General features: G+C 75.1%; 58 protein-coding genes and 2 pseudogenes (2 of these 60 running past the window's edge). 27 read left to right on the top strand and 33 right to left on the bottom strand.

All coding sequences use genetic code 11. The annotated features are described in order from the left end of the window. On the bottom strand, positions 1-275 hold the 5' end (the start) of the coding sequence (locus ACI79B_RS16905; protein WP_456930106.1) for a bifunctional 3-(3-hydroxy-phenyl)propionate/3-hydroxycinnamic acid hydroxylase. 1,186 nt of this gene lie to the left of the window's left edge; 275 of the gene's 1,461 nt are visible here — the first part of the coding sequence; its start codon is at positions 273-275; its stop codon lies off the left edge, out of view. A 53-nt stretch (positions 276-328) separates the two neighbouring features. On the opposite strand from ACI79B_RS16905, the gene ACI79B_RS16900 reads away from it, so the two are divergent. The 3 genes from ACI79B_RS16900 (at position 329) to ACI79B_RS16890 (ending at position 2,545) form a co-directional block, all read left to right on the top strand. Next, positions 329-1,108 carry a class E sortase gene (locus ACI79B_RS16900; protein WP_456930105.1) on the top strand — a complete coding sequence of 260 codons (780 nt, stop codon included), beginning with the start codon at positions 329-331 and terminating at the stop codon, positions 1,106-1,108. Positions 1,109-1,117: 9 nt separating this feature from the next. Next, the gene (locus tag ACI79B_RS16895; protein WP_456930104.1) at positions 1,118-1,282 is read left to right on the top strand and encodes a hypothetical protein; all 165 of its coding nucleotides are present in this window, start codon (positions 1,118-1,120) and stop codon (positions 1,280-1,282) included. A gap of 135 nt (positions 1,283-1,417) precedes the next feature. After that, the gene (locus ACI79B_RS16890) at positions 1,418-2,545 is read left to right on the top strand and encodes an NDMA-dependent alcohol dehydrogenase (protein WP_456930103.1); all 1,128 of its coding nucleotides are present in this window, start codon (positions 1,418-1,420) and stop codon (positions 2,543-2,545) included. Between the two features lie 48 nt (positions 2,546-2,593). Here ACI79B_RS16890 and ACI79B_RS16885 read toward each other — a convergent pair whose 3' ends face one another. Further along, on the bottom strand, positions 2,594-4,291 hold the full coding sequence (locus tag ACI79B_RS16885; RefSeq protein ID WP_456930102.1) for an AMP-binding protein: 1,698 nt from the start codon (positions 4,289-4,291) through the stop codon (positions 2,594-2,596). Between the two features lie 125 nt (positions 4,292-4,416). Here ACI79B_RS16885 and ACI79B_RS16880 point away from each other — a divergent pair. Further along, a pseudogene (locus ACI79B_RS16880) lies at positions 4,417-4,587 on the top strand (response regulator transcription factor); the annotation flags it as partial. Between the two features lie 134 nt (positions 4,588-4,721). On the opposite strand, the gene ACI79B_RS16875 reads toward ACI79B_RS16880, so the two are convergent. The 8 genes from ACI79B_RS16875 to ACI79B_RS16840 all read right to left on the bottom strand — a co-directional run bounded on the left by ACI79B_RS16875 (position 4,722) and on the right by ACI79B_RS16840 (position 12,541). Next, positions 4,722-6,590: an AAA family ATPase gene (locus tag ACI79B_RS16875; protein WP_456930101.1), complete on the bottom strand. Its 1,869-nt coding sequence runs from the start codon at positions 6,588-6,590 to the stop codon at positions 4,722-4,724. 39 nt (positions 6,591-6,629) lie between these two features. Further along, positions 6,630-7,169, bottom strand: a complete 540-nt coding sequence (locus ACI79B_RS16870) for an MOSC domain-containing protein (RefSeq protein WP_456930100.1) — start codon at positions 7,167-7,169, stop codon at positions 6,630-6,632. A 35-nt stretch (positions 7,170-7,204) separates the two neighbouring features. Beyond that, on the bottom strand, positions 7,205-7,870 hold the full coding sequence (locus ACI79B_RS16865) for an ATP-dependent Clp protease proteolytic subunit (protein WP_456930099.1): 666 nt from the start codon (positions 7,868-7,870) through the stop codon (positions 7,205-7,207). Further along, positions 7,867-8,133, bottom strand: coding sequence for a helix-turn-helix domain-containing protein (locus ACI79B_RS16860; RefSeq protein WP_456930098.1), 267 nt, complete (start codon positions 8,131-8,133; stop codon positions 7,867-7,869). The genes ACI79B_RS16865 and ACI79B_RS16860 overlap by 4 nt, the downstream gene beginning before the upstream one ends. 39 nt (positions 8,134-8,172) lie before the next feature. After that, entirely contained in the window at positions 8,173-9,294 is a 1,122-nt protein-coding gene (locus tag ACI79B_RS16855; protein ID WP_456930097.1) for an XdhC family protein, read from the bottom strand. A gap of 83 nt (positions 9,295-9,377) precedes the next feature. Beyond that, on the bottom strand, positions 9,378-10,490 hold the full coding sequence (locus ACI79B_RS16850; protein ID WP_456930096.1) for a vWA domain-containing protein: 1,113 nt from the start codon (positions 10,488-10,490) through the stop codon (positions 9,378-9,380). Next, positions 10,483-11,397: an AAA family ATPase gene (locus ACI79B_RS16845; RefSeq protein ID WP_456930095.1), complete on the bottom strand. Its 915-nt coding sequence runs from the start codon at positions 11,395-11,397 to the stop codon at positions 10,483-10,485. The genes ACI79B_RS16850 and ACI79B_RS16845 overlap by 8 nt, the downstream gene beginning before the upstream one ends. 160 nt (positions 11,398-11,557) lie before the next feature. Further along, entirely contained in the window at positions 11,558-12,541 is a 984-nt protein-coding gene (locus ACI79B_RS16840) for a PRC and DUF2382 domain-containing protein (RefSeq protein ID WP_456930094.1), read from the bottom strand. Positions 12,542-12,866: 325 nt separating this feature from the next. Here ACI79B_RS16840 and ACI79B_RS16835 point away from each other — a divergent pair, with 325 nt between their 5' ends. Beyond that, a complete protein-coding gene (locus tag ACI79B_RS16835) occupies positions 12,867-13,676 on the top strand; it encodes a DUF3097 domain-containing protein (protein WP_456930093.1) in 810 nt (269 codons plus the stop codon). Positions 13,677-13,764: 88 nt separating this feature from the next. On the opposite strand, the gene ACI79B_RS16830 is transcribed toward ACI79B_RS16835, so the two are convergent. Both ACI79B_RS16830 and ACI79B_RS16825 read right to left on the bottom strand, forming a co-directional pair. After that, positions 13,765-14,604 carry an aldo/keto reductase gene (locus ACI79B_RS16830; RefSeq protein WP_456930092.1) on the bottom strand — a complete coding sequence of 280 codons (840 nt, stop codon included), beginning with the start codon at positions 14,602-14,604 and terminating at the stop codon, positions 13,765-13,767. A gap of 70 nt (positions 14,605-14,674) precedes the next feature. Further along, complete coding sequence (locus ACI79B_RS16825; RefSeq protein WP_456930091.1) at positions 14,675-15,937, bottom strand: MFS transporter; 1,263 nt, start codon at positions 15,935-15,937, stop codon at positions 14,675-14,677. Positions 15,938-16,130: 193 nt separating this feature from the next. Here ACI79B_RS16825 and ACI79B_RS16820 point away from each other — a divergent pair, with 193 nt between their 5' ends. The 6 genes from ACI79B_RS16820 (at position 16,131) to ACI79B_RS16795 (ending at position 21,185) form a co-directional block, all read left to right on the top strand. Further along, the gene (locus ACI79B_RS16820; protein WP_456930090.1) at positions 16,131-16,991 is read left to right on the top strand and encodes a hypothetical protein; all 861 of its coding nucleotides are present in this window, start codon (positions 16,131-16,133) and stop codon (positions 16,989-16,991) included. Positions 16,992-17,137: 146 nt separating this feature from the next. Then, on the top strand, positions 17,138-18,187 hold the full coding sequence (moaA, locus tag ACI79B_RS16815) for a GTP 3',8-cyclase MoaA (protein ID WP_456930089.1): 1,050 nt from the start codon (positions 17,138-17,140) through the stop codon (positions 18,185-18,187). A 10-nt stretch (positions 18,188-18,197) separates the two neighbouring features. Beyond that, the gene (locus tag ACI79B_RS16810) at positions 18,198-18,434 is read left to right on the top strand and encodes a MoaD/ThiS family protein (RefSeq protein ID WP_457000201.1); all 237 of its coding nucleotides are present in this window, start codon (positions 18,198-18,200) and stop codon (positions 18,432-18,434) included. A 69-nt stretch (positions 18,435-18,503) separates the two neighbouring features. Continuing rightward, complete coding sequence (locus tag ACI79B_RS16805) at positions 18,504-19,892, top strand: hemolysin family protein (protein ID WP_456930087.1); 1,389 nt, start codon at positions 18,504-18,506, stop codon at positions 19,890-19,892. Beyond that, on the top strand, positions 19,885-20,949 hold the full coding sequence (locus ACI79B_RS16800; RefSeq protein WP_456930086.1) for a hemolysin family protein: 1,065 nt from the start codon (positions 19,885-19,887) through the stop codon (positions 20,947-20,949). The genes ACI79B_RS16805 and ACI79B_RS16800 overlap by 8 nt, the downstream gene beginning before the upstream one ends. Continuing rightward, positions 20,946-21,185: a hypothetical protein gene (locus tag ACI79B_RS16795; RefSeq protein WP_456930085.1), complete on the top strand. Its 240-nt coding sequence runs from the start codon at positions 20,946-20,948 to the stop codon at positions 21,183-21,185. The genes ACI79B_RS16800 and ACI79B_RS16795 overlap by 4 nt, the downstream gene beginning before the upstream one ends. Here the strand turns inward: ACI79B_RS16795 and ACI79B_RS16790 are convergent. The 3 genes from ACI79B_RS16790 to ACI79B_RS16780 all read right to left on the bottom strand — a co-directional run bounded on the left by ACI79B_RS16790 (position 21,182) and on the right by ACI79B_RS16780 (position 23,901). After that, positions 21,182-22,771 (bottom strand): SpoIIE family protein phosphatase, encoded by a 1,590-nt coding sequence (locus tag ACI79B_RS16790; protein WP_456930084.1) that lies wholly within the window; start codon positions 22,769-22,771, stop codon positions 21,182-21,184. The genes ACI79B_RS16795 and ACI79B_RS16790 overlap by 4 nt on opposite strands. A gap of 141 nt (positions 22,772-22,912) precedes the next feature. Continuing rightward, positions 22,913-23,323 carry a molybdenum cofactor biosynthesis protein MoaE gene (locus ACI79B_RS16785; RefSeq protein WP_456930083.1) on the bottom strand — a complete coding sequence of 137 codons (411 nt, stop codon included), beginning with the start codon at positions 23,321-23,323 and terminating at the stop codon, positions 22,913-22,915. Beyond that, positions 23,320-23,901 (bottom strand): nucleotidyltransferase family protein, encoded by a 582-nt coding sequence (locus ACI79B_RS16780; RefSeq protein WP_456930082.1) that lies wholly within the window; start codon positions 23,899-23,901, stop codon positions 23,320-23,322. Before ACI79B_RS16780 ends, ACI79B_RS16785 begins: the two co-directional genes overlap by 4 nt. Before the next feature lie 127 nt (positions 23,902-24,028). Between ACI79B_RS16780 and ACI79B_RS16775 the strand changes: the two genes are divergently transcribed. Then, the gene (locus tag ACI79B_RS16775; protein ID WP_456930081.1) at positions 24,029-24,643 is read left to right on the top strand and encodes a maleylpyruvate isomerase family mycothiol-dependent enzyme; all 615 of its coding nucleotides are present in this window, start codon (positions 24,029-24,031) and stop codon (positions 24,641-24,643) included. Positions 24,644-24,659: 16 nt separating this feature from the next. Here the strand turns inward: ACI79B_RS16775 and ACI79B_RS16770 are convergent, their stop codons facing one another. The 5 genes and pseudogenes from ACI79B_RS16770 to ACI79B_RS16750 all read right to left on the bottom strand — a co-directional run bounded on the left by ACI79B_RS16770 (position 24,660) and on the right by ACI79B_RS16750 (position 27,720). After that, positions 24,660-25,115 (bottom strand): TOBE domain-containing protein, encoded by a 456-nt coding sequence (locus ACI79B_RS16770; RefSeq protein ID WP_456930123.1) that lies wholly within the window; start codon positions 25,113-25,115, stop codon positions 24,660-24,662. A 120-nt stretch (positions 25,116-25,235) separates the two neighbouring features. After that, positions 25,236-25,679, bottom strand: a pseudogene (locus ACI79B_RS16765) (ATP-binding cassette domain-containing protein); the annotation flags it as partial. 29 nt (positions 25,680-25,708) lie between these two features. After that, a complete protein-coding gene (locus ACI79B_RS16760; RefSeq protein ID WP_456930080.1) occupies positions 25,709-26,506 on the bottom strand; it encodes an ABC transporter permease in 798 nt (265 codons plus the stop codon). Continuing rightward, positions 26,503-27,282, bottom strand: a complete 780-nt coding sequence (gene modA, locus ACI79B_RS16755) for a molybdate ABC transporter substrate-binding protein (RefSeq protein WP_456930079.1) — start codon at positions 27,280-27,282, stop codon at positions 26,503-26,505. The genes ACI79B_RS16760 and modA overlap by 4 nt, the downstream gene beginning before the upstream one ends. A 42-nt stretch (positions 27,283-27,324) precedes the next feature. Further along, positions 27,325-27,720 carry a TOBE domain-containing protein gene (locus ACI79B_RS16750; protein WP_456930078.1) on the bottom strand — a complete coding sequence of 132 codons (396 nt, stop codon included), beginning with the start codon at positions 27,718-27,720 and terminating at the stop codon, positions 27,325-27,327. 105 nt (positions 27,721-27,825) lie between these two features. On the opposite strand from ACI79B_RS16750, the gene ACI79B_RS16745 reads away from it, so the two are divergent. From ACI79B_RS16745 to ACI79B_RS16720, 6 genes are all read left to right on the top strand, one after another. Then, positions 27,826-29,538 (top strand): RecQ family ATP-dependent DNA helicase, encoded by a 1,713-nt coding sequence (locus ACI79B_RS16745; protein WP_456930077.1) that lies wholly within the window; start codon positions 27,826-27,828, stop codon positions 29,536-29,538. Positions 29,539-29,596: 58 nt separating this feature from the next. After that, positions 29,597-29,797 (top strand): hypothetical protein, encoded by a 201-nt coding sequence (locus ACI79B_RS16740; RefSeq protein ID WP_456930076.1) that lies wholly within the window; start codon positions 29,597-29,599, stop codon positions 29,795-29,797. A gap of 4 nt (positions 29,798-29,801) precedes the next feature. Further along, a complete protein-coding gene (locus ACI79B_RS16735) occupies positions 29,802-31,193 on the top strand; it encodes an amidase (protein WP_456930075.1) in 1,392 nt (463 codons plus the stop codon). A 120-nt stretch (positions 31,194-31,313) separates the two neighbouring features. After that, entirely contained in the window at positions 31,314-32,960 is a 1,647-nt protein-coding gene (locus ACI79B_RS16730) for a carbamoyltransferase family protein (protein WP_456930074.1), read from the top strand. A gap of 246 nt (positions 32,961-33,206) precedes the next feature. Next, on the top strand, positions 33,207-33,644 hold the full coding sequence (locus ACI79B_RS16725; protein WP_456930073.1) for a DUF4383 domain-containing protein: 438 nt from the start codon (positions 33,207-33,209) through the stop codon (positions 33,642-33,644). 83 nt (positions 33,645-33,727) lie between these two features. After that, positions 33,728-34,939, top strand: a complete 1,212-nt coding sequence (locus ACI79B_RS16720) for an acyl-CoA dehydrogenase family protein (protein WP_456927597.1) — start codon at positions 33,728-33,730, stop codon at positions 34,937-34,939. Between the two features lie 67 nt (positions 34,940-35,006). Here ACI79B_RS16720 and ACI79B_RS16715 read toward each other — a convergent pair whose 3' ends face one another. Together ACI79B_RS16715 and ACI79B_RS16710 are read right to left on the bottom strand one after the other, a co-directional pair. Next, entirely contained in the window at positions 35,007-35,207 is a 201-nt protein-coding gene (locus ACI79B_RS16715; protein WP_456927598.1) for a hypothetical protein, read from the bottom strand. A 69-nt stretch (positions 35,208-35,276) separates the two neighbouring features. After that, entirely contained in the window at positions 35,277-35,498 is a 222-nt protein-coding gene (locus ACI79B_RS16710; RefSeq protein WP_456927599.1) for a hypothetical protein, read from the bottom strand. Between the two features lie 101 nt (positions 35,499-35,599). Between ACI79B_RS16710 and ACI79B_RS16705 the strand changes: the two genes are divergently transcribed. Together ACI79B_RS16705 and ACI79B_RS16700 are read left to right on the top strand one after the other, a co-directional pair. Then, positions 35,600-35,896: an ArsR/SmtB family transcription factor gene (locus ACI79B_RS16705; RefSeq protein WP_456927600.1), complete on the top strand. Its 297-nt coding sequence runs from the start codon at positions 35,600-35,602 to the stop codon at positions 35,894-35,896. Further along, on the top strand, positions 35,881-36,270 hold the full coding sequence (locus tag ACI79B_RS16700) for a VOC family protein (RefSeq protein ID WP_456927601.1): 390 nt from the start codon (positions 35,881-35,883) through the stop codon (positions 36,268-36,270). Before ACI79B_RS16705 ends, ACI79B_RS16700 begins: the two co-directional genes overlap by 16 nt. 21 nt (positions 36,271-36,291) lie before the next feature. On the opposite strand, the gene ACI79B_RS16695 is transcribed toward ACI79B_RS16700, so the two are convergent. Continuing rightward, positions 36,292-37,878, bottom strand: coding sequence for an LCP family protein (locus tag ACI79B_RS16695; protein WP_456927602.1), 1,587 nt, complete (start codon positions 37,876-37,878; stop codon positions 36,292-36,294). Positions 37,879-38,093: 215 nt separating this feature from the next. Here ACI79B_RS16695 and ACI79B_RS16690 point away from each other — a divergent pair, with 215 nt between their 5' ends. Further along, positions 38,094-38,897, top strand: coding sequence for an exodeoxyribonuclease III (locus tag ACI79B_RS16690; RefSeq protein WP_456927603.1), 804 nt, complete (start codon positions 38,094-38,096; stop codon positions 38,895-38,897). A gap of 158 nt (positions 38,898-39,055) precedes the next feature. Here the strand turns inward: ACI79B_RS16690 and ACI79B_RS16685 are convergent, their stop codons facing one another. From ACI79B_RS16685 to ACI79B_RS16660, 6 genes are all read right to left on the bottom strand, one after another. Continuing rightward, entirely contained in the window at positions 39,056-39,859 is an 804-nt protein-coding gene (locus ACI79B_RS16685; protein WP_456927605.1) for an NYN domain-containing protein, read from the bottom strand. A 140-nt stretch (positions 39,860-39,999) separates the two neighbouring features. After that, positions 40,000-40,935, bottom strand: a complete 936-nt coding sequence (locus tag ACI79B_RS16680) for an ABC transporter permease (RefSeq protein ID WP_456927606.1) — start codon at positions 40,933-40,935, stop codon at positions 40,000-40,002. Then, positions 40,932-42,140: a quaternary amine ABC transporter ATP-binding protein gene (locus ACI79B_RS16675; RefSeq protein WP_456927607.1), complete on the bottom strand. Its 1,209-nt coding sequence runs from the start codon at positions 42,138-42,140 to the stop codon at positions 40,932-40,934. The genes ACI79B_RS16680 and ACI79B_RS16675 overlap by 4 nt, the downstream gene beginning before the upstream one ends. A 1-nt stretch (position 42,141) precedes the next feature. Then, positions 42,142-43,116, bottom strand: coding sequence for a glycine betaine ABC transporter substrate-binding protein (locus ACI79B_RS16670; RefSeq protein ID WP_456927608.1), 975 nt, complete (start codon positions 43,114-43,116; stop codon positions 42,142-42,144). A 128-nt stretch (positions 43,117-43,244) separates the two neighbouring features. Further along, on the bottom strand, positions 43,245-44,138 hold the full coding sequence (locus tag ACI79B_RS16665) for a TauD/TfdA dioxygenase family protein (RefSeq protein WP_456927609.1): 894 nt from the start codon (positions 44,136-44,138) through the stop codon (positions 43,245-43,247). 52 nt (positions 44,139-44,190) lie between these two features. Beyond that, positions 44,191-44,280 carry a putative leader peptide gene (locus ACI79B_RS16660; RefSeq protein WP_456927610.1) on the bottom strand — a complete coding sequence of 30 codons (90 nt, stop codon included), beginning with the start codon at positions 44,278-44,280 and terminating at the stop codon, positions 44,191-44,193. 50 nt (positions 44,281-44,330) lie between these two features. Here ACI79B_RS16660 and ACI79B_RS16655 point away from each other — a divergent pair, with 50 nt between their 5' ends. Beyond that, positions 44,331-45,800 (top strand): aldehyde dehydrogenase family protein, encoded by a 1,470-nt coding sequence (locus ACI79B_RS16655; RefSeq protein ID WP_456927611.1) that lies wholly within the window; start codon positions 44,331-44,333, stop codon positions 45,798-45,800. Positions 45,801-45,824: 24 nt separating this feature from the next. Here the strand turns inward: ACI79B_RS16655 and ACI79B_RS16650 are convergent, their stop codons facing one another. The 3 genes from ACI79B_RS16650 to arsM are packed head-to-tail and all read right to left on the bottom strand — an operon-like array spanning position 45,825 to position 48,102. Beyond that, positions 45,825-46,232 (bottom strand): arsenate reductase ArsC, encoded by a 408-nt coding sequence (locus ACI79B_RS16650; RefSeq protein WP_456927612.1) that lies wholly within the window; start codon positions 46,230-46,232, stop codon positions 45,825-45,827. After that, positions 46,229-47,362, bottom strand: a complete 1,134-nt coding sequence (arsB, locus tag ACI79B_RS16645) for an ACR3 family arsenite efflux transporter (protein WP_456927613.1) — start codon at positions 47,360-47,362, stop codon at positions 46,229-46,231. The genes ACI79B_RS16650 and arsB overlap by 4 nt, the downstream gene beginning before the upstream one ends. Beyond that, positions 47,359-48,102 (bottom strand): arsenite methyltransferase, encoded by a 744-nt coding sequence (gene arsM, locus ACI79B_RS16640; protein WP_456927614.1) that lies wholly within the window; start codon positions 48,100-48,102, stop codon positions 47,359-47,361. Before arsM ends, arsB begins: the two co-directional genes overlap by 4 nt. Before the next feature lie 102 nt (positions 48,103-48,204). Between arsM and ACI79B_RS16635 the strand changes: the two genes are divergently transcribed. From ACI79B_RS16635 to ACI79B_RS16625, 3 genes are all read left to right on the top strand, one after another. Next, on the top strand, positions 48,205-48,558 hold the full coding sequence (locus ACI79B_RS16635) for an ArsR/SmtB family transcription factor (protein WP_456927615.1): 354 nt from the start codon (positions 48,205-48,207) through the stop codon (positions 48,556-48,558). An 84-nt stretch (positions 48,559-48,642) separates the two neighbouring features. Continuing rightward, complete coding sequence (locus tag ACI79B_RS16630; RefSeq protein WP_456927616.1) at positions 48,643-50,619, top strand: potassium transporter Kup; 1,977 nt, start codon at positions 48,643-48,645, stop codon at positions 50,617-50,619. A 65-nt stretch (positions 50,620-50,684) separates the two neighbouring features. After that, positions 50,685-51,782 (top strand): spore photoproduct lyase family protein, encoded by a 1,098-nt coding sequence (locus ACI79B_RS16625; protein WP_456927617.1) that lies wholly within the window; start codon positions 50,685-50,687, stop codon positions 51,780-51,782. Between the two features lie 87 nt (positions 51,783-51,869). Here the strand turns inward: ACI79B_RS16625 and fdhA are convergent, their stop codons facing one another. Continuing rightward, positions 51,870-53,087, bottom strand: a complete 1,218-nt coding sequence (gene fdhA / locus ACI79B_RS16620; RefSeq protein ID WP_456927618.1) for a formaldehyde dehydrogenase, glutathione-independent — start codon at positions 53,085-53,087, stop codon at positions 51,870-51,872. Between the two features lie 220 nt (positions 53,088-53,307). Here fdhA and yaaA point away from each other — a divergent pair, with 220 nt between their 5' ends. Together yaaA and ACI79B_RS16610 are read left to right on the top strand one after the other, a co-directional pair. Further along, on the top strand, positions 53,308-54,057 hold the full coding sequence (gene yaaA / locus ACI79B_RS16615; RefSeq protein WP_456927619.1) for a peroxide stress protein YaaA: 750 nt from the start codon (positions 53,308-53,310) through the stop codon (positions 54,055-54,057). Positions 54,058-54,214: 157 nt separating this feature from the next. Further along, positions 54,215-56,091, top strand: the 5' portion of a protein-coding gene (locus tag ACI79B_RS16610; protein WP_456927620.1) for a SpoIIE family protein phosphatase. The gene runs 736 nt beyond the window's last position; only the first 1,877 of its 2,613 coding nucleotides appear in the window; its start codon is at positions 54,215-54,217; the stop codon falls past the right edge of the window.

The following is a 56,091-nucleotide window of genomic DNA, read 5'->3' as shown; positions in this document are numbered from 1 at the left end:
CGGAACTCGGCGAGCGTGCGGTGCCGCGCGTCGAGCAGCCGCAGGCCCGCCACGGGCCGGCTGACCTCGAGGAACGCCTCGACGACGCCGGCGTCGGCCAGCACCCGCAGCGCCTCGTCGTCGAGGTGCACCGCGCGCGGCAGCCCGTACGGGTGGGGCTGGCGGTCGAGCAGCAGGACGGGCAGGCCGCGGCGGGCGAGCAGCAGCGCGGCGGTCGTCCCCACCGGCCCGGCGCCGACCACCACGACCGGCGGGACGACCGGCTGCGACGACACGCCGCCCAGTGTCGCCGACCGCGCCGGGCCCGGGCTGGCACAGTGGCCCGGCGATGGCCCCGACAGACGCCCCCGCGCCGCCGGGCGAGCGGCGCCGGTACGGCCGGACGCGCGGCGACCGCTGGCGCACCCTGGCCGGCGGGCTGGGGCAGGCGCTGGTCACCGCCGGCGTCGTGCTGCTGCTGTTCGTGGTCTACGAGCTGTGGGTGACCGACCTGTTCTCCGCCCGCGACCAGGACCGGCTCTCCGACCGGCTGCAGACCGAGTGGTCCGCGGAGCCGCCCGCCTCGGGGGTGCCCACCGTCCCCGCGGAGGTGCCGGCCGGCGAGCCGTTCGCGGTGCTGCACGTCCCGCGGCTGGGCGAGGACTGGTCGCGCGTCGTCCTCGAGGGGACCGGCGAGGACCAGCTGTCCCAGGGCCCCGGCCACTACGCCGGGACGGCGATGCCCGGGGCGCCCGGCAACGTCGCGCTCGCCGGGCACCGGGTGGGCCGGGGCTCGCCGTTCCTGGACCTGGACCGGCTGCAGCCGGGCGATCCGGTCGTCGTCGAGGTGGCCGACGGGTGGTTCACCTACCGGGTGCTCGGCGACCCGGCGCAGGACCCCAACGGCGTCCCCGGGCAGCAGGTCGTGACCCCGGCCGACGTCGACGTCATCGCGCCGGTTCCCGGGGGCGCCCCGGACGCCGCGCCCGCCGGGTCCTACCTGACGATCACCACCTGCCACCCGCGGTACTCGGCGCGGCAGCGACTGGTCGTGCACGCCGTCCTCGACGGCCCGGGCGTGACCCGGGCGGACGCACCCGACGGGCCCCCGGCCCTGACCGAGGGCTGAGGAGGACCCGTGTACCGCTGGATCTGGCGGCACCTGCCCGGCGGGACGGCGACCCGCTCGGCGCTGTCCCTGCTGCTCGCGCTGGCCGCGGCGGCGCTGCTGCTGTTCGTCGTCTTCCCCTGGGCGGAGCCGCACCTGCCGTTCACCGCGGTGACCGTCGACCCCGGGCGCTGAACCGGACGTTGCAGTCCGTTGCGCACTCTTGACGGCACCCGGTGCCGCGGTGAGTCTGTGGCCCGGCGCACACTCCAGCGGTGTGCCCACCAGGCTGCCCGCCGACGAGGGCGGGCCGGACCGAGAGGACACCGGGTGAAGACCAAGGGCGCGATCCTGTGGGGCGTCGGCGAGGAGTGGTCGATCGAGGAGATCGAGCTGGGTGACCCGAAGGAGGGCGAGGTCCAGGTCCAGCTGGCCGCCTCCGGGCTGTGCCACAGCGACGAGCACCTCGTCACCGGCGGGACCCCGGTCGCCTTCTACCCGGTCATCGGCGGGCACGAGGGCTCCGGCGTGGTCACGAAGGTCGGCCCCGGCGTGACGGGCCTGCAGGAGGGCGACCACGTCGTCACCGCCTTCATCCCCGCCTGCGGCCAGTGCCCCCCGTGTTCCAAGGGCATGCAGAACCTCTGCGACCTGGGCGCGAACCTGCTGGCCGGCACCTCGATCTCCGACGGCAGCTACCGCATCCAGGCGCGCGGTCAGGACGTCATCCCGATGTGCCTGCTCGGCACGTTCTCCCCCTACATCACCGTGCACCAGGCGTCGGTCGTGAAGATCGAGCCCGACATCCCGCTGGAGATCGCCGCGCTGGTCGGTTGCGGCGTCACCACCGGCTGGGGCTCGGCGACCAAGGTCGCCGACGTGCGGCCGGGCGAGAACGTCGTCGTCATGGGCGCCGGCGGAGTCGGCATGAACGCCGTCCAGGGCGCGGCGGCGGCCGGCGCGAAGCGGGTCATGGTCATCGAGCCCGTGGCGAAGAAGCGCGAGTGGGCGATGGACCTCGGCGCCACGCACGTGTTCGAGTCGGCCGAGGAGGCCACCGAGAAGGTCAACGAGCTGACCTGGGGCCGGATGGCGGACAAGACGATCATCACGGTCGGCGACATCCAGGGCGAGGACATCCAGACCGCGCTCAGCCTCACCGGCAAGGGCGGCCGCGCCGTCGTCACCGGCATGGGCAACGCCGCCAACACCGACGTCAAGCTCAGCCTGTTCGAGCTCACCCTGCTGCAGAAGGACCTGCAGGGCGCCATCTTCGGCGGCCTGGCCCCGCGGGCGGCGATCCCCGAGCTGCTCTCGCTCTACCAGGAGGGCCAGCTCAAGCTCGACGAGCTCGCCACCACGAAGTACAAGCTCGAGGACATCAACCAGGGCTACCAGGACATGCGCGACGGCAAGAACATCCGCGGGATGGTCGTCTACGGCGACTCCGACCGCTGACCCGTCCCCCCGTGCCCGCCGGCGTCCCCGGCGGGCACGGGGAGCGGCTCAGCCGCGCAGCTCGGGGAAGTCGGTGTCCGCCCAGTCGGTGCCGGTGCCCCGCGGCGCCGCCCGCTCCTCCCGCTGCCGCAGCTCGACCCGGCGGATCTTGCCCGAGATGGTCTTGGGCAGCTCCGCGAACTCCACCCGCCGCACCCGCAGGTAGGGCGCCAGCCGCTCGCGCGCGTGCCGCAGCACCGCCAGAGCCGTCTCCGGCCCCGGCTCCCAGCCCGGGGCGAGGGTGACGTAGGCCTTGGGCACCGCCAGCCGCACCGGGTCCGGCACCGGGACGACGGCGGCCTCCACCACCGCCGGGTGCTCGATGAGCACGCTCTCCAGCTCGAACGGGCTGATCTTGTAGTCGCTGGCCTTGAAGACGTCGTCGGTGCGCCCGACGTAGGTGACGTAGCCGTCCGCGTCCCGGGTCGCGACGTCGCCGGTGTGGTAGTACCCGCCGGCCATCGCCTCGGCGGCCCGCTCGGGGTCGCCCTGGTAGCCGGTCATCAGGCCCGTCGGCCGCTGCGCGAGGTCCAGGCAGATCTCGCCCTCGTCCGCCTGCTCCCCGGTGACCGGGTCGACGAGCACCACGGGCACGCCGGGCAGCGGCCGGCCCATCGAGCCCGGCCGCACCTCCGCGCCGGGCGGGTTGCCCACCGACGCCGTCGTCTCGGTCTGGCCGTAGCCGTCACGCAGCATCAGGCCCCAGTGCCGCCGGACCTGCTCGATCACCTCGGGGTTGAGCGGCTCGCCGGCGGCCAGGACCTCGCGCAGCCGCCCGGGGCCGCCGGACAGGTCGGCCTGGATGAGCATCCGCCAGACCGTGGGCGGGGCGCAGAAGTTGGTGATGCCGGCGTCGCGGATCCGGCCGAGCAGCACCGCGGGGTCGAAGCGGCGGTGGTCGAGCAGGTGGACGGTCGCCTCGGCGGCCCACGGCGCGAAGAAGCAGCTCCAGGCGTGCTTGGCCCACCCCGGGGAGCTGATGTTGAGGTGCCGGTCGCCGGGCTGCAGGCCCTGCCAGTACATCGTCGACAGGTGCCCGACCGGATAGCTGACCTGCGTGTGCTCGACCAGCTTGGGCCGGCTGGTGGTGCCGCTGGTGAAGTACAGGAGCAGCGGGTCGCCGGGCGCGGTGCCGGGGTGGCCCAGCGGCCGGTCCGGCGCGCCGGCCGAGTCCGCGTAGGGCGCCCAGCCGGCGGGCTCCCCGCCGACGGCGATCCGGCCGTGGTCGCCGGGGACGGCGTCGAACTTCCCCGCCTCGGCGGCGTCGGCGACCACGTGCCGGGCCCTGGTGCGCCCGATGCGGTCGGCGAGGTCGGCGGGCGGCAGCGCCGTCGTCGTCGGCATGATGACGGCGCCGAGCTTCATGACGGCGAGCATCGACTCCCACAGCTCCACCCGGTTGCCGAGCATGAGGACGACGCGGTCGCCGCGCCGCACGCCCCGCTCGCGCAGCCAGGCCGCCACCTGGTCGGAGCGGCGGGCGAGCTGGTCGAAGGACCAGCTGCCCTCGGTGCCGTCCTCCTGGGCGATCACCAGCCCGGGCCGCTCGACGCCCCGGGCGATCACGTCGAACCAGTCGACCGCCCAGTTGAACGGCCCGTCGAACACCGGCCAGCGGAACTCCTGCGCGGCCTTGACGGGGTCCCCGCGCAGCGCGAGCAGCTGGTCGCGGGCGGCGCGGTAGGCGGCGGTGGCGGTGCCGGGCATCGGCGGCTCCTCGTCGTCGGGGACTCCTCCCCGCATCGTCGGCGCGGACGGGCGGGCCGGCCACCCCCGATCGCGCCGGGCGTTGCCCGAGGTCGCAACGGAACGGGACCGCCTCCCCGACCCGCGTGGACGTGACCTGGGTCACCGCCGTCGGGCGCGAGGTCGACGTCCTGACCCACGTGGCGCTGGGCTGCAGCAACCGGGAGGTCGCCGCGCGGCTGTCGCTGCGCCCGGAGACGGTGAAGAGCTACCTGGGCTCGGCGATGACCGAGCTCGACCCGCACACCCGCCTGGAGGCCGTCTCCCGCGCCCGGAGGCTCGGCCTCATCCCTGAGACCGCCCGCTCACCGTGTCGATCATCGGCTGCGTGCACGCGACACGGGCGGACACGCCGGGCGACCGTGCACGCGTCCGATGGTCGGCTCCACGGTCAGCCCAGCAGGCGGGTGAGGGCGGGGCCGAGGTCGCGCACGGTCCGCACCATCTGCGCCGTCCCCGCGCCCCGCGCGGCCAGCGAGCGCGCCGCCGTCTCGGCCTCGGGCGTGGGCAGCGGGCAGAGCACGTGCAGCCGGTCGATGCCGGCGAGCGCGGTCTCGGGCGGATCGCCGGTGGTGTGCAGGCAGTCCGACAGCAGCACGACCACCCGCTCGTCGGCGACCTCGGCGGCTAGCTGCAGCCGGGCGGCCCGCAGCGCGCCGGCGACGTCGGTCATCCCGTGCCCGCGCAGGCCGAGCAGGTGCGTGACGACGTCCTCCGCGGCCCGCCGCTGCCCCTGGCGCTGCACGACGTCGACGTCCCGGCCGAAGGTGATCAGGCTGGTGCGCAGCCGCTCGTCGCCGGTGAGGACGACGCCGGCCGCCGCCACCGCCGCGATCGCCACCCCGAGCCCGGTCATCGAGCCGGAGGTGTCGACGGCGAGGCACACCGCCCGCCGGTGCCCGGTCCACCGCCGCGTGACCAGGTCGCCGGCCTGCAGCGGCGTCCCGACGTCCCACCGGTCGAGCGTGCGGTCGAGGTCCAGGTCGCCGTCCCCGTGCCGGTCGGGCACCAGCCGCCGGGTGCCGCGGGTGCGCGACCGGCCCACCCGGCCGACCTGCACGAACACCCGGCCGGCCAGGCGCCGGGCGGCGGCGCGCAGCTCGCGGTCGGTGGCCGCGGCCAGGTCGGTGAGCAGGGCGGCCGCGGCGTCGGCGTCCTGGGCCATCAGCTCGGCGAAGGCATCCTCGTCGAGCTCGCCGACCTCCGGGCTGACCTCCTCGAACGCGTCGTGGCGGGCGGCCATCTCGCGACGGCTGGTCTGCCGGCGACCGCCCCCGCCGCGGCGGTCGCGGCGCGGGGAGGCGGAGGGGTCAGGGCCCGCCGGTGACTCCGGCGGGCCTCCTGCTTTTCCCTCGCCACCCCCCTCGGCGGGAGCGGGGGGCTCCTCCTCGTCCGGCGGTGGCGGCCCGTCCGGTGGCCAGACGCCGTCGAGGATCTCGTCGATGACCGCCTCGGGCGCGCGCTCGACGCCCTCGGCGACCCGGATCCGGCCCGACAGGGCGGCGTGCGCGGCGTCGCGGGCGGTCTCGCGGGCGCCGTCGGCACCCAGGCCGGCCTGCCCGCGCATCTCCAGCAGGCCGCCGAGCAGCAGCACCAGGTCGGTGGCGCCGCGCACCGACGAGCCCATCCGGACGTCGCGGTGCTCGCGGGAGGCCCGCACCAGCCGGACGGCGAGCCCGATGAGCGGCGGCGGCGCGCCCGTCACCGCGGCGACGATGGCCCGCTCGGAGGCGGCGTCCTGGTAGCCGAGGACGACGCGGCACATGCGGTCGGCGATCGCCTGCCCGACGCGGGCGGTGCCGATCGCGTCGAACGGGTTCATCGCCGCGATCAGCCGGAAGCCCGCGGCCGCCCGCACGTGCCCGAGCCGCGGCACGGTGATCTCGCCCTCCGTGAGCACCGTGATCAGGACGTTGAGCGTCTCCTCGGGGATCCGGTTGAGCTCCTCGAGGTAGAGCAGCCCGTGCCCGCGCATCGCCGTCAGCAGCGGCCCGTCGGTGAAGCTGCCGGGCACGTAGCCCTCGGCGAGGACGGCGGCAGGGTCGTACTGGCCGATCAGCCGGGCCGGCGTCAGTTCGGCGTTGCCCTCGACGAACACGACCTCCTGGCCGGTCTCCGCCGCGATCGAGCGGAGCAGCGTCGACTTGCCGGTGCCCGGCGGTCCCTCGAGGACGACGTGCCGGTTGGTGCGCAGCGCGACCGTGAGCACCTCGCGCTCCCGGCGGAGCCCGATGACCGGGTGCGGCACGGTCGGCGTCACGCGGCTCCTCTCTGAGCACGGCGGTGGATGTGAGGCAGGTTACGGACGGGGCCGCGGCAGCACGCGGTGGGCCTCCCCGGCGCGGGCCGGGTCGAGCGGGACGGCGCTGGTGAGGACGGCGGGCCCGAGCCGCAGGACGCCGTCGGTCAGCGGGGCGCAGCGGACCCCGCCGCGGCCGCGCATCCCGCGGTGCGCGCCGGGCGCCAGCACGGTGTCCAGCCAGGCGCACGGGTTGGCCGGCCGCCCGCCGCGCAGGACGACGACCCCCTCCCCGCAGTCGAGCGCGAACACCGCACCCCGCAGGGCCTCCACCTCGGCGCCGCGCAGGACGACGTTGCGCCGGGCGAGCAGCGGGTCCAACGGGCCGGCGCCGAGCTCGGCGGCCAGCGCCTCGACCGACTCGGCGGCGAGCACGGTGACGGCGGCGTCGCGGTGCGCGGGCCGGCCGGCGTAGCGGTCGCTGACGATGCCGTGCCCGGCGCGCACCTCGACCCGGTCGACCCGGTCGCCGTCCTGCGGCGGGACGACGCCGCCCGGCCGCCCGTCGTACCGGTGCACCGGCGAGACGAGCAGCCCCACGACCTCGACGTCGTAGGCGTGCGGCCGGTCGGCGTTCAGCGGTCGACCAGCCCGTACTCCCGGGCCTCCTCGGCGGAGAGCAGCCGGCCGGCGCGCATGTCGGCGGCCACCTGCTCGACGTCGCGGCCGGTGGCCCCGGCCAGCCGCTCCTGCAGCCGGCGCAGCCGGCGGGCGTGCTCGGCGGCGAGGACCTCGACGTCCCGGCCCAGGCCGCTGCCCGGTGCCCGCGGCTCGGTCAGCTGGAACGAGGCGTGCGTCCCGGCGGTGCGCCGGTCGGCCACCGCGAGGACGGCGACGGCGGCTCCGGCGATCGTGCCGAGGCAGGTGACGTGCACCGGGGCGCCCATGAGGTCGATGGCGTCGACGAGGACCAGGGCGGCGTCCAGGTCGGCGCTCACGCCCGACAGCCGCAGCTGCACCGGGCCGTCCCCGTCGGCGTCGAGCAGCGCCAGCTCGGCGACCGCCCGGTTGACCGCGTCGGCGTCCAGTTCGCCGGACAGCGTCACCATGCGGTGCTCGACCAGCCGCTCGGCCAGCCAGTCGGGCGAGCCGACGACGACGGACATCGTCGTCGCGCCCTGCCCGGGGACGGCCGGCGGCCGCGGCGGCGGCTGCCACGGGCTGCGCGGGTGGTCGGGCGGCGGCAGCGGGAACGGGGGCTCCGGCGGGAGGGGCGGCCAGGTTCCTGAGGGACGGGTCACGGGAACTCCTCGGACGTGCGGACCTGCCAGTCGACGGTGCGGCCCAGGGCGGCCGCGTAGCGCTCCAGCGTCGACAGCCGCGCGTCCAGCTCCCCGCTCTCCAGGCGGGCGACGGCGGACTGCGACGTCCCCATGCGCGCCGCGACCTGCGTCTGGCTCAGCTCGCTCTCCCGGCGCAGCCGGACCAGCTCCTCGATCAGCCCGCGCCGGGGCTCCCCCCGGTCCTCCAGGCCGGGGAAGCGGCTGCGGCGCGGCGGCGGCATACCGGGAACGGTATGCCTGATCCGCTATGGGAGCGACCCTCAGCGCTCCGCGGTGTGGTGGATCGGCCCGGCGGTGCCGCTCAGCCGCTCGCCCGTGCCGCCCCAGCGCCCGGCGATGATCTCCGCGGCGATCGAGACGGCGGTCTCCTCGGGCGTGCGGGCCCCCAGGTCCAGGCCGATCGGCGAGGACAGCCGGGCCAACTCGGCCTCGGACAGCCCCGCCTCGCGCAGCCGCTCGAGCCGCTCGTCGTGGGTGCGCCGCGAGCCCATCGCGCCGACGTAGGCCACCGGCAGCCGCAGCGCGACCTCCAGCAGCGGGACGTCGAACTTCGGGTCGTGGGTGAGCACGCACAGCACGGTGCGCTCGTCGATCCGCCCGGCGTCGACCTCGGCCTGCAGGTAGCGGTGCGGCCACTCGACGACGACCTCGTGCGCGTCGGGGAAGCGGCGGGCGGTGGCGAACACCGGCCGGGCGTCGCAGACGGTCACCCGGTAGCCGAGGAACGCCCCGACCCGAGCGACGGCGGCGGCGAAGTCGATGGCGCCGAACACGACCATCCGCGCCGGCGGGGCGAACGAGGAGACGAACAGGGTGAGCTCGTCGCCGCGCCGCTCGCCGTCGTGGCCGTAGGTCAGCGTGCCGGTGCGGCCGGCGGCGAGCATGCCGCGGGCGTCGTCGGCGACGGCGTCGTCGAGGCGCTGCAGGCCGAGGGTGCCGGAGCTGCGGTCGGGCCAGAGCACCAGCCGCCGGCCGATGCGGTCCTCGGGTCCGCGCACGCAGGTGACGACGGCGACCGGCTCGTGCCGGCCCACCGACTCGGCGATCTCGCCCAGCTCGGGGAAGGACTCGCGGGAGACCGGCTCGACGAACACGTCGAGGATGCCGCCGCAGGTCAGCCCGACGGCGAACGCGTCGTCGTCGCTGACGCCGTAGCGCTCCAGCGTCGGGACGCCGGACTCGACGACGTCCTTCGCCTCCTCGTACACCGCGCCCTCGACGCACCCGCCGGACACGCTGCCGACCGCCGTCCCGTCGGGTCCGACCAGCATGGCCGCCCCGGCCGGCCGCGGCGCGGACCGCCAGGTGGCCACCACCGTCCCCATGCCGACCGTCTCGCCGGCCTGCCACCAGCCGACCAGCTCCTCGAGGACCTCACGCATACGGCCTCTCCTCCACCTCGCACCTCGGCCCTCCTGCAGGGGCCCGCCACGAGCCTGCGAGCGGTGGGGGGCAGGAGGGTCCTTCAGGCACGCGAGATCACCCCTGAGAGTTCTTCGAACGCGGCCAGGCTGTGCCCGGACACGAACGCGTCGACCGACGGCAGCGCCGCCTGCATCCCACCGGTCAGCGGCTCGTAGCCGGCCCGGCCCTTGTGCGGGTTCACCCAGACGACGGCGTGCGCGAGCCGGCGCAGCCGCGCCATCTGCTCGCGCAGCAGGTCGGGGCTGCCGCGCTCCCACCCGTCGCTGCACACCACGACGACGGCGCCGCGGGCGGTCCCGCGCTGCCCCCACCGGTCCAGGAACGCCTTGAGCACCTCGCCCAGCCGCGTGCCGCCGGACCAGTCGGGGATCGCGCCGCCACTGGCCGCCAGCGCCCGGTCGGGGTCGCGCAGCCGCATCTCGCGGGTCACCCGGGTCAGCCGGGTGCCGATGGTGAACACCTCGGTGGAGGCCGGCCGGGCGCGCACGACGGCGTGGGCGAAGCGCAGCAGCGCGTCGGCGTAGGGGCTCATCGAGCCGGAGACGTCGACCAGCAGCACCACCCGCCGGGGCCGCGGCCGGGCCCGCCGGTGCAGCAGCCGGGTGACCTCGCCGCCGTCGCGCAGCGCCCGCCGCACCGTGCGCGCCGGGTGCACCGCGCCGTGCGGCGCCGGCCGGCGGCGGCGCGCCGGGCGCATCGGCGCCGCGGGGCGGACCAGCGCGAACAGCCGCCGCAGGTGCTCCCGCTCGGCCGGGGTCAGGTCGGCGACGTCGCGGTGGCGCAGCACCTCCTCGGCCGAGGCGGCGACGGCGAGGTCCGAGGGCTCCTCGCCCTCCTCGCCGGACCCGCTGCCCTGCTCCAGCGGCGCGGTGACGGCGACCCGCGGCGGGCCGGTGGGGCCCGCCGCCGTCCCCCTCCGGGGCGCCTCGCCGCCGAAGTACGCGGCGAAGGCGGCGTCGTAGCGGTCGAGGTCGTCGGGGCCCGAGCACAGGGTCAGCCGCCCGGCCCAGTAGACGGCGGTGGCGTCGAGGACGTCGAGCACCGCCACCGCCGACAGCATCGCCTCGACCCGGTCCGGGGAGGCGGCCACCCCGGCGGCGCGCAGCGTCCGGGCGAACCCCAGGACCGTGGCGACGACGTCCCGCTCAGCCACCGCCGAACAGCGCTCCGCGGGCCAGCGCGTGCACCCGGTCGGTGTCCTCGCGGTACTTGAGCACCGCGCCGAGGGTGCGGGCGGCGAGGTCGGGGTCGAGGTCGCGGGCGCCCAGGGCGTGCAGCGCGGTGGCCCAGTCCATCGCCTCGGCGACGCCCGGCGGCTTGAGCAGGTCCAGCGTCCGCAGCTTCCCGGTCGCCCGGGCCACCTCGCGGGCCAGCTGCTCGGTGACCTCGGGCAGCCGGGTGCGCAGGATGGCGACCTCGCGGTCGAAGTCGGGGTGCTGCAGCCAGTGGTAGAGGCAGCGGCGCTTGAGCGCGTCGTGCACCTCTCGGGTGCGGTTGGAGGTGAGCACCACCAGCGGCGGCACCTCGGCGCGCACGGTGCCGAGCTCGGGGATGGAGATGGTGAAGTCCGACAGGACCTCGAGCAGGAACGCCTCGAACTCGTCGTCGGCGCGGTCGACCTCGTCGACCAGCAGCACGCTCGGGGAGTCCTCCAGCGCCTGCAGCAGCGGGCGGGCGAGCAGGAACCGGCGGTCGTAGAGCGAGGCCTCGAGGCTCTCGGTGTCGGCCGTGGCGTGCGCGGCCTCGGCGGCGCGCAGGTGCAGCAGCTGGCGGCCGAAGTCCCAGTCGTAGAGCGCCTGGCTGGCCTCCAGGCCCTCGTAGCACTGCAGGCGGTACAGCGGGCGGCCGGTGACCTCGGCCAGCGCCCGGGCCAGGGCGGTCTTGCCGACGCCGGCCTCGCCCTCGAGGAACAGCGGGCGGCGCATGACCAGCGCCAGGTAGGCGGCGGTGGCCAGGCCCTCGTCGGGGAGGTAGCCGGTGGAGCGGAGCGCCGCGGCCAGCTCGTCGGGTCCGCCGGGCAGGCCGTCGGCCCCGGGGAGCTCGGTCGTGGTCTCGGTCACGCCGCCGAGCATCCCACCTGCGCAGGCGCGCGACACGCCACGGTCCCGGTGCCCGCAACCGTTGCAGACGTCACGGTGGCCGGCCGGGAGTCATCGTCTCCGGCCGGCCACCGCCGTCTGGTGCGCCCGGTCAGGACCGGGCCGTGGTGCTGTTACCGGATCAACGGCCGATCTTGCCGTCGTTGTCGCGGTCCAGGGCGTCCTTGGCCTTCTGCACGAGGCTGCGGTCGTCCCCGGTGGTGCCGGTGGTCGTCCCGGTCGTGGTGCCGGCGACGCCCGCCGTGCCGCCCTCGACCTCGATCTCCTCGCGGCGCACCTGGTCGGAGACCGTCTCCTGCTCGGTCACCGTCTGGGTGTCGAGGCGGACGCGCTCGACCGGCGTGGCCTCCTTGGAGACCACGGGGCGCTCGGCGTGCAGGACGACCTCGTGCTCCTCCTCGGAGATGGCCGGCCCGTCCATCGCGTTGCCGATGTTGGCGTCGGTGATGGGCTCGCGCTCGACCCGGACCTCCTCGTGGGAGACGGGGACGGTCTGGCTCACGTTCTCCGTGACGACGTACTTCCGCAGCCGCGCCCGGCCGGCCTCGACGCGCTGGGTGCCGACGTTGAGGTGCTCCTCGGAGCGGGTCATGGCGTTGTCGGTCGTCGGGCCGGAGGTGTCGTGGCCGACGGCGCCGCGGGCGTCGTCGTAGACGCCGTCACGGTCGCGGTCCCGGACGGTGCCGGTGCCGGCCGTCGTCAGGTCCTGCTGGGACCGGCTCTGGTCCATCGAGTAGGTGCCGGCGGTGCCGACGTCCGTGGTGGTCTGCGTGGTGGTCTGCGTGCCCGAGCCGAAGCCGAGGCCGTAGTACCGGTACAGCTCCTGCTCCTCCTGCGGGGACAGGTGCCCGTCCGTGTCGATCTTCGGGGCGTCCTTGACCTGGGCCTTGCTGACGCGTACGCGCAGGCCCTCGTTGGTCAGGTCGGCGTCCCGCAGCGGGACGAAGGACTCCTTGGTGCCGAACAGCCCGGTGCGCACCGTGGCCCACTCCGGCTGACCGGTCTCGTCGTCGAGGTAGACCTCCGAGGCCGAGCCGATCTTCTCGCCGGCCTCGTCGTAGACGTCCTGGCCGATCACGCGGCTGATGGTGTCGGTGCCGATCATCGTCGCTCTCGCTCCCATCTGAGCTGTGGTGTGACGGTCGGGTTAATGGGTGACCGGGCTCGGCGGAGCGAAACGACGGAGATCGACTGGGACGCTTCGGTGGCTGAACGTGTACCGCGCCGGTCGAGCCGGGTCCGGCGGCCGGGATCGCGTTTCCGCAGGTCACGGCGGCATTCGTACATCCCCCACCGTCGTCGACCCATCGCGACGGACCGTTACGGTGCGTAATCGGCCGGTTCCCCGGGCGTGTCGCGGCGTCCCTCACACGCGGTCCGCCCGGCGCGTCTGCCGGGCCGAGGCACCCTCATCGGCTCTCCTGGGAACCGTGCCGCCCCGTTCCCCCTACGACAACCTGGTGCACCCCCGCACGGTCAAGAAGCCGCCGCCGCAGGTGGCCGCCGAGCGCGACCTCGTCGTCGAGGACCCCAGCTCGGGGTTCGTCGGCGCCGTCGTGCGCTGCGAGAAGGACGTCGTCCACCTCGAGGACCGGTTCGGGAAGGTCCGCGCCTACCCCCTCGGCCCGGGCTTCTGGGTCGACGGCCGCCCGGTGGTGCTCGTGCGCCCGACGCCGAAGGGCCCGGTGACGCCGACCCGCAGCGCGTCGGGCTCGACCTACGTGGCCGGTGCGCGCGCCCGCGTCGCCCGCGAGGGCCGCATCTACGTCGAGGGCAAGCACGACGCCGAGCTGGTCGAGAAGGTGTGGGGCCACGACCTGCGCATCGAGGGCGTCGTCGTGGAGCCGCTGCACGGCGTCGACGACCTGCCCGGCATCGTCCGCGAGTTCCGCCCCGGGCAGGGCCGGCGGCTCGGGGTGCTGGTCGACCACCTGGTGCGCGGGTCGAAGGAGTCGCGGATCGCCGAGCAGGTCACCGGTCAGCACGCGCTCGTCGTCGGCCACCCGTTCATCGACATCTGGCAGGCGGTCAAGCCCTCCGTCGTCGGCATCCGCGCCTGGCCGGAGGTGCCGAAGGGCGAGGACTGGAAGACCGGCGTCTGCCGCCGCCTGGGCTGGGAGGACGACACCGGCTACGTGTGGGCCCAGCGGATCCTGGCCCGCGTGCGGACCTGGACCGACCTCGAGCCCGCGCTCATCGGCCGCGTCGAGGAGCTCATCGACTTCGTCACGACGGCCTGAGGAAGGACCCTCCTGCCCCCCACCGCTCGCAGGCTCGCGGCGGGCCCCTGCAGGAGGGCCACGAGCGGTGGGGGGCAGGCGGGGGCGGTCAGCCCGGGATGTAGTCGAACGTGTCCGGGTCGGGGCCGGTGCGCTCGCCGCGGTCGAGGCCGGTGATGGTGGCCATCTGGCCCTCGTCGAGCTCGAAGTCGAACAGCGCGAAGTTCTCCTCGACCCGCGCGCGGGTCACCGACTTCGGGAAGACGACGTCGCCGCGCTGCACGTGCCACCGCAGGACGACCTGGGCCGGCGTGCGGTCCAGCTTCTCCGCGATCGCGACGATCGCCGGGTCGTCGAGGACCTTGCCCTGCGCGATCGGCGACCAGGCCTCGGTGACGATCTCGTGCTCGGCGTCGAAGGCGCGCACCTCGTCGTTGGCGAGGTAGGGGTGCACCTCGATCTGGTTGACCGCCGGGCGCACCTCGGTCTCGGAGAACAGCCGGCGCAGGTGGTGCGGGTTGAAGTTGGAGACGCCGATCGCGCGGCACCGGCCGCCGGCGTAGATCTCCTCCATGGCCTTCCACGTCTCGACGTAGTCGACGTCGATCGTGGGCAGCGGCCAGTGGATCAGGAACAGGTCGAGGTACTCGAGCCCGAGGTCGGCCATCGTCTGGTCGAAGGCCTTGAGCGCGTCGTCGCGGCGGTGGTAGCCGTTGTTGAGCTTGCTGGTGACGAAGACCTCCGACCGGTCGATGCCGGACTCGCGGACCGCCTGGCCGACCTCCTTCTCGTTGCCGTACATCTCGGCGGTGTCGATGTGGCGGTAGCCGACCTCGAGCGCGGTGCGGGTCGCCTCGACGGTCTGGTCCGGCGGGATCTGGAACACGCCGAAGCCCAGCTGCGGGATCTCGACGCCGTTGTTCAGGCGGATGGTGGGCACGGTGGCCACGGGCTCTCCCTCTCGGTCGCGGACGGGGGCGGCGCGCCACTCCACGGCGCCAGGCCCCCGAGGAGGCCGCCTACCCGCCGACCGCGTCCCCAACCCGTGACGCCCGCCCCTCCGTGGTCTCCGCCACGGCCGCCGGGCGGCGCAGCAGCGGCGCGCCGAGCAGCGCGAGCCCGGCCGCGCCGGCCGCGGCCAGCGCGGGGACGGCGAACGCCGCCCGGGCACCCCACGCGTCCACCGCCGCGCCGGCCAGCGCCGACCCGGCGGTGACGCCCAGCGTCAGGCCGGTGTTGGTCCAGGCCAGCGCCTCGGTGAGCGCGGCCCGCGGCACCCGCGACTCGGCCAGCGACGTCCCGGACACCAGCACCGGCGCGACGGCGAGCCCGGCGAGGAAGCCGGCGCCGACCAGCAGCGGCAGCGAGGTCACCGCCCACAGCCCCTGCGCGGCCAGCCCGAAGAAGACCGCCGTCGCGAGGAACCGGGTGGCGAGCGTGCCGCGCAGCCGCGCCACGCCGTAGGCGAGCCCGGCGACCAGGCTGCCGCCGGCGTAGAGCGCGAGCGCCAGCCCGGCCAGCGCGGGCGCCCCCTGCTCCTCGGCGAAGCCCACGACGACGACGTCCATCGCGCCGAACACGGTGCCCACGCCCAGGTAGGTCGCGCAGACCAGCAGCACCGCCGCGTTGAGGGCGGCCGGCCGGCGGTGCCCACCGCCGGCGGAGGTGGGCGCCGCCACGGGCTCGGTGGCCCGCTGCCGGGCCAGCCACAGCCCGCCGACGGTACCCAGCACGATGCCGGTGGTGAAGCCGGCGGCCGGGGCGACCATCGTGCCGAGCACGGTCACCAGCGGCGGGCCGACGACGAAGACGACCTCGTCGACGACGGACTCGAAGGCGAACGCGGTCTGCCGGCGCTCGGCGTCCTCCAGCGCGGCCGCCCACCGGGCGCGGACCAGCGCGCCGATGTTGGGCAGGCTCGCCCCGGTCAGGCCGGCGAGGGCGAACCACGCCCAGCGCGGCCCGTCGGCGACGACGACGCCGACGAACGCCAGCCCGGTGACGAGGTAGGCGGCCATCGCCACCTGCAGGACCCGCCCCTGGCCGCGGCGGTCCATGGCGCGGGCCCACTGCGGCCCGCCGACCGAGGCCGCGAGGGCGAGGGTGCCGGAGACGGCGCCGGCCAGGCCGTAGCTGCCGGACTCGCCCTCGACCAGCAGCACCGCGCCCAGGCCGAGCATCGGCAGGGGGAGCCGGGCGACCCACCCGGCGAGGGAGAACCAGACGGCTCCGGGGACGGCGAACAGGCGGCCGTAGGGGCCGAACAGCGTGCGGGGTGACACCGGCTCTTCTCGCGCTTCCTGGCCACAGGCGAGTGCGGGACTGCCCGCCGGACTCTCGGGTGGCGTCCCGACCGTAACAACGGGCCCCGACGGCGTCGTCCCGTTTCACTCGCGGTCCTGCGTGTCGCCGACGGCGGTACATGAACGTTCATGCACCCTGTGCGGCACCCGTCACACCGACCAGAGGATCCCCGTGGCCACGACCCGCCCGCTGCGTCTCCGCCTCCTGCTCGTCCCGCTCCTCGCGCTCGCCGCCCTGCTCGTGCCCGGCACCGCCACGGCCTCCGGGGGCGACGACGGCGGCTCCGTCGAGGGGGCGGTCACCGGCGACTTCGCCGTCACCGTCAACGGCCGTACGTCGAACCCGGCGGCGGGCCGCGAGACCCGCCTGCGGGACGTGACCCCGACCGGCCCCGTCGCCGTCCGCGGCCGGCACGTCACCTTCACGATCGACCCCGCGACGCTCGGTGTGTACGACTACGCGCTCACCGGCGCCCCCGACCCGCAGCGCATGGTCACCGCGCCGACCGTCGTCTTCGCCTCCAAGGTCCCGGTGCTCACCGCCGCCCAGCTGCGCGGCGTGCGGATCACCGAGCTGCGGCTGCGCGACGACGTCCTGGTCGCCGAGTTCGCCACCGCGGCCGGCAAGCTCAAGGTGCAGGCGAAGGACGCCCCGCAGGGCGGCATCTTCCAGATGGAGCAGGAGTTCGGCACCGCCGTCGAGTACGTGCACACCCTCGGCGCCGGCCTCTACTACTTCGTCAACGAGTACACGGGGAAGGTCAACTTCGGTGACGGCGTCGCCGGCGACGCGACCCACCAGATGCTGCTCGGCAAGGACAGCCCGCAGGTGGCCACGCGGCTGGAGCAGACCGCGACGACGTCGCGCTGGTCGGTCGCCTCGGGCGGCCGGATGGGCGGCGTGCTCGGTGAGGACGCGGTCGAGCTGTCGGCCGGCGCCACCAGCTGCACCTCCGACTGCCAGGCCCGCAACCGCATCCAGGGTTCGGTCCCCGTGCCGCCGGACCCGACCGATCCCACCCCGATCGGCTGACCGCCGCCGGCGTTGCAGCGCCGGCGCAACTCCCGCATCCGCGGGCGCGGCCCGTACGCCCGGGTCGCGTCCGCGGATGCGGCGCGTTCCGGAGGCCCTCCCGCGGGACGGGGGACGCCGTCGGCGTTCCGCACTACATTCGCGGCGTGAGCGCCACCCCGCTGCCCGACCCCTGGACCCGTCCCGCCGACGGCGTCCCGGTCAGTGGCGGGCTGGTCGACCGGCACGGCCGGGTCGCCACCGACCTGCGGGTCTCGCTCACCGACCGCTGCAACCTGCGCTGCTCCTACTGCATGCCGCCCGAGGGCCTGCAGTGGCTGCCCAAGGTCGAGCAGCTCACCGACGACGAGGTCGTCCGGCTGGTCCGCATCGGCGTCGAGCAGCTGGGCATCCGCGAGGTCCGCTTCACCGGCGGCGAGCCGCTGCTGCGCCCGGGCCTGGTCGGCATCGTCGAGGCGACGACGGCGCTGCGCCCGCGGCCGGAGGTCAGCCTCACCACCAACGCCATCGGCCTGGCCCGCGTCGCCCCCGCGCTGGCCGCGGCGGGGCTGGACCGGATCAACGTCAGCCTCGACACCCTCGACCGCGAGCGTTTCAAGACCCTGACCCACCGCGACCGGCTCGACGACGTCCTGGCCGGGCTGCAGGCCGCGCAGGACGCCGGGCTCACCCCGGTGAAGGTCAACGCGGTCCTGCTGCGCGGCATCAACGAGGCCGACGCCGTCCCGCTGCTCGACTTCTGCCTCGAGCGCGGCTACCAGCTGCGGTTCATCGAGCAGATGCCGCTCGACGCGCACCACGCCTGGACCCGCGGCGAGATGGTCACCGCCGAGGACATCCTGGAGCGGCTCTCGGCCGCGCACGACCTCACGCCCGACACCGAGGAGCGCGGCTCGGCGCCCGCCGAGCGGTGGCTGGTCGACGGCGGCCCGGCCACCGTCGGCGTGATCGCCTCGGTCACCCGCTCGTTCTGCGGCACCTGCGACCGCACCCGGCTCACCGCCGACGGCCAGGTGCGCAACTGCCTGTTCGCCCGGGAGGAGTCCGACCTGCGGACGGCGATGCGCGAGGGCGCCACCGACGCCGAGCTCGCCGACCGCTGGCGGATCGCCACCCTGGCCAAGCTCCCCGGCCACGGCATCGACGACCCGAGCTTCCTGCAGCCGTCCCGGCCGATGTCGGCCATCGGGGGCTGATCCGGTGTCGGTGACCGTGCGCTACTTCGCCGGCGCCCGCGCCGCGGCCGGCGTGGACACCGAGACCTGCGAGGCCGGCACGCTGCAGGAGCTGGTCGGCCGGATCGTGGACGCCCACGGCGAGCGCCTCGAACGGGTGCTCACCGCCTGCTCGTTCCTGGTCGACGGAACGCAGACCCGCGACCGCGCGTTGGAGCTGTCGCCCGGGGCGGTCGTGGACGTGCTGCCCCCCTTCGCCGGAGGATGACCGCCCCCTCGTGAGCCAGCCTCACCATACGAGCCCTCCCCTGCCCTCCCCCGCCACCGAGGTCCTCCCGTGATCGAGTGGCTGCTGGTCCTGGTCGGCGTCCTGCTGGTGCTCGCCTGCGCCGCCTTCGTGGCCTTCGAGTTCGCCCTGGTGACCGTCGACCGGGCCACCGTCGAGCGCGAGACCGAGGCCGGCGTGCGCGGGTCGGCCGGCGTCCTCGCCGCGTTGCGGACGCTGTCGACCCAGCTGTCCGGCGCCCAGCTCGGCATCACCGTCACCAACCTGGCCATCGGCTTCGTCGCCGAGCCCTCCATCGCCGCGCTGCTGCGCGGGCCGCTGGAGTCGGCCGGCCTGTCCGGCGCCGCGGCCCGGTCGGTGTCGATCACCCTCGCCCTGGTCCTGGCCACAGTGCTGACCATGGTGTTCGGCGAACTGGTACCCAAGAACGTGGCGATCAGCGAGCCGCTGCGCACCGCCCGCGCCGTCGCCGGCTTCCAGCGCGGCTTCACCAGGGCGACGTCGCTGGTCATCCGGTTCCTCAACGGCTGGGCCAACGCGATGCTGCGCCGGCTGTTCGGCGTCGAGCCGCAGGAGGAGCTGGCCTCGGCCCGCTCGCCGGAGGAGCTCACCTCGCTGGTCCGCCGCTCGGGGCGGCAGGGCACCCTGCCCGCCGAGACCGCGGTGCTGCTCGAGCGCGGGCTGGCCTTCGGTGAGCTGCGCGCCAGCGACGCGGCCACCCCGCGCACCCGCATGACCACCGTCCCCGCCGACGCCCCCGTGGCCGAGGTGCTCACCGCCGCGCGGGACTCGGGGCACTCCCGGTTCCCCGTGGTCGACGACGGCGGCGTCGACGACGTCGTCGGGATGGTCCACGTGAAACACGCCCTCGCCGTCGCCCGCGACCGGCGGGCCGCCACCCCGGTCTCGGCGGTCATGCTGCCGCCGCTGTTCGTCCCGACCTCCCGGCGGCTGGACGACCTGCTCGGCGACCTGCGCCGCGGCGGGCTGCAGATGGCCGTCGTCGTCGACGAGTACGGCGGCACCGACGGCGTGGTGACCATCGAGGACCTCGTGGAGGAGATCGTCGGCAACCTGACCGACGAGCACGACCAGGAGACCGGCGACGACGTCGTCGACCGCGGCGACGGCACCTGGTCGGTGTCTGGGCTGCTGCGGCCGGACGAGGTCGCCGCGGCCACCGGGCTGGCCGTGCCGGCCGACCGGCACTGGGAGACCCTCGGCGGTCTGGTGCTGCACGTGCTCGGCCGGATCCCCGAGGTCGGCGACCGGATCGAGGCGCGGCCCACCCTGCCGCCGGAGCTCGCCGCCGAGGCCGAGGGGCTGCCGGCCGGCGTGTGGGTGCAGGTCGAGCGGGTCGACGGCACCCGCGTCGAGCGGGCCGTCGTCGGCGGCCTGCCGGCCACCACCGGCGACGACGAGGAGGACGACCGTGGGTGACTGGGTCGGCGTGCTGGTCGCCGTCGTGCTGCTGCTCGCCAACGCGTTCTTCGTCGGCGCGGAGTTCGCGCTGATCTCCGCGCGCCGCTCCTCCATCGAGCCGCTGGCCGAGGCCGGCTCCCGCCGCGCCCGCACCACGCTGGCCGCGATGGAGCGGGTGTCGCTGATGATGGCCGGCGCGCAGCTGGGCATCACCGTCTGCTCGCTGGGGCTGGGCGCCATCGGCGAGCCCGCGGTGGCACACCTGCTCGAGCCGGTGTTCGAGGCGCTGTCGGTGCCCGAGGCGCTGGTGCACCCGATCTCGTTCGTCATCGCGCTGACCGTCGTCGTCGCGCTGCACGTGGTGATCGGCGAGATGGTGCCGAAGAACCTGGCGCTGGCCGGCCCGGACCGGGCGGCGCTGGTCCTCGCCCCGCTGCTGTCCGGCGTGGTCACGGTGCTCAAGCCGGTGATCGTGACGCTCAACGCGCTGGCCAACGGGGCGCTGCGGCTGCTGCGCGTGCAGCCCAAGGACGAGGTGACCAGCGCCTTCACCCGCGACCAGGTGGCCGGCCTGATCGACGAGTCCCGCGCCGGCGGCCTGCTCGACGAGCGCGGCCACGAGCTGCTCACCGGCGCGCTGCAGCTGGAGGAGCGCGACACGCGCTCGGTGCTCATCCCGCGGGCCGCGCTGACCGTGGTCGCGCCGGGCGACGACATCGCCGCCGTGGAGCGCGCCGCGGCCACCACCGGCTTCTCCCGCTTCCCGGTGGCCGACGGCGAGCAGCTGCTCGGCTACGTGCACGTCAAGGACGTGCTGGTCGCCGACGGTGCGCCGGAGCCGCGGGTCCGGGACATCACCCGGCCGCTGCCCCGGGTGGCCGCCGAGGACGACCTGCGCCGCACGCTGGGCGTCATGCAGGCCGGCCGCGCCCAGTTCGCCGCGGTCACCGAGGGCGGCCGCGTGGTCGGCGTCGTGGCGCTCGAGGACATCCTGGAGGAGCTCGTGGGCGAGATCCGGGATGCTGCACACCGGGACTCCGCACACCGGAACGCCGAGAGGACGGGAGCGCGATGAGCTTCATCGAGAAGGCGAAGGCGAAGGCCGAGGAGCTGCTCGGGCGCGCCGAGGAGGTCTACGGCGAGTCGCACGGCGACGCCGCCGCGCAGGTGGCCGGCGAGGCCCACCGGCTGGAGGGCGAGGTCGAGCTGGAGGAGGAGCGCGCCGAGGAGGCCGCGCACGGGCACGGTCACGGGCACGGGCACGGGCACGCCCGCCCGACCGACGAGGACGGGCAGGCGCCGGTCCGCTAGTCCCCCAGGCGGAGGGCCACGAGGGCGACGTCGTCCTCGGGCCGGCCGTGCACGAGCCGCTCGATCACCTCGTCGCACAGCTCGTCGAGCGGCCGCCCGGCCAGCTCGGTGACGGCCCCGGTCAGCCGGGCCAGCCCGGCGTCGAGGTCGAGGCCGCGCCGCTCGACCAGCCCGTCGGTGAACAGCAGCACCGTGGAGCCGGGCTCGAGGACCACGGCGCTCTCGGCGCGGGCGCCGGCCGGGTCGACGCCGAGCAGCAGGTCACCGGGGGGCGCGGGCAGCTCGACCGGCCGGCCCGCCGGGTCGAGGACCAGCGGCGGCAGGTGGCCGGCGCTGGACCAGCACATCCGCGTCCGCCCGGCCGCGCCCTCGCCCGGCACCCGCTCGAAGCGGGCGACGGCAGCGGTGGCGTAGGTGTCCACGCCGAGGGTCGCCATCGCCTCGTCCAGCCCGCGCAGCACCTCGGCCGGGCCGGCGTCGCTGTAGGCGGCGATGCCGCGCAGCAGCGAGCGCAGCTGGCCCATCGCCGCCGCGGCGGCGGTGTCGTGCCCGACGACGTCGCCGATGACCAGCGTCGTCGCCCCGCCGGGCTGCGGGAAGGCGTCGTACCAGTCGCCGCCGACCCGCGCCGCCTCCGCCGCCGGGGTGTACCGCACCTCGACCGCGCCGAGCCCGGAGCCGCGGGGGTCGGTGAGCAGGCTGCGCTGCAGCGCCTCGGCGAGCTGGTGCTGGCGGGCGAACAGCCGGACGTTGTCCAGCGCCAGGCCCACCCGGCCGGCGACCTCGCGGGCGGTGAGCGGGTCCACCCGCGCGGCGCTGCGGCTCCCGGCGGCGAGGAAGGTCAGCGCGCCGATCACCCGCTCCCGGCCGGGCAGCGGGACGGCGAGCACCGCGGGCGCGCCCAGCTCGCGGTAGAGCCGGGCGGCCTCCTCGGCCTCGATCGCGGCGAGCACCGCGGCGCCGTCGGCCGCCACCGTCTCCCCCGCCAGCGCGCGGACCACCGGGGCGGCGGCCGGCATCCCGGGCAGCCGGACGGCGGCGTAGCGGGCCAGCAGCTCGCGGCGGTCCGGGTCGCCGTGCCAGGAGCTCAGGTCGCGCGGGCGGCCGTCGTCGTCGAGCACGGTGAGCAGGCAGGCCTCCCCCAGCTCGGGCACCACCAGCCGCGGGATCCGGCGGACCGCCTCCGCCAGCTCGAGGGTGCCGGTGAGCTCGGAGCCGACCCGGGCCAGCAGCGCGAGCCGGTCCTGCGCGCTCCGGCGGGCGGTGACCTCGGAGAAGTACAGGGCCAGGCCGGCCGGCAGCGGGACGGCGTGCACCTCGAACCAAGAGTCGAGCGGCTCGGGGTGGTAGGCCTCGATGCTCCGCGGGGTGCCGGTGGCCATCACCTCGCGGTAGACCCGGCCGAACTCGTCGTCCCGGCCGGCGGGGAACGACGCCCACAAGCAGGTGCCGACGAGCTGCTCCCAGGTCCGGCCGACCACGGCCTCGCCGGTGACGTTGACGTAGGCGACCCGCCAGTCGGCGTCCACGGCGATGTAGCCCAGCGGCATCGCCTCGAGGACGGGATCGCGCTCCGGCGCGGGCACGGGAACCTCGCTGTCGTCCGGCCGCTGTGCGCGGGCACACGGGGGGAGCCCCACCCCACCCTTGGAGTGGGCATCGTTGTGCCACGCGCGCCCCGGCCGGTCAAGGAACCCGGCCGCACCGACACCCGGACGAGACCTGCCTCAGGGGCAGGCCACCCACTCCTCGTCGCCGTCGGTGAACACCTGGCGCTTCCAGATGGGCAGCCGCTTCTTCACCTCGTCGACGAGCTCGGCGCAGGCGGTGAAGGCCTCCCCGCGGTGGGCCGAGCTGACCGCGCAGGCCAGCGCGACGTCGCCGATGCCCAGCAGCCCGACGCGGTGGGAGACCGCGACCGCGCGGATCCCCGGGCGGGCGGCGAACTCCTCGGCCAGCTCGGTGATCACCGCCGCGGCGGTGGGGTGGCCGACGTACTCCAGCTCGGTCACCGACCGGCCGCCGTCGGTGTCCCGGACGACGCCGGAGAAGGAGACGACGGCGCCGGCACCCGCGTCGGCCACCGCCTGCTCGTGCTCGGCGACCGACAGCGGCTCGTCGACGACCCGGGCGATCACGGCGCCGAAGCTACCCCGCCCGGCGGCACGTCGAGGTCCACCGGGTCCGCGAGGCCCGTGCAGTCGACCTCGGTGACCGGGTGCGCGGCCAGGTAGCGGCGGGCGCCCTCGTCGCCGGTCGCCGTCGCGGCCACCCCGGCCCAGTGGTCGCGCCCGAGCAGCACCGGGTGGCCGCGGACGCCGTCGTAGGTGGCGACCGCCAGCGCGTCCGGGGCGGCGTGCGCGGCCACCTGCGCCAGCGCCTCCGGGGTCATCCCGGGCATGTCAACCAGGGTGACCAGAGCGGCGTCGACCCGTCCCGGCCAGCCGCGCAGCCCGTCCAGCCCGGTGCGCAGGCTCGAGGCCATGCCGGTCTCCCAGTCGCGGTTGGCGAGCACGGTCGCGCCGCTGAGGTCGGCGGTCCGCCACACGTCGACCGCGCGGGCGCCCAGGACGACGAGCACCGGGTCGCACACCGCGCGCGCCGTCCGCACCGCCCGCTCGACCAGCAGGCTGCCGTCGTACTCGACCAGCGCCTTGGGCATGCCGTAGCGCCGCCCCCCGCCCGCGGCGAGGACCAGCCCGGCGACCGTCGTCATGACCCCAGCCTCCCCCGCGCGGGGTGCGGTCCGTCCACGGGGCGGGGCGATGAGTCCCGGTGTCGGGCACGGTCTCCCTCACGGCGCCTCCGACGGGCGCTCCGACCGGACGACGAGAGGGAACGGGATGACCGCGGACACGGACGTGCAGGGACTCCAGGGCTGGACGGCGCGCACGTACGACGGCCTCGCCGGCCTGCTGGCCGCCGACGCGGACGGCGCCTGGGACGCCCCGTCGCTGTGTGCCGGGTGGCGGGTCCGGCACGTGGTGGCGCACGTGACCATGCCGGCGCGGCTGTCGGCCGAGCAGTTCGGCGCCGAGATGGCGGCGGCGGGCGGGGACTTCACCGTGCTCTCCGACACCGTGGCGGCCCGCGACGCCTCGCTGCCGGCCCCGGAGCTCCTGGACGCCCTGCGCTCGCCGGTGCTGCACGCGTGGCAGCCGCCGGGCGGCGGCGCGGCCGGCGCCCTCGTCCACGCCGTCGTCCACTCCCTGGACGTGACCGTCGCCCTCGGCCGGCCGCCGGTCGCGCCGGCCGGGGCCGTCGCCGCCGTCCTCGACTCGCTCACCGCCGCGGACGGCGCGGTCTTCGGGATCGACCTGACCGGTGTCCGCCTCGAGGCCACCGACACGGCGTGGAGCCGGGGGGACGGCGCGGTCGTCCGCGCGGACACCGGCGCGCTGGTCGCGCTGCTGAGCGGACGCCGGCTCCCCGACGGCCGGGCGCTGCCCCGCCGCTGACCGGGCGGGACCGCGCTCAGCGGGCGTAGACGGCGACCTCGGAGGCCTTGACCACCGCCCACACCGGCGAGCCCGGGGCCAGCCCGAGCTCGGCGAAGGCGGTCGCGGTGACGTCGGCGACCAGCGGCACCTCGCCGTCGAGCTCACAGCGGACCGTGGCGCCGTGCGGCGTCGCCCCGGCCACCCGCGCCGGCCAGACGTTGCGCGGGCTGCCCTCTGGCCGGACCGGGTACAGCGCCACCGACTCCGGGCGGACGGCGACGAACACCGGCCCCGCGGTCTCCTCGGCCACCGCCACCACGCCGCCACCGTCGAGCCGCACCGCCGTCCCCTCCCCCGTGCCCGGCAGCAGGGACAGCCCGACCAGCCGCGCGACGTAGTCGGTGCGGGGGTGCCGGCTGACGTCGGCCGGCGTCCCGGCCTGCACCACCCGGCCGTCCTCCACCACCACGACCCGGTCGGCCAGCGCCATGGCGTCCACCGGGTCGTGCGTGACCAGCACGGTGCTGCCGCCGTAGTCGGCCAGGTGCCGGCGCAGCTCCGCGCGGACGGCGAGCCGGGTGCGGGCGTCCAGCGCCGACAGGGGCTCGTCGAGCAGCAGCAGCGCCGGGTCGCCGACCAGCGCGCGGGCCAGGGCCGCCCGCTGCGCCTGCCCGCCGGACAGCTGCGCGGGCCGCCGGTCGCCGAGGCCGGCCAGGCCCACGCGCTCGGTCCACGCGGCCGCGGCGCAGCGCGCCTGCGCCTTCGACGCCCCGCGGGTGCGCGGCCCGAACGCCACGTTGTCCAGCACGGACAGGTGCGGGAAGAGCAGGTGGTCCTGGAACACCATCCCGAGCGGGCGCCGGTGCGCGGGCAGCTGCACGCCGGCGTCGACGTCGTCCCACACGGTCCCGTCGACGACGACCCGCCCGCCGTCGGGCGGCAGCAGGCCGGCCAGCACCCGCAGGAGCGTGGACTTCCCCGCGCCGTTGGGCCCGAGGACGGCGAGCACCTCGCCGTCGGGCACGTCGAGGGCGACGTCGACGGTCACCGGGCCGCGGCGGACGCGGACCCGTGCCTCCAGGGTCACGGAACCACCCCCGTGCGGCCCAGCCAGCGGTCGCGCAGGAGCAGCAGGGTGGCCACCGAGACGGCCAGCAGCACCAGCGACAGCACGATCGCCGCGTCCGGGTCGCGCTGGAGGGCGAGGTAGACCGCGAGCGGCATCGTCTGCGTCGTCCCGGGGAAGTTGCCGGCGAAGGTGATCGTGGCGCCGAACTCGCCCAGCGCCCGCGCCCAGCACAGCACCGCGCCGGCCGCGACGCCCGGCGCCACCAGCGGCAGGGTGACCCGGCGGAAGGTGGTCCAGCGGTCGGCGCCGAGGGTGGCGGCGGCGTCCTCGAACCGGGCGTCGGCGGCCCGCAGCGCCCCCTCGACGCTGACCACGAGGAACGGCATCGCCACGAACGTCTCGGCGATCACCACCGCGGCGGTGGTGAACGGGATCGTGATCCCGAACGCCTCGTCGAGCCAGCGCCCGACGATCCCCTGGCGGCCCAGCACGAGGAACAGCGCGACGCCGCCGACCACCGGGGGGAGCACCAGCGGCACGGTCACCAGGGCGCGCAGCACCGCTCGCCCGCGAGCGCGGGAGCGGGCCAGCACCCAGGCCAGCGGCACGCCGAGGACGACGGAGACCAGCGTGGCCAGCGTCGCGGACACCAGCGACAGCCGCAGCGCCTGCCCGACGCCCGGCTCGGTGAGCAGCGCGGGCACCTGCGGCCAGGGCGCGCGGACGAGCAACCCGGCCAGGGGCAGGACGAGGAAGGCGACGGCGAGCGCGGCGGGGACCAGCAGGGGCGCCGGCGTGCGGGCCCGCCTCACGGCGCCCGGAAGCCCGCGTCCGCGAGCGCGCGCTGCCCCTCCTCGGACAGGACCAGGTCGACGAAGGCCCGCGCCGCCTCCGGGTTCGGGGCGCCGGCCAGCGTGCACAGCGGGTAGTCGTTGACCGCGTCCTCCGCCTCGGGGACGGACACGCCCTCGACGGCGTCCCCGGCGGCGACCACGTCGGTGGCGTAGACCAGCGCGGCGTCGACCTCGCCGAGCTCCACCTTGGTCAGCGCGGCGCGGACGTCCTCCTCCTGCGTGTCCGGGCGCGGCGTCACACCGGCGGCGGCGAAGACGTCCTCCGCGGCCGCGCCGCAGGGCACCTCCGGCGCGCAGACGGCGATCGCGAGGTCCTCGCGCGCGAAGTCGGCGAGCCCGGTGACGCCCGCCGGGTTGCCCGCGGGGACGGCGACCTGCAGGACGTTGGCGGTGAACACGGCCGGGTCGCCGTCGGCGAGGCCGGCGTCGGTGACCACCGACATCTGGGTGCCGTTGGCCGAGGCGAAGACGTCGGCCGGGGCGCCCTGGGTCAGCTGGGTGGCCAGTGCCGAGCTGCCGGCGAAGTTGAACTGCACGGTCAGCCCGGCGTGCTCCTCCTCCAGCCGCTGCCCGAGGTCGGTGAAGACGTCGGTCAGCGAGGCGGCGGCGAAGACGGTGAGCGTGCCGGTGGGGCCGCCGTCGTCCCGGGCCGGGCTCGCGCCGGCCCCTCCCCCGCACCCGGCGGCGCCGAGCGCCACCGCGGCCAGCACCGCACCGACCCGTCGTCCCCGCATGCGCGGGACACTAGCCCCTCCGGATCCGCAGGTGCGGACCTCCTACGGGACGTCGACGCTCACCTGCGTCGCCTTGACGGTGGCGACCGCGCGGACGCCGACCTCGAGGCCCAGCTCGTCGGCCGCCTCGCGGGACATGAGCGAGACCAGCCGGAACGGCCCGGCCTGGATCTCCACCTGCGCCATGACCGTGTCGCGCAGCACCCGGGTGACGATGCCGGCGAGCCGGTTGCGCGCCGAGGAGCCGCGGGTGGTGCCGGGCTCGGGCGCCTCGTGCAGCTCGGTGGCCAGGCGGGCGAGGTCGGCGCCGTCGACGTGCGCCGGGCCGCCGCCCTCGCGCGACGCCGGCAGCCGGCCGCTGTCGATCCACCGGCGCACCGTGTCGTCGCTGACCCCGAGCAGCGTCGCGGCCTCGGCGATCCGGTAGCTCGCGCTCACGCCGGGGACCCTACGTGCGCGGCGTGTGCACACACCGCGCCGCCGTGGGGATGCCGACACCCCGGGTCCCGTTTGCCGATCACGGCGCCCGGGCAGCGGCAGCCGGTGTCACGCACCCCCAGCGACAACCCCGCCGGCGGCTCGGCCGCGGTCCGCACCCGCCGCCTGCGCGAGGTCTCCCGCGACGTCCTCGGCTTCGAGGAGTTCCGCCCCGGCCAGGAACGGGCCATGCAGGCCGTGCTGTCCGGGCGGGACACGCTGGCGGTGCTGCCGTCCGGCGCCGGGAAGAGCGCGGTCTACCAGGTCGCCGGGCAGCTGCTCGACGGGCCGGTCGTCATCGTCTCGCCGCTGATCGCCCTGCAGCGCGACCAGGTGGAGCGGCTGGAGGAGCTCGGCGACGACGCCGGCCGCGCCGCGCAGCTCAACTCCAGCCTGTCCGCCGGCGACCAGCGCGCCGCGCTCGAGGGCCTGGCCGACGGGACGGTCCGCTTCCTCCTCCTCGCCCCCGAGCAGCTGACCAAGCCCGAGGTGGTCGACGCGATCCGCGAGGCCGGGGTGGCGCTGTTCGTCGTCGACGAGGCGCACTGCGTCTCGGCCTGGGGCCACGACTTCCGCCCCGACTACCTGCGGCTGGGGCAGGTGGTCGAGCAGCTGGACCACCCGACGGTCCTCGCCCTGACCGCCACCGCGGCCCCGCCGGTGCGCGCCGAGATCGTCGAGCGGCTGTCGATGCGCGACCCCGAGGTCGTCGTCGCCGGGTTCGACCGGCCGGAGATCCGGCTCGAGGTCGACCACCACGCCGACGCCACCGCCAAGCGCAACGCCGTCCTCGACCGCACGGCCGCCGAGGTGGAGGCCGGACGCGGCCCCGGCATCGTCTACAGCGCCACCCGCAAGGGCACCCTCGAGGTCGCCGAGGCGCTCACCGAGCGCGGGCTGCGGGCGCGGCCGTACCACGCGGGCCTCAGGAAGGGGGAGCGCGAGGACACCCAGCGCGCGTGGATGGAGGACGAGCTCGACGTCGTCGTCGCCACCACGGCGTTCGGGATGGGCATCGACAAGCCCGGCACCCGGTTCGTCGTCCACGCCGAGCCCGCCGACTCGATCGACAGCTACTACCAGGAGATCGGCCGGGCCGGCCGCGACGGCGACCCCGCGCTCGCGGTGCTGGTCTACCGGCAGGAGGACCTCGGCCTGCGCCGCTTCTTCGCCGCCGGCGCCCCCGCCGAGGAGGAGCTGCAGCAGGTCGCCGGGCTGGTCGCCGCCGCGCCCGCCGCCGGCGTCGAGGACGGCGTCGACGTGCGGAGGCTGCGCGAGGAAACCGGGCGCGGCGCCACCCCGCTGGCCCGCGACCTTAACCTGCTCGAGCAGGTGTCGGCCGTCGTCCTCGACGAGGAGGGCGCCGCGCACCCCGCCGAGGGCGCGCCAGCCCCCGGCGAGGCGGCCGCCGCCGCGCGCGAGCTCGCCGAGCACCACGAGCGGGTCGACCAGAGCCGCGTCGAGATGATGCGCGGCTACGCCGAGACCACCGGGTGCCGCCGCCAGTACCTGCTCGGCTACTTCGGCGAGCAGCTCGAGGAGCCCTGCGGCAACTGCGACAACTGCTCGGCCGGCACCTCCCAGGAGCAGCCGGCCGGCGGCGACGGCGACACCCCGTTCGCCCCCGAGACCCCCGTGACGCACACCGAGTGGGGCCCCGGCGTGGTCATGCGGGTGGAGGACGACCGCGTCGTCGTCCTGTTCGAGGAGGTCGGCTACAAGACCCTGGCGCTCAAGGCCGTCGAGGAGAACGACCTCCTGCAGGTCCGCGGCGCCTGAGCGCCCGGCCTCGGGCATGCTGTGCCCCTCGTCACACCCGACCCGGAAGAGGTGGCCCGTGGCCTCGACAGACCGGTCGCCGCTCGGCGACGAGGCGTTCGACCAGCTGCTCGCGCACGCCCGCCTGGACCTCAGCACCGAGCGGCGGGCCGCGGCGGGTCCGGCCGTGACCATGGTGCTGGGGCTCTACGACAGCCTCGACGGGATCGCCGTGGGTGAGACGCCCCCGGCCGCCGCCTTCGACGCGCGCTGGGCGTGAGGACGTGCAGCCCTCCGAGCTCAGCATCGCCGAGGCCGCCCGCCGGATCGAGCAGCGCACGCTGTCCCCGGTCGAGCTCGTGCAGTCCGTGCTCGACCGCATCGAGGCGGTCGAGGACCGGCTGAACGCCTTCGTCGTCGTCACCGCCGAGCAGGCGCTGGAGGCGGCACGGCAGGCGGAGCGGGAGATCGCCGGCGGCGACCACCGCGGGCCCTTGCACGGCATCCCGGTGGGGATCAAGGACCTCTACGACGTCGCGGGCCTGCCGACCACCTCCAGTTCCGCGGTCCGGTCCGAGCACGTCGCGACGGAGGACTCGGCCTGCGTGGCCCGGCTCCGCGACGCCGGCGCGGTCGTGGTGGGGAAGACGCACACCCACGAGTTCGCCTACGGCGTGCTGACGCCGACGACCCGCAACCCCTGGGACACCGGTCGCGTGCCGGGTGGCTCCAGCGGCGGGTCCGGCGCCGCCGTGGCCGCCGGGGAGTGCCTGGTGGGGATGGGTACCGACACCGGCGGCTCGATCCGCATCCCGGCGTCGGTGTGCGGCACCGTCGGCCTCAAGCCGACCTACGGCCGGGTGCCCCGCCACGGCATCACGTCCCTGTGCTGGTCGCTCGACCACGCCGGACCGCTCACCCGCACGGTGCGCGACGCGGCCCTGACGCTGCAGGCGATCGCCGGCTTCGACGCCCGCGATCCGGGCTCCGCCCGGGAGCCGGTCCCCGACTACACGGCGGACCTGGACGCCGGGGTCGGCGGCCTGACGCTCGGCGTCCCGGCCAACTACTTCTTCGACGACGTCGACCCGGAGGTGGAGGCGGCCGTCCGGGAGGCCATCGGCGTCCTCGAGGCCCAGGGGGCCCGGCTGCGGGAGGTGGAGATCCCCTACGCCGACCAGATGATGGCCGTCGAGTTCGGGGTCCTCGTGCCCGAGGCGAGCGCCTACCACCAGGAGATGCTGCGGGAGTCCGGGGGCCTCTACACCGACGACGTCCGGGTCTTCCTCGAGGCCGGCGAGACGGTGCTCGCCACGCAGTACATCAAGGCGCTGCGCGTCCGCACGCTGGTGCAGCAGGCGTTCCGCCGCGCCTTCGAGGGCATCGACGCGCTCGTGTGCCCGACCCTGCCCGCCGCCGCGGCCGAGGTGGGACAGCAGACGTTCACCTTCCCCGGCGGGAGGGAGAAGGCGGTGATCGACGCCTGGGTCGGCCACTCGGCCCCGGGCAACATCACCGGCCTGCCGGCACTGTCGGTGCCGTGCGGGTTCACCTCGTCCGGGCTCCCGATCGGGCTGCAGGTCATCGGCCGGCCCTTCGACGAGGCGGGCGTGCTGCGCGTGGGCCAGACCTACGAGTCGGCGACGGACTGGGGCAGCCGCCGCCCGCCCCTCTAGCCGGGCGGGAACCCGGGGGCCGTCACCGCATCGGGGGCTCGCCCTGCGGGACTGCAGGGACGAGTCGATGATCAAGGCCAGTGCAGCGGGTGCGTCGCCCGGTGCGGGAGGAGAGCGCACGTGAAGGTCCTCGGCATCAACGCCATCTACCACGACCCGGCGGCGGCGCTCGTCGTCGACGGGAAGGTCGTGGCCGCGGCCGAGGAGGAACGCTTCAGCCGGCGCAAGCACGGCAAGCGCCCCCTGCCGTGGAGCGCCTGGGAGCTGCCCGAGCTGTCCGCCGCGTGGTGCCTGAAGCACGCCGGCATCCGCCCCGAGGAGCTCGACGCCGTCGCCTACTCCTTCGACCCGGCCCTCATGGGCACGCCGGAGGACTCGGGCCTGTTCGACGACGGCGACACCATGCGCAAGCGGTACGCCGAGATGGCGCCGGACTTCCTCGCGCACGCCCTCCCCGGCCTGGACCCCGCCAAGGTCCGCTTCGTCAAGCACCACGTCGCGCACGCGGCCTCCGCCGGCAAGGCCGCGCCGCAGCGCGACAACGCCGTCCTGGTGCTCGACGGCCGCGGCGAGGCGCACAGCCACCTCGCCGGCCGCTACGTCGACGGGCAGCTGGAGATCCTCGCCGGGCAGGCACTGCCGCACTCGCTGGGACTGATGTACGAGGAGCTCACCGACCACCTGGGCTTCCTGCGCAGCTCCGACGAGTTCAAGGTCATGGCGATGGCCTCCTACGGCAAGCCGCGCTTCCTCGGCGAGCTGTCCGAGCTCATCCGCGCCACCGGCGACGGCGGCTTCGTGACCGAGCGGATCGACTTCTCCGAGTTCGCGCCGCGCCTGGGCAAGGACGAGCAGTGGACCGAGGACCACGCCGACCTCGCCGCCAGCGTGCAGACGCGGCTGGAGGAGGTGCTGGTCGACCTCGCCCGCTGGGTGCACGAGCAGACCGGCGAGAAGACCCTCACGATGGCCGGCGGCACCGCGCTCAACTGCGTGGCCAACACCCGCATCCTCGCCGAGAGCCCGTTCGAGCAGGTCTGGGTGCAGCCGGCCGCCGGTGACGCCGGCACGGCCCTCGGCGCCGCCCTGCACGTCGCCGCCGAGCTCGGCGAGCGCACCGAGCCGATGCCGGGTGCGGCGCTGGGCCGCGGCTGGAGCGACGACGAGATCGAGCGCTGGCTGCGGACCGCCGCCATCGACTACGAGCGCCCCGACGACGTCGCCGAGGCCGTCGCCGAGGTGCTCGCCGACAACGGGATCGTGGCCTGGTTCCAGGGGCGCAGCGAGTACGGCCCGCGGGCGCTGGGCCACCGCTCCCTGCTCGCCCACCCCGGGTTCGAGGCCAACCTCGAGCGGATGAACGACGTCAAGGGCCGCGAGCAGTTCCGCCCCGTGGCGCCGATGGTGCTGGTGGAGAAGGCGCCGGAGATCTTCAGCCGCGGGCCGATCCCCTCGCCGTACATGCTGTTCGTGCACGACGTCGCCCCGGAGTGGAAGGACCGCATCCCCACGGTCACCCACGTCGACGGCACCGCGCGCATCCAGACCATCGACCCGGAGACCGAGCCGCTGGTGCACCGGATGATCTCGGCGTTCGAGCGGCGCACCGGGCTGCCCGTGGTGGTGAACACCAGCCTCAACACCGCCGGGCGGCCGATGGTCGACGACCCCCGCGACGCCCTGGAGTGCTTCGGCTCGGCCCCGGTCGACCTGCTGGCCATCGGCCCGTTCGTCGTCCGCCGGCCGAGGCGGACGCCGCGCCCCTGACCGCTCCCTCCCGCAGGGCCCCGCGCCGCCGGCGCGGGGCCCTGCGCGTTCCCCCCTCCACCGGGTGACCGGCGAACCGGATCGGCCGCGGCGTCCGAAGACCGGGTGCACCGCACGCCGCGACGGTGACGATCCGGCAACGACCCTCCTCCGGACGAGGGAGTCTCGTTACCGACCGTCACCCCGGGGTAGGCGACAACCAGTGCCCGCCGCGAGGCGGCGACCCACCCACACACGGAGGAACCAATGGCCACCACGGGGAACACCGGCGCCCGGCCGGCGATGGCCTGGCCCCAGACGCTCGCGCTCGCCTTCGGCGTCGTCTACCTGCTCGTCGGCATCGTCGGCTTCTTCATCACCGGCTTCGACGGCTTCGCCGGGAACGGGCAGGACGAGATGCTCCTGTTCTTCATGATCAACCCGCTGCACAACGTCGTGCACGTCGTGATCGGCCTGGCCGGCATCCTGCTGTCGCGCACGCTGGCCGGCGCCCGCACCTACGGCTGGCTGCTCGCCGTCGGCTACGGCGCGGCCTTCGTCTACGGCCTGCTCGCGATCGGCGAGGACTGGGACTTCCTCAACGTCAACGCCGCCGACAACGTCCTGCACATCGCCACCGCCGTCGTCGGCCTGGTGATCGCGCTCGGCCCGGTCAACTCGGCCGTCCGCGCCTCCCGCGCCTGATCCGCGGCCCCCGCCGTCTCCGGACCCGGACGGCGCGCCACCCCCGTGCGACGCCGGTCACGCGGCGGGCTACCTTCCGACGCATGGACTTCGCCCTCTCCGCCCGAGCCGAGGACGTCTGCGGCCGGATGTGGGACTTCATGCGTGAGCAGGTCTTCCCCGCCGAGCCCGTGTACGAGGCGTGGCGCGCCGAGCGCGGCCACGACAACCACGAGCACCCGCCGGTGCTCGAGGTGCTGAAGAAGGAGGCCCGCGCCCGCGGCCTCTGGAACCTCTTCCACCACGAGCTCGGGGGGCTGACCAACCTCGAGTACGCGTCGGTCGCCGAGATCATGGGCTGGTCGCCCACGATCGCCCCCGAGGCCACCAACTGCGGCGCCCCGGACACGGGCAACATGGAGACGCTGATGATGTTCGGGACGCCCGAACAGAAGCAGCGCTGGCTCGAGCCGCTGCTCGAGGGCGAGATCCGCTCGGCGTTCGCGATGACCGAGCCCGACGTCGCCTCCTCCGACGCCCGCAACATCCAGACGTCGATCGTCCGCGACGGCGACGAGTACGTGATCAACGGCCGCAAGTGGTGGACCAGCGGCGCCGCCGACGAGCGCTGCCAGATCTTCATCCTCATGGGCAAGACCGACCCCGACGGCGCCCCGCACCGGCAGCAGTCGATGGTCCTGGTGCCGCGCGACACCCCGGGCCTGGAGATCATCCGGCACCTGCCGGTGTTCGGGTACCAGGACCAGCACGGCCACTCCGAGATGCGGCTGACCGACGTCCGGGTGCCGGTGGGCAACATCCTCGCCGGCGAGGGCGACGGCTTCATGATCGCCCAGGCGCGGCTGGGCCCCGGCCGCATCCACCACTGCATGCGCGCCCTCGGCATGGCCGAGCGGGCGCTGGCGCTCATGGTCGACCGCGCGCAGAAGCGGGTCGCCTTCGGCCGGCCGCTGGCCGAGCAGGGCACGGTCCGCGAGACCATCGCCCGCTCGCGCATGGAGATCGACCAGGCCCGGCTGCTGGTGCTGCGCACCGCCGACCTGATCGACAAGTACGGCGCCAAGGGCGCCCGCACCGAGATCGCCGCCATCAAGGTGATCGCGCCGAACGTCGCCTGCGACGTCATCGACCGGGCCATCCAGGTGCACGGCGGCGCCGGCGTCAGCAACGACACCGTGCTCGCCCGCTTCTACGCCTCGGCCCGCACGCTGCGCATCGCCGACGGCCCGGACGCGGTGCACCTGCGCTCGGTGGCCAAGGAGGAGCTCGCCCGCGAGCGTCCGTACGTGGGCTGAGGACCGCGGAACGCCGAACGGGCCGGCACCCCTGCGGGGTGCCGGCCCGTCGCACGTCCTGGGCGGCTCAGGGGGACAGTGTCGTCCCGAAGCCCCCGGCGGCCAGCTTGGCGAGCAACTGGGTGCGGTCCAGGCCGACGCCGGACAGCGCGTCGGCGTCCCGGTCGGTGTCGATCTCGTCGGGCAACCGGCTCTCCACCGCGTCCGCGGTGTGGTGGTCGCCCTCGGTGCGCAGGATCTCGAGCAGGTGCCGCTTCTCCAGTTTCACGTGCGTCCTCCGTCCTGGGGCCCGCTGGGTCCCCCGGAGTGTGGTGCCGGTCACCCCGGCGCCGCAACGTCAGCGGGCCGAGCGCGACCGCCGCAGGAGGAGGGCGCCGACGGCGAGCAGGACGACGCCCACGAACAGCTGGGAGACGCCGACGCCGCCCCGGTCGCTGGCGAACCAGGTCGGCGAGGACAGCAGCAGCACCACCCCGATGCCGAGGACGAGCAGCGCCACCAGCCGCTCGCGCCGCGCCGTCGTCCCGCCGTCCCCGGGCCGTGCCGGTCCGCCGCCCATGTCGCCTCCGTTCCCGCCGGTCCCCGGACCGGCTCCCCGCCCGAGCCAACCAGACGCCGCGGCCCTGGACAGGCAAGTGTCTACTTGCGTATCGTCCGGCCGTGGGCGACGTGTTCAGGGCCCTCGCTGATCCGACCCGGCGCGCACTGCTCGACGAGCTGCAGGACCGGGACGGCCAGACGCTGTTCGAGCTGTGCGCCCGGCTGATCCAGCGGCACGGGGTGGGCTCGTCGCGCCAGGCCGTCTCCCAGCACCTCGAGGTCCTCGAGCAGGCGGGTCTGGTCCGGACCCGGCGGGAGGGTCGCTACAAGTTCCACCACCTGGACACCGCGCCGCTGCGCGCCATCGTCGAGAGGTGGCGGCTGGACACGGAGGAGGGCCCGTGCGGATCACCCTGACCAGCGTGCTGGTCGACGACCAGGAGAAGGCGCTGCGCTTCTACACCGAGGTGCTCGGCTTCGTGAAGAAGACCGAGGTGCCGCTCGGCGAGCACCGCTGGCTGACCGTCGTCTCGCCCGAGGCGCCCGACGGCGTCGAGCTGGTCCTCGAGCCCGACGCCCACCCCGCGGCGCGGCCGTGGAAGGAGGCGCTGGTGGCCGACGGGATCCCCTACAACTCCTTCACCGTCGCCGACGTGCACGCCGAGACCGCGCGGCTCAAGGCCCTGGGCGTGCGGTTCACCCAGGAGCCCCTCCAGATGGGCCCGGTGACCACCGCCGTCCTCGACGACACCTGCGGCAACCTCGTCCAGATCGCGAGCCACACCGGGTGACGTGACCGCCGGGTCCTCCGTTCAGCCGTTGCGGCTCGGCGGCTCACCGGCGGCGAGGGCCGCCTCGGCCTGGGCGGGGTCGTAGGCGCAGGCGTCCCCGACGTCGGTGGCCGGCGCGGCCGGCGGCGGCGCCGGGGTCAGGCTCCCGCCGGTGTCGCCGTCGGCGCCGGCCGCCGAGTCACCCGGCGCCGGCGGCGGGGCCGACGTCGTGGCGGGGTCGAGCGAGTCGCGCACGATCTGGCGCATCCGGTCGTAGTCCGGGTAGGCGGGGTCGATCAGGCTGGTGTCGAAGACGACGCTGCGGATCTCGGCGTCCTTGACCAGGAACGCCAGGTCGACGAAGTCGTCGAGCGCCGACCGCGGGATGTCGGTGCTGACGATGTCCTGCGTCGTCGCGGCCAGCTCCTGGTACTGCTCGAGCAGGGTGATCGGGTCGGCCTCGTCGACGATCGCCTTGATGGTGCAGCGCTGCCGGTCCATGCGGTCGTAGTCGGTGAGCCCGTACCGGCCGCGGGCGAACTGCAGGGCGAGGTACCCGTCGAGGTGCTGGTCGCGCCCGGGCGCGATGTAGTCGTCGGGCAGTTCCTCACCGGTGATGCCGTTGATCGGCACGTAGTAGTTGACGTTGACCGTGATGCCGCCGAGCGCGTCGACCAGCCGGCTGAACCCGTCGAGGTTGACCAGCACGAAGTAGTCGATGTCCAGGCCGAGCGCCTCGCCGACGCCGAGCTTGAGGAAGTCCGCGCCGGGATCGTCGGTGGAGCCGAGGACGTCCGGGTGGTCGGCCGGCCCGTTGCGGTAGACGGAGTTGAGCAGGCTCTCGCTCTCACTGCCGGACTCGAAGCCCTCGGGGTAGATCTCCGCCAGCGGGCTGTCGGCCGGGAAGGGCAGGTCCTCCAGGTTCCGCGGCAGGCTGAACAGCGTCGTCTCACCGGTCTCGGTCTCGATGCTGGCGACGATGACGGTGTCGGTGCGCACGCCCTCGCGGCCCTCGCCGCCGTCGCCGCCCAGGAGCAGGACGTTCACCCGGTCCTTGCTGCCGAACGGGTCGGGAGTGTCCTCGACGGTGGCCGACTCGCGGTCGTCGGCGAACAGGCCGTCGAGCAGGCCCCGCTGCGCCACCGCGACCTCCCCGACCCGGTAGGCCGGGTAGGCGATCCCCGCGACCAGGAGGGCCACCAGGACGGCGCCGACGGCGTGCCGCGGGGCGGAGCTGTGCCGCGGCAGCAGCGACCGGTAGCCGGTGACGACGACGGCGGCCCAGGCGACCGCCAGCACGACCAGCGCGGCGAGGATCCAGTTCAGCGACGTGGAGTCGACCGCCAGCCGCACCGCGGTGCGCCGGCCGGCGGTGGCCAGCCAGACGCCGGCGCCGACGAGCAGCACGAACAGGACCAGGACGACCGCGCCGAGGCGGCGCCGTCCGGAGGCCAGGAACGCGGTCCCGGGGACGACGGCGTTGGCGGCGGTCAGGCCGAGCACCGCCGCGAGGGACCGCGACTCGCGCCGTTGCCGGCGGGTGCGCCCCTGGCGGGAGGCCCCCTCCTTCCCGGGCACCGGCGGGAGGGGCGGCGCGTCGCCGATCGGGCGGGTGACGTCGTCGCTCACGGACGCACCCGGGGTGCACCCGGTCGGCTCGTCTCGCTCCCACGGGTCCTGGTCATCCGGCCATGATCCCACTCTCGGCTGGCGGTCACGGGCGTCTCCCTACCCCGGACCGACCCCGGGCACCCGAACGGGCGTGAGGTGCGTCTCCCCTGGTCACGCGGGGTGTCCGGACGGGCTCCGCCGGTCATCACCGGTGCCACCTAGGCTCGGGAACCGTGCGCCTCGCCACCTGGAACGTCAACTCCATCCGGACCCGGGTCGACCGGGTGACGGCCTGGCTGCAGCGCCGCGACGTCGACGTCCTGGCGCTGCAGGAGACCAAGTGCCGCGACGACCAGTTCCCCGAGGAGCGGTTCACCGAGCTCGGCTACGAGGTGGCGCACGTCGGCCACTCGCAGTGGAACGGCGTCGCCGTCGTCTCCCGGGTCGGGCTGGCCGACGTCGAGGTGGGCTTCCCCGGCATGCCGACGTGGGCGGCCAAGGAGGGTGCCGAGCCGGCCGCCGAGGCCCGCGCGCTGGGCGCCACCTGCGGCGGGGTGCGGGTGTGGAGCCTGTACGTCCCCAACGGCCGGCAGCTCGGCGACCCGCACTACGACTACAAGCTCGAGTGGCTGGCCGCGCTGCGCACCGCCGCCGGCGGCTGGCTGGCCGCCGACCCGGCCGCGCAGGTCGCGCTGGTCGGCGACTGGAACATCGCCCCCCAGGACGACGACGTGTGGGACATGAGCGTCTTCGCGCACTCGACCCACGTCTCGGTGCCCGAGCGGGAGGCGTTCCGCGCCGTCGTCGACGCCGGGTACGCCGACGTCGTCCGGCCGCTGGCCCCCGGTCCCGGCGTCTACACGTACTGGGACTACACGCAGCTGCGCTTCCCCCGCCGCGAGGGCATGCGGATCGACTTCGTGCTCGGCACCCCGCCATTGGCGGCCCGGGTGAGCGGGGCGCTCATCGACCGCGAGGAGCGCAAGGGCAAGGGCGCCAGCGACCACGCCCCCGTGGTGGTCGAGCTCGCCGACTGACGGACCGATCTGCTCCGACGTCGCCCCGAGTCGCGCGTCCACCCACCCGCGTCATCGCAGGGACCGGCCGTCGAACTGCTCAGCAGCCTGCTGGGCGTCGCGACGTCCGGTGGTGGTTCGAGGAGCCGCTGGCTGCGAGTGCCCCCGCGCCGCGTCGGCTACTTCGTCGTCTCCGCCCGCCCCTCGGACACCTGCTCCTTCAGGCCGACCCAGGGATGGGACGAACCGTCGGGACCGGGGACCCCCTTCACCTTCACGAAGTCCAGGCTGCCGACGAGCATCCCCAGCCGAGGAAAGCCGTAGTTCCGGGAGTCGAACGACGGGTGGTTGTTGACGATGTAGGCGCCCACTGTCGAGAGAGGCGCCCAGCCGTCGTCGCGAACCGTGGCCAGGAGGGCCGGCACGAGGACCTCCTCGATGTCGGGTACGGCTGACCTGTCGAGTCGTTCGTCCCACACGGGAGTCGTCGCACCCGCAGGGCGGTCAGGGTCGACGGTGGTGGACGACTCATCGCCGCTCGTGGCGCCGAGCCCGTCCGCGGCATGTCCGGTGAGGACCTCGGTGAAGGTGAACCGGTCGCACGCGTTCTGGAAGGAGACGTGCGTCTTCTGAGCCCCGATGCCGTAGACGCGTCGTCCTGACTCTCGCAGTCTCATGGCCAGGCGCGTGAAGTCACTGTCGCTCGAGACGAGGAAGAAGACGTCGACGTTGCCGGAGTACAGGAGATCCATCGCGTCGATGATGAGCGCCGCGTCCGTGGCGTTCTTGCCCGCGATGTAGGCCGACTGCTGGACGGGCTGGATGGCGAGCTCCGAGAGCTGGTCCTTCCAGCCGCTCAGGTAGGGGCTCGACCAGTCCCCGTACCCGCGCTTGATCCCCAACGTGCCCTTCTTGGCCGCCTCAGCCAAGACGGCACCGCCGAGTTGCCAACTGATGTTGTCGCAGTCGATCAACACCGCCACTCGATCGACATCCGCCACTTCGCCCCCTGGAACTCGTGTCCGGCCACCCGGTCGCACCCATGGTCGCGGAGAGGCGCGTTCCGCTCCACGCGCCCCTCTGACGCCCGAGGGATGCGGCTCGCCGACTGACGCGGCCGCCGTCAGGTGGTCACGCGCGCACCGGCGGGCGACGACGCGACCTCGGGCTCGCCGGCCCGCTCCGACGGAGCCCGCTCGGCGGGCCGGCGGCGGAGGCGCAGCATGCGCGACAGGGCGGTCTGCTGCCCGAAGGACGCGGTCAGCCGGTCGAGGAAGATGGCCAGCAGGACCACGGCCAGGCCGCCCTCGAAGCCGCTGGCGACGTCGAGCTGGGTGACCGCCCGCACCACCACCGCGCCCAGGCCGGCCGCGCCGAGCAGGCCGGCGGTGACCACCATGGACAGCGCCAGCATGATCACCTGGTTGACGCCGGCCATGATCGACGGCAGCGCCAGCGGCAGCTGCACCTCGCGCAGCACCTGCCCCGGGCGGGCGCCGAAGGCCTGCGCCGCCTCGACCACCTCGCGGTCGACCTGCCGGATGCCCAGCTCGGTCAGCCGCACGCCCGGCGGGATGGCGAACAGGATGGTCGCCACGACGCCCGGCACGACGCCCACGCCGAAGAAGAAGACGGCGGGGATCAGGTAGACGAACACCGGCAGCGTCTGCATGAAGTCCAGCACCGGCCGGACCGTCATGCTCACCGCCCGGGAGCGGGCCGCCAGGATCCCGAGCGGGATCCCGATCGCCGCGGCGATGACCGCCGCCACCAGCACCAGCGCGAGGGTCTGCATCGTCTCGACCCACAGCTCCAGCGACACCACCAGCAGGAACGCCAGCACGGTGTAGAGCGCCAGCCACGGGCCGCGCAGCAGCAGGGCGAGCACCGTGAACACCACGATCCACACCACCGGCGGCGGGGAGACCAGCACGTCGGTGAGCCGGTCCACGAGGACCTGCATGACGTTGGAGATGGCGTCGAACAGCCACGGGACGGTCGCGAGCAGCCAGTCGATGAGGTCGGCGACCCACTGGCCGAGCGGGATGTGCGGGATCACGGGCGCCTCCCCCGGACCGGGACGGCCGACAGCGCGTCGAGCACCGCGGCCCGCGGGACGACGCCGAGCAGCCGCCCGGCGTCGTCGACGACGCCGAGCGGCACGGGGTGCCGCCCGACCAGGTGCACGAACTCGACGACCGGGCGGTCGGCCGCGATGGTCGCGTGGTCGGCGACCAGCTCGCGCGGGCCGAGGGCGGACCGGCCCTCCTGCACCGCGCGGGCGAGCAGGTCGTCGCGGGCGACGCCGGCGATCCGCCCGTCACCGTCGAGGACGTAGACGCCGTTGGCCTCGGCCGCGCCCAGCGCCCGGAGCGCGTCGCCGGGGGCGTCGCCGAGCCGGGCGGTCAGCCGCGGCTCGCGCAGCAGGTCGCCGGCGGTGAGCACCCGGGTCCGGTCGACGTCGGAGGTGAAGTCGGCGACGTAGTCGTCGGCCGGCGCCGAGATGATCTCCGGCCCGGTGCCGAGCTGGACCGTCCGCCCGTCCTTGAGCATGAGGATCCGGTCGCCGAGCCGCATGGCCTCGTTGAGGTCGTGGGTGATGAACACGATCGTCTTCGCCAGCTCCGCCTGGAGCCGCTCCAGCAGGTCCTGCATGTCGCGGCGGATCAGCGGGTCCAGCGCGGAGAACGGCTCGTCCATGAGCAGCACCTCCGAGTCGGCGGCCAGCGCGCGGGCCAGGCCCACGCGCTGGCGCATGCCGCCGGACAGCTCGGCCGGCCGGGCCTCGGCCCGCTCGAGCAGCCCGACCGTCCCCAGCGCCCAGTCCGCCCGCTCGCGCTGCTCGGCCGCGCTCGCGCCGCGGACCTTGAGCGCGTAGGCCGCGTTCTCCCGGACCGTGCGGTGCGGCATCAGCGCGAAGTGCTGGAAGACCATGCTCATCTTCTCGTTGCGCACCGCGCGCAGCTGCGCGTCGTCGAGCGCCCGCAGGTCCCGGCCCTCGACCTCCACGGTGCCGGCGCTGGGCTCGATGAGCCGGTTGAGCAGGCGGACCAGCGTGGACTTGCCCGAGCCCGACAGCCCCATGACGACGAAGAGCTCACCGCGCTCGACGGCGAAGCTGACGTCGTGGACGGCGAGCGTCGCCCCGGTGCGCCGCTGGATCTCGTCGCGCCCGAGCCCCTCCCCGGCCAGCCGCAGGGCCTCCTGCTCCCGCGCCCCGAAGACCTTGGTCAGGCCCGAGACGCGCAGCACCGGCGCGGTCACGTCAGCCGATCCACTCGTCGATCTGGTCGCCGTGGGAGTCGACCCACTCGCGCGCCACCGTGGCCACGTCCTCGCCGTCGACGTCGACCTGCTTCTGCATCTCCTCCATCTCCTCGACGGAGATGCGGAAGTTCGTCAGCAGCTCGACGAAGCCCGGGGCCTGGTCCCGCAGCTCGTTGCTGGCGGCGATGTTGGCGCTGTAGGAGGGCATCGCGCAGGCGCCGTCGCCCTCGGTGAGGCAGCCGTCGGTGTAGGGCGTGGGCTCCTCGAGCTGCACCATGTCGTACTGCGCGAACACCGCGTGCGGGTGGTACAGGTACAGCACGATCGGCTCCTCGCGGCTGTAGCTGTTCTCCAGCTGCGCGAGCTCGGCGGCCTCGCTGGAGACGACGTGCTCCAGCTCGATGCCGTAGCCCGCGAGCCGCTTGGCGTTCTGCTCGGTGGTGATGTAGCCGGGGTCGGCGTCGTAGAACTTGTTGCCGAGCTGCTCGGCGTAGTCGTTGAGCTGGGTGACGCTGGTCAGCCCCTCCAGCGGCCCGCCCGGCTCGACGGCGTAGGCCGGCACGAACCAGCCCTGCGCGGCGTCGCCGTAGGTCTCCGAGACGATCTCGACCCGGTCGGCGGCCGAGTCGGCCAGCTCCTGCTGGTTGGGCAGCGCCACCTCGGTGAGCAGGTCGATGTCACCGCGCGCGGCGCCGGCCCAGGCGGCGGCGGGGTCGAGCTGGGTGGTCGCCAGCGAGGCGACGCCGAGGTCGGGGTTGTCGGCGGCGATCTCGCCCAGGATGCCGTTGGTCAGGCCGGCGGCGGTCCAGCTGAACTGGGCGGTCTGGACGGTGACGCCGTCGCCACCGCCACCGCCACCGCCGCCGCTGGCGCCGGAGCCCGCCTCCTCGCTCGTGCACCCGGCGAGGGCTGCGGCCAGGAGGGCGGTGAGCGCCACGGCGGAGGTGCGGGGGCGGAGGGGAGTGCGCTGCATGGGGTCCTCTTCCTGGGGACGTGGGCCCGGACGGGCCGCAGCAGGTGGGGGCACAGTACGAGGCGCAGGCCCCCTGGGGGAGCCTGCGCCTCGTACCGCGATCGGTCGGAGGAGGGCGGCGGCCGGGGTCAGACGGCGGCGGGTCCGACCGGGGCGTCGCCCCGGAGGGTGATGCGGTGCATGACACGGCGCTGGTCGCCGTAGTCGCGGTTGGCGTAGTGCACCGTCGACCGGTTGTCCCACATCACGACGTCACCGACGGACCAGCGGTGCCGCACGACGTGCTCCGGCTTGGTGATGTGCGCGTAGAAGAGGTCGAGCAGGTACCGGCTCTCGGCCTCGGAGACCCCCTCGATGTGCGAGACGAAGCCGGGGTTGACGAACAGCCCCTTGCGGCCGGTCTCGGGGTGCACGCGCACGACCGGGTGCGAGACGGGGACGAGGGCGCGGTACTCCTCGCCCTCCCACTTCGTGCGCTCCTCGCGCTGGGCGATGTAGTAGCCGAACTCGCGGGTGCCGTCGTGCACCGCGACGAGCTGGTCGGCCAGGCGCTGTACCGGCTCGCTGAGCGAGCGGTAGGCCAGCTCCAGGTCGGCCCACTGGGTGTCACCGCCGGTGGGCGGGAGGACGACGGCCCGCAGGACCGATCCCAGCGGCGGCCGGTGCACGAAGGTGACGTCGGTGTGCCAGACGTCGGCGAAGCCGCCGGTCGCGCTGTCGAGCGCGTAGATCTCCGGGTGCTCCTCGTCGACGCCCGGGACGACCGGGTGCGACTCGGTGACCTCGCCCAGCCGGCGGCCGAGGGCGATCTGGCCGTCGGGGTGCAGGTCGTGCTGGCCGGCGAAGAACAGCACCTTGTACTCGGCGAGCGCGGCCCGGATGGCCCGGACCTGCTCGTCGGTGGCGCGGGCGAGGTCGACGCCGTGGACCCGGGCGCCGATGGTCGGCTCCAGGCGCTCGAGGTCGAGGACGCCGCCGTCGAGTGCGGCGGGCGTGGTCGGGGCAGCGGCGAGCAGGGTCATGCCAGGTCTCCAGGGGTGGGTGCGGACGAGCGGACGGGGCCGGGGACGGAGCTCAGGCCCGACAGAGCGCGCTCGCGCACCGCAGCAGGTCGACGTGCCGGCGCTCGACGAGCGCAATCCGCACAATCCCGACCAACTGCATGGGGATTACCGTAGCCGGTGTCCCGCCTCCTGACGACGAGGGGTCCCGCCGTGTCCGTGCCCGGCTCGCTGTTCATCGACGGGACGTGGCAGGACGCCCGCTCCGGCCGCGTCCTGCGGGTCCTCGACCCGTTCGACGGGTCGGTCCTGGTCGAGCACGACGCCGCCACGCCCGCCGACGTCGACCGCGCGGTCGCGGCGGCGCGGGCGGCGTTCGAGTCCGGGAAGTGGTCGGGCCTGGCCGCGGCCGAGCGCGCGGCGGTGCTGTACCGCACCGCGGACCTGCTGGTCCGCGACCGCGAGCACGTCGCGCTGCTCGAGACCCGCGACACCGGCAAGACGCTCCGCGAGAGCCGGGCCGACGTCGACGACGTCGTGGCGGTGCTGCGCTACTACGCCGGGCTCGCGGTCGTCGACGTCGGCCGGTCCGTCGACGCGGGCCCCGGGGTCGACAGCCGGGTCGTCGCGGAGCCCGCCGGCGTGTGCGCGCTCATCACGCCGTGGAACTACCCGCTGCTCGAGGTCTCCTGGAAGCTCGCGCCGGCGCTCGCGGCCGGCTGCACGGCGGTGGTCAAGCCCAGCGAGCTCACCCCGCTGACCACCGCGCACCTGCTGTCGCTGCTGGCCGAGGCCGGCCTGCCCTCGGGGGCGGCCAACCTCGTGCTCGGCGACGGGGAGGTCGGCGCGGCGCTGGTCGCGCACCCCGACGTCGACCTGGTCAGCTTCACCGGCGGCACCGCGACCGGCCGGGCCGTCCTGCGCGCCGCCGCGGACACCGTGAAGCGGGTGCACTGCGAGCTCGGCGGCAAGAACCCGAACGTCGTCTTCCCCGACGTCGACGTGGACGTCGTGGTCGACAACGCCCTGTACGCGGCCTTCCTGCACGCGGGGCAGGTCTGCTCGGCCGGGTCACGGCTGCTCGTGCACGCCGACGTGCACGACGCCGTCGTGGCCGGCCTCGTCGCCGGCGCGGAGGCGATCCGGCTGGGCGACGGGCGGGACGAGCGCACCCAGTCGGGCCCGCTGGTCTCGGCGGCGCAGCGGGCGCGGACCGAGGAGATGGTCGCCGGGGCCCTCACCGAGGGCGCGGTCCTGGCCGCCGGTGGACGCCGCCCCGACGACCCGGCGCTGCGGGACGGCTTCTTCTACCGGCCGACGGTGCTGACCGGGTGCCGGCGGGACATGGCCGTCGTCCGCGAGGAGGTCTTCGGGCCGGTCCTCACCGTGGAGACCTTCACCGACGAGCAGGAGGCGGTCGCGCTCGCGAACGACACCGCCTACGGCCTGGCCGGCGCGGTGTGGACCGGCGACGACGAGCGCGCCGGGCGGGTGGCCGCCGCCCTGCGCTGCGGCACGGTGTGGATCAACGACTACCACCCGTACGTCCCCGGGGCGGAGTGGGGCGGGCGCGGGCAGTCCGGCGTCGGGCGGGAGCTCGGGCCCACCGGGCTGGCCGAGTACCGCGAGCTCAAGCACGTGTGGCGGCGGCGGTCGCCCGGCCGCAGCGGCTGGCTCGGCTGAACTCCGCCCCGTCGCGCCGGGCGGTCAGCGGGCGGGCACCAGCTCGGCGACCAGCGCGCGGACCCGCCGCTCGATCTCGTCGCGGATGGGCCGCACGGCCTCCACGCCCTTGCCGGCCGGGTCCTCGAGCTCCCAGTCGAGGTAGCGCTTGCCGGGGAAGACCGGGCAGGCGTCGCCGCAGCCCATGGTGATGACGACGTCGGAGGCCTCGACCGCCTCGGTCGTGAGCACCTTCGGCCGCTGGTCGGTGATGTCGATGCCGACCTCGGCCATCGCCTCCACGGCGGAGGGGTTGACCCGGTCGCCGGGCAGGGAGCCGGCCGAGCGGACCTCGACGGCGTCCCCGGCGAGGTGGCGCAGCCAGCCGGCGGCCATCTGGGAGCGGCCGGCGTTGTGCACGCAGACGAACAGGACGCTGGGACTGGAGGTCATCGGACTGCTCCTGGGAGGAGGGGACGGGGTGGTGCGGTGGGGTCACCGGGGAAGAACCGCCGCCCGGCCCACAGGGCGACGTACACCAGGGCCACGAGGACGGGGACCTCGATGAGCGGGCCGACGACACCGGCCAGCGCCTGCCCGCTGGTGACACCGAAGGTGCCGATCGCCACGGCGATGGCCAGCTCGAAGTTGTTGCCCGCCGCGGTGAAGGCCAGGGTCGCGGTCCTGGCGTAGCCGAGGCGCAGCCGCATGCCCAGCAGGAAACCCCCGCCGAACACGAGGAGGAAGTAGGCGAGCAGCGGCAGCGCGATCCGGGCGACGTCCCAGGGCCGCGAGGTGACGGCGTCGCCCTGCAGCGCGAAGAGCACGACGATCGTGAACAGCAGCCCGTACAGCGCGACCGGGCCGACCCGCGGCAGGAACCGCTCCTCGTACCAGTCCCGCCCACGCGCCCGCTCCCCCAGCGTGCGGGTGAGGAAGCCGGCGGCGAGCGGGACGCCGAGGAAGACGAGCACCGACACGGCGATCGCCCCGACGCTGAACTCCGCGGACGTCGTCGGCAGGCCGAGCCACCCCGGCAGCACCTGCAGGTAGAACCAGCCCAGCGCGGCGAAGGCCAGGACCTGGAACACCGAGTTGACCGCGACCAGGACGGCGGCGGCCTCGCGGTCACCGCAGGACAGGTCGTTCCAGACCAGCACCATCGCGATGCACCGGGCCAGGCCGACGATCACCAGGCCGGTGCGGTACTCGGGCAGGTCGGGCAGCAGCGCCCAGGCCAGCACGAACATCAGCGCCGGGCCGACCAGCCAGTTGAGCACCAGGCCGGCGGCCAGCAGCCGGCGGTCGCCGGTCACGCGGTCCAGCTCGGAGTACCGGACCTTGGCGAGGACCGGGTACATCATCAGCAGCAGGCCGATCGCGATGGGCAGGCTGACGCCGCCCACCTCGACCGCCGACAGGGCGCCGTCGAGCCCCGGCACCCAGCGGCCCAGCGCCAGGCCGAGCGCCATCGCGGCGGCGATCCACACCGGCAGGAAGCGGTCCAGGCTCGACAGGCGGGCGAGGACGGGCGCCTCCGGGCCGGTGCCCGCGCGGGGGCGCTCGGCGACGGCGTCGCTCACGCGGCCGCGGGCTTGACGGCCCGCACGATCGCGCCGTGCAGGCCGGGCGCGACCTCGTGCGTGAAGGTGACCGAGGCGTCGGCGAAGCCGGCCGCGGTGAGGCCCTCGAGGTACTCGGACCGGGACAGGGCGCCGGCGATGCAGCCGACGTAGGAGCCGCGCTCGGCGCGCTCGGCCGGGGTCACGGAGTCCTCGGCGACGACGTCGGAGATGCCGATGCGCCCGCCGGGGGCGAGCACGCGGAAGGTCTCGGCGAGCACCGCGGGCTTGTCGGTCGACAGGTTCACGACACAGTTGGAGATGACGACGTCGACGCTCGCGTCCTCGAGCGGGAGGTCCTCGATGGTGCCCTTGCGGAACTCCACGTTCGTCGCGCCGGCCTCCGCCGCGTTGACGCGGGCGAGGTCGAGCATCTCGTCGGTCATGTCGACGCCGTACGCGAAGCCGGTGGGACCGACGCGGCGGGCCGAGAGCAGCACGTCGATGCCCCCGCCGGAGCCGAGGTCGAGCACCCGCTCCCCCTCGTGCAGGTCGGCGACGGCGACCGGGTTGCCGCAGCCGAGCGACGCCAGCACGGCCTCGTCGGGGAGCCCCTCGGTGGCCGCGGCGTCGTACAGGCCGGCGCCGAAGCGCCCGTCGTCCCCGGCCGCCGGGCCGCAGCAGCCGCCCCCGACCTCCTGCGCGGCCGCGGCGTAGCGCGCCCGGACCTGCTCCCGCAGGTCGACCTCGGTCCCGGTCATGGCTCCTCCACACATCGATGGACGTCGATGGGAGGACGGTGCCACAGACATCGACGGTTGTCGATATCGACGTCCGTGGATGTCCGGTGCCACACTGGCGCCGTGACGACGTCGCTGCCGCTGGCCCCGGGGACCGACGCGTGCTGCGCGCCGCTGGTCCGCGCGCCCCTGAGCGCCACCGACGCCGCCACGTTGGCCGGGACGCTCAAGGCGATCGCCGACCCGGCGCGGCTCCGGCTGCTGTCGCTGGTGGCCGCCCACGACGGCGGCGAGGCCTGCGTCTGCGACCTCGTCGAGCCCCTGGGCCTGTCCCAGCCGACGGTGTCGCACCACCTCCGGGTCCTCGTCGACGCCGGCCTGCTCACCCGCGAGAAGCGCGGCGTGTGGGCCTACTACGCCCTCGTGCCCGGGGCCCTGGACTCCCTCGCCGCGGTCCTCACGACCACCGCGTCCTGAGCCCGGCGCTCCTCGATCGGGCGCCGCGCCCCGTCCGGGCGGAGACTCTCGGTCGGGGACCACCTCAGGACCGGGAGGTGCCGGGTGACGCACAGGCCAGCCTCCACCGAACCCCCGGCCGCCGGGAACGTCCCGCCACGCCTCCCGTCCGGGTCCACGGCCGCCGGCGCGGCCGGCCACGGGGGCGCCCGCGCGCTGGTCCTCGCCGCGCTGGGCGTCGTGTTCGGCGACATCGGGACCAGTCCGCTGTACGCCCTGCAGACGGTCTTCTCCATCGACGGCGGGGCCGTCCGGCCGACCGAGGCCGACGTGTACGGCGTCGTCTCGCTGATGGCCTGGTCGGTCACGATCATCGTGTCGGTCAAGTACGTCGGGATCCTCATGCGCGCCGACAACGACGGCGAGGGCGGCGTCATGGCTCTCACCGCGCTGGCGCGCCGGCTCTACGCCGGCCGGGCGAGGAGGACGACGGCGCTCGTGGTCATCGGCGTCGTCGGGGTGTCGCTGTTCTACGGGGACTCGCTGATCACGCCCGCGATCAGCGTCCTCTCCGCGGTCGAGGGCGTGCGCGTCGCCGCGCCGGCGCTCGGGCACCTCGTCGTGCCGGTGGCCGCGGTGATCGTCGTCGGGCTGTTCGCGGTCCAGCGCTTCGGCACCGGGCGGGTCGGGGCGCTGTTCGGGCCGGTCATGCTGCTGTGGTTCGCCGCGCTCGCCGTCGCCGGGCTGCGCGGCGTCCTGGCCGAGCCCGGCGTGCTCGCGGGGCTGTCGCCCACCTACGCCGTGCTCTTCGTCGCCGAGCACCCCGGGATCGCGTTCGTCGCGATGGGCGCCGTCGTCCTCGTCATCACCGGCGCCGAGGCCCTCTACGCGGACATGGGCCACTTCGGCCGGCCGCCGATCCTGCGGGCCTGGTTCCTCGTCGTCTTCCCGGCGCTCACGCTGAACTACCTCGGCCAGGCCTCGCTCATCCTGCGGCACCCCGACGCGGTGTCCAGCCCGTTCTTCCTGCTCCTGCCGTCGTGGGGCCGGGTGCCGATGGTCCTGCTCGCCACCGCGGCCACCGTCATCGCGAGCCAGGCGGTCATCTCCGGTGCGTTCTCGCTGTCCCGCCAGGCCGTCCAGCTGGGACTGCTGCCCCCGGTCACCGTCCGCCAGACCTCCCGGACCGAGGCCGGGCAGATCTACCTGCCGGGCGTCAACGCGCTGCTGTTCGCCGGCGTGCTCGTCGTCATGCTGTCGTTCCGCTCCTCCGAGCGGCTCGCCACCGCCTACGGCGTCTCGGTCACGGGGGCGCTGGTGGTGGACACCGTGCTCATGCTGCTGGTCGCGCGGGTCCTGTGGCACTGGGACGCCTGGCGGCTCGGCCTCGCTGCGGCCGTCTTCGGCGGCCTGGAGCTCACCTTCCTGTCCGCCAACCTCTCGAAGGTGGCGCACGGCGGGTGGCTCCCCCTGGCCATCGCCCTGGCCGTCTTCACCGTCATGACCACCTGGCGGCGCGGCCGCGAGATCGTCGCGGGCAACCGCCGGCACCAGGAGGGGCCGCTGTCGGAGTTCGTCGAGGACCTGTACCGGCGGGGGATCCCCCGCGTGCCCGGCACCGCGGTGTTCCTGCACCCGGGCAAGGACACGACCCCGCTGGCGCTGCGGGCCAACGTCCGGCACAACGGCGTCCTCCACCAGGACGTGGTGATCGTCTCGGCCGTCTCGGCCACCGTGCCGCACGTGCCGCTGTCCCGGCGCTTCGAGGTCGACGACCTCGGGCACGCCGACGACCACATCCAGCACCTCACCGTGCGGTACGGCTTCTCCGAGGACCCCGACCTCCCGACGGCACTGCGCCAGGCGTGCCGGGCCGGCCTGCTCGAGTCGGACTCGGTCGACGAGGAGACCGCCTCCTACTTCATCTCGCGCGGGCCCATCCGGCGCACCCGCACACCCGGCATGGCCCGTTGGCGCAAGGTGCTGTTCCTGGGCCTCGCCCGCAACGCCGCCGACCCCGCCGCGTACTTCGGCCTGCCGGTCGACCGCACCGTGACGATGGGCAGCCCCGTCGACGTCTGAGCGGCGTGTCCCACCTCACCCGGCGACCCGGCAGCACGGCTCCCACCAGGGCGTTCTCCCTGGTGATGACCGCACCCGCCCTGCCCGGGGCCCCCTCCCGCACCCGCCCGTGGACGCCGAGGCGCGTCCTCGTCACCCGCTCGGCCGCCGAGCGCCCGCACGGACAGCGCGTCCTGCGCCGCCTCGAGGCCGCCGGCGTCGACGCGATCGACCTGCTGCCCGGCGACCGGCTGCCCTCGCTGCGCGGGGACGACGACCGTGCTGCCTTCACGGCCGCCAAGGACACGATGGCGCTGGTCGTACCGCCGCCGTCCAAGCGCCGGCTGCAGCCCATCCCGCCGTCGGCGGACTTCCGGCTCGACCTGGCCGAGGGCTGCCCCGCCCACTGCCAGTACTGCTACCTCGCCGGGTCGCTGGCCGGCCCGCCGATCACCCGCGTCTGGGCCGACCTCGACGAGGTGCTCGAGGGCCTCGACGCCTACGTCGGCCGGGGCCACGTCACCTCCGGCACGCTCGAGCGCGGCGCCGAGGGGACGACGTTCGAGGCGTCCTGCTACACCGACCCGCTGGCGATCGAGCACCTCACCGGCGGGCTGGCCCGCATGGTCGAGCACTTCGGCACCCACGCGTGGCCGGGCCCCGTGCAGCTGCGCGCGACCACCAAGTTCGACGACGTCGCCGGCCTGCTGGACCTGCCGCACGGCGGCCGCACCCGGCTCCGGTTCAGCCTCAACGCCGCCCCGGTGGCCCGCCGGTTCGAGGGCGCCACGGCGCGGGTCGAGGCGCGCATCGCCGCGCTGGCCACCGTCGCCCGCGCCGGCTACCCGGTCGGCCTGACCATCGCGCCGATCATGCCGGTGGACGGCTGGCGCGAGGAGTACGGCGCCCTGCTCGACGCCGTCGCCGCGGCGCTGCCGGCGGACGCCGACCTCACCGTCGAGTGCATCACGCACCGGTTCACCCCGGGCAGCAAGGAGACGCTGCTCGACTGGTACCCGCGGACGAAGCTGGAGATGGACGAGTCGGCGCGCACGCTCAAGCGCGGGAGGTTCGGCTCGGTCAAGCACGTCTACCCGAAGGAGACGATGGCGCAGCTGCGGCCCTGGTTCGAGGCCGCCGTCGCCGACCGGCTCCCGCAGGCCCGCTTCCTCTACTGGACCTGAGTCCGCCCGCGATCATGGCGCCGGGACCGTGCCGGACGGGCCGGCGGCGGTCACGGCGCCATGGTCGTCGGGACCGGGCGACCGGGGTCAGGCGGCCGGGATGAGGCCGTTCGGGTCGAGCACGTACTTCCTCGCCGCGCCCTGGTCGAACTCCTGGTAGCCGCGCGGGGCCTCCTCGAGCGGGATGACCGTCGCGTTGACCGCCTTCGCGATCTGCACCTTGTCGTGCAGGATCGCCATCATCAGGCCGCGGTGGTAGCGCATGACCGGGCACTGGCCGGTGGTGAACGCGTGCGACTTCGCCCAGCCCAGGCCCAGCCGGATCGACAGCGAGCCGGTCTTGGCCGCCTCGTCCACCGCACCGGGGTCGCCGGTCACGTAGAGGCCGGGGATGCCCAGCGCGCCGCCGGCCCGGGTGATGTCCATCAGCGAGTTGAGGACCGTGGCCGGCGCCTCGTGCGAGGCGTCCGCACCGTGCCCGCGTGCCTCGAAGCCGACGGCGTCCACGCCGCAGTCGACCTCGGGCGTGCCGAGGATCTGCTCGATCTGGTCCTTCGGGTCGCCCTGGGAGACGTCGACGGTCTCGCAGCCGAAGCTGCGGGCCTGGGCCAGCCGGTCGGCGTTGAGGTCGCCGACGATGACGACGGCGGCACCGAGCAGCTGGGCGGAGGCGGCCGCCGCGAGTCCCACCGGGCCGGCGCCCGCGATGTAGACCGTCGAGCCGGTGCCCACACCGGCGGTGACGCAGCCGTGGTAGCCGGTCGGGAAGATGTCCGACAGCATCGTCAGGTCGCGGATCTTCGCCAGCGCCTGGTCCCGGTCGGGGAACTTCAGGCAGTTCCAGTCCGCGTACGGGACCATCACGAACTCGGCCTGCCCGCCGGTCCAGCCGCCCATGTCCACGTAGCCGTAGGCCGAGCCTGGACGGTCGGGGTTGACGTTGAGGCAGATCCCGGTCTTGCCCTCCTTGCAGTTGCGACAGCGGCCGCAGGCGATGTTGAAGGGCACGCTGACGATGTCGCCGATCTCGAGGAACTCGACGTCGGGGCCCTTCTCCACGATCTCGCCGGTGATCTCGTGGCCGAGGACGAGCCGCTCCGGCGCCGTCGTCCGGCCGCGGACCATGTGCTGGTCACTGCCGCAGATGTTGGTGGCGACCGTCCGCAGGATGACGCCGTGCGGCGTCTTGCGGCCGACGTTGGCCGGGTTGACCCCGGGCCCCTCCTTGAGCTCGAGCCCCGGGTAGTCCAGGTCCGCGACCTCGACCTTGCCCGGACCCATGTACATGACCGCCTTGTTCGCCACGGACGTGCCTCCTCTCGGCAGCCGGCACGGCACTGTGCCGGACACCGTCTCGTTCGCCGCGCCGGCCGGCGCGGCCCTGGTGCCGCCCCCTGCGCCAGGACGGGACTCCTGGTCTCGGGGTCCGGCGGGGTCCGAGTGTGGCCCGGGTCACGAGACGGTCTCGACGGCGACACCGACCCCTTCCCGACGCGCGGCACGTTGCGACGTACCGTCGCCGGTCGTGCTCGTACTGCTCCCGCCCTCGGAGACCAAGTCCCCGGACGGCGACGGCGCCCCGCTCGACCTGGCCGCCCTCTCCACGCCGGAGCTCACCCCGCTGCGCGCGCGGCTGGTCGAGGCGCTGGTCCGGCTGGCCGCCGACCCGCCCGCCGCCCGCGCGGCGCTGGGCCTGTCCCCCGGCCAGGACGCGGAGCTGGCCCGCAACGCCGCGCTGTGCACCAGCGCCACCGAGCCGGCGCTCGAGCGGTACACGGGCGTCCTCTACGACGCCCTCGCCGTCCGCACCCTGACGCGCGCGCAGCGGGCCCGGGCCGACCGCCGGCTCGCCGTCGGCTCGGCGCTGTTCGGCCTGGTCCGCGCGACCGACGCCATCCCGGCCTACCGGCTGTCGGCCGGCTCCGCGCTCCCCGGGCTGCCCAGCCTGCGCACGCTGTGGCGCCCGGTCCTCGGCCCGGTGCTCGCGGACTCCGGCGAGCTCGTCGTCGACCTGCGCAGCGGGGCCTACCAGGCGCTGGCCCCCGTCCCGGGCGCGGTCACCGTCGACGTCCTGAGCGAGCGCGCCGACGGCAGGCGGGCCGTGGTCAGCCACGCCAACAAGGCCCACAAGGGCCGGGTGGCCCGCCTGCTGGCCACGACGACGGCCGAGCCGGAGGACGCCGGGCGGGTGCGCACGCTGCTGCGGCGGGCCGGGTTGCACGTGGAACACGACGGTGCCGACGCGCTCACCCTGGTCCTGCCTGCGGCGGCGTGAGCGGCGCGCCGTCACGGCTTGTGACGGCGGAGGTTTTCTCCCGTGATCCCTGTCGGCGGTCCTGACCGTCGCTTACGATGTACACGGCGTCCGGACCCAGCCTCGGCCGGACCGCCGGTGTACGAGGAGTCGGCCGTGAGCCGCGCGAAGGGTTTCGGTGGACGACACGTCTGGGCTCCCCGGGGAGCCGCCGGTCCCGGGTCCGCGCGACGCCGCCGAACTGCTCAAGGCCGACCGGCCCCGCACCGAGGCCGCGCACCGGCTGCGGCTGCGTGACGCCAGCGTCGTCCTCGACCGTCTCGCCGAGCTCGCCGCCCGGCTGGTCGGCGCCCCGGTCGCCCAGCTGTCCCTGCTCGACGACGTCCAGGTGGTCGTCAGCGGCACCGGGCTGCCGCCGGGCACGGTCGGCAGCGAGGTCCCGATCGAGACGACCGCCTGCGCCGTCGCCGCCGCCGAGCGGGCGCCGCTCGTCGTGCCCGACGCCCACGCCGAGCCCCGCGCGGCCGAGCTGCCGCAGGTGGCCGCCGGCGCGGTGGGCGCCTACCTCGGCGTCCCGCTGATCGCCTCCACCGGCCACACGGTCGGCGTCCTGTGCGTCGTCGCCCCCGCCCCGCGGTCGTGGTCGGACACCGACGTCTCCACCCTGCGCCAGCTCGCCGCGGCCGCCGTCACCGAGCTCGAGCTCGCCGCGCTGCGCACCGAGTACGAGGGCGACCGGCTGCGCTGGAGCCTGGCCATCGACGCCGCCGGGATCGGCACCTTCGACTGGGACCTGCACACCGGCGAGCTGACCTGGGACGCGCGGCTGGTCGAGATGTTCGGGTACGCGCCCGACGAGTTCGGCGGCACCATCGAGGACTTCAACGCGCGGGTCCACCCCGACGACCTGCCGCGGGTCACCGACGCGCTGCAGGCCAGCATCGACAGCCGCGGCGACTACGAGGCCGAGTACCGCGTGGTCTGGCCGGGCGGGGAGACCCGCTGGGTGCAGGCCCGCGGCCGCACGCTGGCCGACGAGCGCGGCGCGGCGGCCCGCGTGCTCGGCGCCGCCTACGACACGACCGCCGAGCGGGCCGCGGGCGTGCGGGTCACCCGGGTGCTCGAGGCGATGCCGGCCGGCTTCTACTCCCTCGACCGCGAGTGGCGGTTCACGCACGTCAACGCCGAGGCCGAGCGGCTGCTGGGCCGCAGCCGCGAGGAGCTGCTCGGCCAGGAGCTCTGGACGGCGTTCCCCGCCGCGGTCGCCAGCGCGTTCGAGGAGAACTACCGCGCCGCCGTCCGCACCGGGACGCCGGTGCAGTTCGACGCGCACTACCCCGCGCCGCTCAACGGGTGGTACGAGCTGCGCGCCTGGCCCAGCCCCGAGGGGCTGTCGGTCTACTTCCTCGAGGTCACCGAGCGCCGCCGCGTGCAGGACCGTGCCGAGCGCGCCGCCCAGCGGCTCGCCCTGCTCGCCCAGGTCAGCGCCGAGCTCGCCGGCGCGCTGGACCCGCACACGGCGACCGGGCACCTGCCGCGGCTGGTCGTCCCGGCGCTGGCCGACTGGTGCATCGTCACCGTCGTCGACCCCGACGGCCGCCCGCGCGACGTCGGGCACTGGCACGCCGTCCCCTCGCAGCGCGCCCTGGTGGAGCGCTACGCCGCGGTCCGGCTCGACGCGATGCCGGCCACCGCGCCGCTCATGCGCGCCCTGCTCACCGGCGAGCCGGTGATGGAGCGCGGCGACGCCGTGCGCGACCTGCTGGCCGAGGGCGAGGCCCGCGACCTGCTGAGCGCACTGGCCCCCGAGTCGGCGATCTCGATCCCGCTGCGCGGCCGCGACCGCACGCTCGGCGTGATGACGCTGTACTGGCGGGCGGGCTGGACGCCGCGCGAGGAGGACCTGGCCACCGCCCAGGACGTCGCCGACCGGGCCGGCCTGGCGCTGGACAATGCCCGCCTCTACGGCCAGCAGCGGGCGCTCGCCGAGGGCCTGCAGCGCAGCCTGCTCACCGAGCCGCCCGAGCCCGACCACGCCCAGATCGCTGTCCGCTA

The sequence above is a fragment of the Geodermatophilus sp. SYSU D00879 genome, from assembly GCF_054050375.1.
Note: the sequence above shows the minus strand (reverse complement) of the source record. Positions and strands in the feature narration are given on the sequence as shown.

Coding starts and splice junctions, on each gene's coding strand:
- ACI79B_RS16900 (WP_456930105.1), top strand. CDS start 329: ATGGCCCCGACAGACGCCCCCGCGCCGCCGGGCGAGCGGCGCCGGTAC.
- ACI79B_RS16885 (WP_456930102.1), bottom strand. CDS start 4,291: ATGCCCGGCACCGCCACCGCCGCCTACCGCGCCGCCCGCGACCAGCTG.
- ACI79B_RS16860 (WP_456930098.1), bottom strand. CDS start 8,133: ATGCCGCCGCCGCGCCGCAGCCGCTTCCCCGGCCTGGAGGACCGGGGG.
- ACI79B_RS16855 (WP_456930097.1), bottom strand. CDS start 9,294: ATGCGTGAGGTCCTCGAGGAGCTGGTCGGCTGGTGGCAGGCCGGCGAG.
- ACI79B_RS16840 (WP_456930094.1), bottom strand. CDS start 12,541: ATGATCGGCACCGACACCATCAGCCGCGTGATCGGCCAGGACGTCTAC.
- ACI79B_RS16795 (WP_456930085.1), top strand. CDS start 20,946: ATGAGCTTCATCGAGAAGGCGAAGGCGAAGGCCGAGGAGCTGCTCGGG.
- ACI79B_RS16780 (WP_456930082.1), bottom strand. CDS start 23,901: ATGACGACGGTCGCCGGGCTGGTCCTCGCCGCGGGCGGGGGGCGGCGC.
- ACI79B_RS16775 (WP_456930081.1), top strand. CDS start 24,029: ATGACCGCGGACACGGACGTGCAGGGACTCCAGGGCTGGACGGCGCGC.
- ACI79B_RS16770 (WP_456930123.1), bottom strand. CDS start 25,115: ATGGCGCTGGCCGACCGGGTCGTGGTGGTGGAGGACGGCCGGGTGGTG.
- modA (WP_456930079.1), bottom strand. CDS start 27,282: ATGCGGGGACGACGGGTCGGTGCGGTGCTGGCCGCGGTGGCGCTCGGC.
- ACI79B_RS16725 (WP_456930073.1), top strand. CDS start 33,207: ATGGCCACCACGGGGAACACCGGCGCCCGGCCGGCGATGGCCTGGCCC.
- ACI79B_RS16720 (WP_456927597.1), top strand. CDS start 33,728: ATGGACTTCGCCCTCTCCGCCCGAGCCGAGGACGTCTGCGGCCGGATG.
- ACI79B_RS16710 (WP_456927599.1), bottom strand. CDS start 35,498: ATGGGCGGCGGACCGGCACGGCCCGGGGACGGCGGGACGACGGCGCGG.
- ACI79B_RS16670 (WP_456927608.1), bottom strand. CDS start 43,116: ATGCAGCGCACTCCCCTCCGCCCCCGCACCTCCGCCGTGGCGCTCACC.
- ACI79B_RS16665 (WP_456927609.1), bottom strand. CDS start 44,138: ATGACCCTGCTCGCCGCTGCCCCGACCACGCCCGCCGCACTCGACGGC.
- ACI79B_RS16660 (WP_456927610.1), bottom strand. CDS start 44,280: ATGCAGTTGGTCGGGATTGTGCGGATTGCGCTCGTCGAGCGCCGGCAC.
- ACI79B_RS16650 (WP_456927612.1), bottom strand. CDS start 46,232: ATGACCTCCAGTCCCAGCGTCCTGTTCGTCTGCGTGCACAACGCCGGC.
- arsM (WP_456927614.1), bottom strand. CDS start 48,102: ATGACCGGGACCGAGGTCGACCTGCGGGAGCAGGTCCGGGCGCGCTAC.
- ACI79B_RS16625 (WP_456927617.1), top strand. CDS start 50,685: ATGACCGCACCCGCCCTGCCCGGGGCCCCCTCCCGCACCCGCCCGTGG.